The sequence below is a fragment of the Rhizobacter sp. OV335 genome, from assembly GCF_900142965.1.
In the GTDB taxonomy this organism is placed as follows: domain Bacteria; phylum Pseudomonadota; class Gammaproteobacteria; order Burkholderiales; family Burkholderiaceae_C; genus Rhizobacter.
In genome coordinates this window covers 110997-166159 of the sequence record NZ_FRCQ01000011.1, presented here as the reverse complement: position 1 = coordinate 166159, position 55163 = coordinate 110997, and the positions used below count along the sequence as shown (strand labels likewise).

General features: G+C 69.2%; 54 protein-coding genes and 1 tRNA gene (2 of these 55 cut by a window edge). 32 read left to right on the top strand and 23 right to left on the bottom strand.

Annotated elements, in window-relative coordinates:
- Positions 1-1290: the final stretch of a response regulator gene (locus tag BUE42_RS14025; protein WP_073465723.1), read on the top strand. Its footprint begins 1467 nt before the window's first position; only the last 1290 of its 2757 coding nucleotides appear in the window; the start codon falls outside the window, past its left edge; its stop codon occupies positions 1288-1290.
- An 8-nt stretch (positions 1291-1298) separates the two neighbouring features.
- Here the strand turns inward: BUE42_RS14025 and BUE42_RS14020 are convergent, their stop codons facing one another.
- Positions 1299-1637: a hypothetical protein gene (locus BUE42_RS14020; RefSeq protein WP_073465722.1), complete on the bottom strand. Its 339-nt coding sequence runs from the start codon at positions 1635-1637 to the stop codon at positions 1299-1301.
- 84 nt (positions 1638-1721) lie between these two features.
- On the opposite strand from BUE42_RS14020, the gene BUE42_RS14015 reads away from it, so the two are divergent.
- Together BUE42_RS14015 and BUE42_RS14010 are read left to right on the top strand one after the other, a co-directional pair.
- The gene (locus BUE42_RS14015) at positions 1722-2117 is read left to right on the top strand and encodes a nuclear transport factor 2 family protein (RefSeq protein WP_073465721.1); all 396 of its coding nucleotides are present in this window, start codon (positions 1722-1724) and stop codon (positions 2115-2117) included.
- Positions 2118-2123: 6 nt separating this feature from the next.
- The gene (locus BUE42_RS14010) at positions 2124-2552 is read left to right on the top strand and encodes a hypothetical protein (RefSeq protein WP_073465720.1); all 429 of its coding nucleotides are present in this window, start codon (positions 2124-2126) and stop codon (positions 2550-2552) included.
- Here BUE42_RS14010 and BUE42_RS14005 read toward each other — a convergent pair.
- A complete protein-coding gene (locus tag BUE42_RS14005; RefSeq protein WP_073465719.1) occupies positions 2539-2772 on the bottom strand; it encodes a hypothetical protein in 234 nt (77 codons plus the stop codon). The two genes, BUE42_RS14010 and BUE42_RS14005, sit on opposite strands and share 14 nt — an antisense overlap.
- A gap of 193 nt (positions 2773-2965) precedes the next feature.
- Entirely contained in the window at positions 2966-3547 is a 582-nt protein-coding gene (locus BUE42_RS14000) for a cold shock domain-containing protein (protein ID WP_073465718.1), read from the bottom strand.
- 434 nt (positions 3548-3981) lie between these two features.
- Here BUE42_RS14000 and BUE42_RS32180 point away from each other — a divergent pair, with 434 nt between their 5' ends.
- Positions 3982-4452, top strand: a complete 471-nt coding sequence (locus BUE42_RS32180) for a hypothetical protein (protein WP_143171492.1) — start codon at positions 3982-3984, stop codon at positions 4450-4452.
- Between the two features lie 73 nt (positions 4453-4525).
- Here BUE42_RS32180 and BUE42_RS13990 read toward each other — a convergent pair whose 3' ends face one another.
- The 3 genes from BUE42_RS13990 to BUE42_RS13980 all read right to left on the bottom strand — a co-directional run bounded on the left by BUE42_RS13990 (position 4526) and on the right by BUE42_RS13980 (position 5939).
- Positions 4526-4876: a hypothetical protein gene (locus tag BUE42_RS13990; protein WP_073465716.1), complete on the bottom strand. Its 351-nt coding sequence runs from the start codon at positions 4874-4876 to the stop codon at positions 4526-4528.
- A 113-nt stretch (positions 4877-4989) separates the two neighbouring features.
- Positions 4990-5077, bottom strand: a tRNA-Ser gene (locus tag BUE42_RS13985).
- A 34-nt stretch (positions 5078-5111) separates the two neighbouring features.
- Positions 5112-5939, bottom strand: coding sequence for a symmetrical bis(5'-nucleosyl)-tetraphosphatase (locus BUE42_RS13980; protein ID WP_073465715.1), 828 nt, complete (start codon positions 5937-5939; stop codon positions 5112-5114).
- Positions 5940-6059: 120 nt separating this feature from the next.
- Between BUE42_RS13980 and BUE42_RS13975 the strand changes: the two genes are divergently transcribed.
- The 4 genes from BUE42_RS13975 to BUE42_RS13960 are packed head-to-tail and all read left to right on the top strand — an operon-like array spanning position 6060 to position 10788.
- A complete protein-coding gene (locus BUE42_RS13975) occupies positions 6060-7361 on the top strand; it encodes a hemolysin family protein (protein ID WP_073465714.1) in 1302 nt (433 codons plus the stop codon).
- Positions 7358-8119: a SapC family protein gene (locus tag BUE42_RS13970; RefSeq protein ID WP_073465713.1), complete on the top strand. Its 762-nt coding sequence runs from the start codon at positions 7358-7360 to the stop codon at positions 8117-8119. The genes BUE42_RS13975 and BUE42_RS13970 overlap by 4 nt, the downstream gene beginning before the upstream one ends.
- Positions 8120-8132: 13 nt before the next feature.
- Positions 8133-9557, top strand: coding sequence for a lyase family protein (locus BUE42_RS13965; RefSeq protein ID WP_073465712.1), 1425 nt, complete (start codon positions 8133-8135; stop codon positions 9555-9557).
- Positions 9558-9579: 22 nt separating this feature from the next.
- The gene (locus BUE42_RS13960; protein ID WP_073465711.1) at positions 9580-10788 is read left to right on the top strand and encodes a bifunctional 4-carboxymuconolactone decarboxylase/3-oxoadipate enol-lactonase PcaCD; all 1209 of its coding nucleotides are present in this window, start codon (positions 9580-9582) and stop codon (positions 10786-10788) included.
- Here BUE42_RS13960 and BUE42_RS13955 read toward each other — a convergent pair.
- Positions 10772-12304, bottom strand: a complete 1533-nt coding sequence (locus BUE42_RS13955; RefSeq protein ID WP_159445418.1) for a S41 family peptidase — start codon at positions 12302-12304, stop codon at positions 10772-10774. The genes BUE42_RS13960 and BUE42_RS13955 overlap by 17 nt on opposite strands.
- A gap of 21 nt (positions 12305-12325) precedes the next feature.
- A complete protein-coding gene (locus BUE42_RS13950) occupies positions 12326-13099 on the bottom strand; it encodes an IclR family transcriptional regulator (RefSeq protein WP_073465710.1) in 774 nt (257 codons plus the stop codon).
- A 75-nt stretch (positions 13100-13174) separates the two neighbouring features.
- Here BUE42_RS13950 and hmgA point away from each other — a divergent pair, with 75 nt between their 5' ends.
- The 4 genes from hmgA (at position 13175) to BUE42_RS13930 (ending at position 18051) form a co-directional block, all read left to right on the top strand.
- Entirely contained in the window at positions 13175-14476 is a 1302-nt protein-coding gene (gene hmgA / locus BUE42_RS13945; protein WP_073465709.1) for a homogentisate 1,2-dioxygenase, read from the top strand.
- Positions 14473-15813, top strand: a complete 1341-nt coding sequence (gene fahA / locus BUE42_RS13940) for a fumarylacetoacetase (RefSeq protein WP_073465708.1) — start codon at positions 14473-14475, stop codon at positions 15811-15813. Before hmgA ends, fahA begins: the two co-directional genes overlap by 4 nt.
- A gap of 107 nt (positions 15814-15920) precedes the next feature.
- Positions 15921-17417: a Do family serine endopeptidase gene (locus tag BUE42_RS13935; RefSeq protein WP_073465707.1), complete on the top strand. Its 1497-nt coding sequence runs from the start codon at positions 15921-15923 to the stop codon at positions 17415-17417.
- A gap of 187 nt (positions 17418-17604) precedes the next feature.
- On the top strand, positions 17605-18051 hold the full coding sequence (locus BUE42_RS13930) for a hypothetical protein (protein ID WP_073465706.1): 447 nt from the start codon (positions 17605-17607) through the stop codon (positions 18049-18051).
- Between the two features lie 12 nt (positions 18052-18063).
- On the opposite strand, the gene BUE42_RS13925 is transcribed toward BUE42_RS13930, so the two are convergent.
- The 4 genes from BUE42_RS13925 to kynB are packed head-to-tail and all read right to left on the bottom strand — an operon-like array spanning position 18064 to position 21378.
- The gene (locus BUE42_RS13925) at positions 18064-18516 is read right to left on the bottom strand and encodes a VOC family protein (RefSeq protein WP_073465705.1); all 453 of its coding nucleotides are present in this window, start codon (positions 18514-18516) and stop codon (positions 18064-18066) included.
- A gap of 44 nt (positions 18517-18560) precedes the next feature.
- A complete protein-coding gene (gene kynA, locus BUE42_RS13920; RefSeq protein ID WP_073465704.1) occupies positions 18561-19457 on the bottom strand; it encodes a tryptophan 2,3-dioxygenase in 897 nt (298 codons plus the stop codon).
- Complete coding sequence (gene kynU / locus BUE42_RS13915; RefSeq protein ID WP_073465703.1) at positions 19454-20743, bottom strand: kynureninase; 1290 nt, start codon at positions 20741-20743, stop codon at positions 19454-19456. Before kynU ends, kynA begins: the two co-directional genes overlap by 4 nt.
- Positions 20744-20754: 11 nt before the next feature.
- Complete coding sequence (gene kynB / locus BUE42_RS13910) at positions 20755-21378, bottom strand: arylformamidase (RefSeq protein WP_073465702.1); 624 nt, start codon at positions 21376-21378, stop codon at positions 20755-20757.
- Positions 21379-21529: 151 nt separating this feature from the next.
- Here kynB and BUE42_RS13905 point away from each other — a divergent pair, with 151 nt between their 5' ends.
- The 7 genes from BUE42_RS13905 (at position 21530) to BUE42_RS13875 (ending at position 29363) form a co-directional block, all read left to right on the top strand.
- Positions 21530-23896: a bifunctional salicylyl-CoA 5-hydroxylase/oxidoreductase gene (locus BUE42_RS13905; RefSeq protein WP_073465701.1), complete on the top strand. Its 2367-nt coding sequence runs from the start codon at positions 21530-21532 to the stop codon at positions 23894-23896.
- The gene (locus BUE42_RS13900; RefSeq protein WP_073465700.1) at positions 23893-24780 is read left to right on the top strand and encodes an SDR family NAD(P)-dependent oxidoreductase; all 888 of its coding nucleotides are present in this window, start codon (positions 23893-23895) and stop codon (positions 24778-24780) included. Before BUE42_RS13905 ends, BUE42_RS13900 begins: the two co-directional genes overlap by 4 nt.
- Positions 24777-25310: a MarR family winged helix-turn-helix transcriptional regulator gene (locus tag BUE42_RS13895; protein ID WP_073465699.1), complete on the top strand. Its 534-nt coding sequence runs from the start codon at positions 24777-24779 to the stop codon at positions 25308-25310. The genes BUE42_RS13900 and BUE42_RS13895 overlap by 4 nt, the downstream gene beginning before the upstream one ends.
- Positions 25307-26158, top strand: a complete 852-nt coding sequence (locus BUE42_RS13890) for an enoyl-CoA hydratase family protein (protein ID WP_073465698.1) — start codon at positions 25307-25309, stop codon at positions 26156-26158. The genes BUE42_RS13895 and BUE42_RS13890 overlap by 4 nt, the downstream gene beginning before the upstream one ends.
- Entirely contained in the window at positions 26158-27300 is a 1143-nt protein-coding gene (locus BUE42_RS13885) for an acyl-CoA dehydrogenase family protein (RefSeq protein ID WP_073465697.1), read from the top strand. Before BUE42_RS13890 ends, BUE42_RS13885 begins: the two co-directional genes overlap by 1 nt.
- A gap of 1 nt (position 27301) precedes the next feature.
- Positions 27302-28906, top strand: coding sequence for an AMP-binding protein (locus BUE42_RS13880; RefSeq protein WP_073465696.1), 1605 nt, complete (start codon positions 27302-27304; stop codon positions 28904-28906).
- 61 nt (positions 28907-28967) lie between these two features.
- On the top strand, positions 28968-29363 hold the full coding sequence (locus tag BUE42_RS13875) for a RidA family protein (RefSeq protein ID WP_073465695.1): 396 nt from the start codon (positions 28968-28970) through the stop codon (positions 29361-29363).
- Here BUE42_RS13875 and BUE42_RS13870 read toward each other — a convergent pair whose 3' ends face one another.
- Both BUE42_RS13870 and BUE42_RS13865 read right to left on the bottom strand, forming a co-directional pair.
- Entirely contained in the window at positions 29364-30458 is a 1095-nt protein-coding gene (locus BUE42_RS13870; RefSeq protein WP_073465694.1) for a catalase family protein, read from the bottom strand.
- A gap of 97 nt (positions 30459-30555) precedes the next feature.
- Positions 30556-33459, bottom strand: a complete 2904-nt coding sequence (locus BUE42_RS13865) for a C1 family peptidase (protein ID WP_073465693.1) — start codon at positions 33457-33459, stop codon at positions 30556-30558.
- Positions 33460-33562: 103 nt separating this feature from the next.
- On the opposite strand from BUE42_RS13865, the gene BUE42_RS13860 reads away from it, so the two are divergent.
- Entirely contained in the window at positions 33563-35191 is a 1629-nt protein-coding gene (locus BUE42_RS13860; RefSeq protein WP_073465692.1) for an MFS transporter, read from the top strand.
- Here BUE42_RS13860 and BUE42_RS13855 read toward each other — a convergent pair.
- The 7 genes from BUE42_RS13855 to BUE42_RS13825 all read right to left on the bottom strand — a co-directional run bounded on the left by BUE42_RS13855 (position 35188) and on the right by BUE42_RS13825 (position 43864).
- Positions 35188-37026, bottom strand: coding sequence for a leucine-rich repeat domain-containing protein (locus tag BUE42_RS13855; RefSeq protein ID WP_143171490.1), 1839 nt, complete (start codon positions 37024-37026; stop codon positions 35188-35190). The genes BUE42_RS13860 and BUE42_RS13855 overlap by 4 nt on opposite strands.
- A gap of 69 nt (positions 37027-37095) precedes the next feature.
- On the bottom strand, positions 37096-38499 hold the full coding sequence (locus tag BUE42_RS13850) for a Fic family protein (protein WP_073465690.1): 1404 nt from the start codon (positions 38497-38499) through the stop codon (positions 37096-37098).
- A gap of 64 nt (positions 38500-38563) precedes the next feature.
- A complete protein-coding gene (locus BUE42_RS13845) occupies positions 38564-39472 on the bottom strand; it encodes a polysaccharide deacetylase family protein (RefSeq protein ID WP_073465689.1) in 909 nt (302 codons plus the stop codon).
- The gene (locus BUE42_RS13840) at positions 39469-40944 is read right to left on the bottom strand and encodes a serine/threonine protein kinase (protein ID WP_073465688.1); all 1476 of its coding nucleotides are present in this window, start codon (positions 40942-40944) and stop codon (positions 39469-39471) included. The genes BUE42_RS13845 and BUE42_RS13840 overlap by 4 nt, the downstream gene beginning before the upstream one ends.
- Positions 40934-41677 carry a metallophosphoesterase family protein gene (locus BUE42_RS13835; protein WP_073465687.1) on the bottom strand — a complete coding sequence of 248 codons (744 nt, stop codon included), beginning with the start codon at positions 41675-41677 and terminating at the stop codon, positions 40934-40936. The genes BUE42_RS13840 and BUE42_RS13835 overlap by 11 nt, the downstream gene beginning before the upstream one ends.
- A gap of 28 nt (positions 41678-41705) precedes the next feature.
- Positions 41706-42647: an ornithine carbamoyltransferase gene (gene argF / locus BUE42_RS13830; RefSeq protein WP_073465686.1), complete on the bottom strand. Its 942-nt coding sequence runs from the start codon at positions 42645-42647 to the stop codon at positions 41706-41708.
- The gene (locus BUE42_RS13825) at positions 42644-43864 is read right to left on the bottom strand and encodes an aspartate aminotransferase family protein (RefSeq protein WP_073465685.1); all 1221 of its coding nucleotides are present in this window, start codon (positions 43862-43864) and stop codon (positions 42644-42646) included. The genes argF and BUE42_RS13825 overlap by 4 nt, the downstream gene beginning before the upstream one ends.
- A 213-nt stretch (positions 43865-44077) precedes the next feature.
- On the opposite strand from BUE42_RS13825, the gene BUE42_RS13820 reads away from it, so the two are divergent.
- Positions 44078-44431, top strand: a complete 354-nt coding sequence (locus BUE42_RS13820; protein ID WP_056805635.1) for a DUF3579 domain-containing protein — start codon at positions 44078-44080, stop codon at positions 44429-44431.
- 75 nt (positions 44432-44506) lie between these two features.
- Here BUE42_RS13820 and rpsT read toward each other — a convergent pair whose 3' ends face one another.
- Complete coding sequence (rpsT, locus tag BUE42_RS13815) at positions 44507-44800, bottom strand: 30S ribosomal protein S20 (protein ID WP_047500675.1); 294 nt, start codon at positions 44798-44800, stop codon at positions 44507-44509.
- A 128-nt stretch (positions 44801-44928) separates the two neighbouring features.
- Here rpsT and murJ point away from each other — a divergent pair, with 128 nt between their 5' ends.
- The 11 genes from murJ (at position 44929) to BUE42_RS13760 (ending at position 54839) form a co-directional block, all read left to right on the top strand.
- On the top strand, positions 44929-46485 hold the full coding sequence (murJ, locus tag BUE42_RS13810) for a murein biosynthesis integral membrane protein MurJ (RefSeq protein WP_073465684.1): 1557 nt from the start codon (positions 44929-44931) through the stop codon (positions 46483-46485).
- A gap of 22 nt (positions 46486-46507) precedes the next feature.
- A complete protein-coding gene (locus BUE42_RS13805) occupies positions 46508-47377 on the top strand; it encodes a SirB1 family protein (RefSeq protein WP_073465683.1) in 870 nt (289 codons plus the stop codon).
- 148 nt (positions 47378-47525) lie between these two features.
- The gene (locus BUE42_RS13800; RefSeq protein WP_073465682.1) at positions 47526-48587 is read left to right on the top strand and encodes an AI-2E family transporter; all 1062 of its coding nucleotides are present in this window, start codon (positions 47526-47528) and stop codon (positions 48585-48587) included.
- 7 nt (positions 48588-48594) lie between these two features.
- Entirely contained in the window at positions 48595-49272 is a 678-nt protein-coding gene (gene hda / locus BUE42_RS13795; RefSeq protein ID WP_073465681.1) for a DnaA regulatory inactivator Hda, read from the top strand.
- Positions 49269-49940, top strand: coding sequence for an HAD family hydrolase (locus BUE42_RS13790; protein WP_073465680.1), 672 nt, complete (start codon positions 49269-49271; stop codon positions 49938-49940). Before hda ends, BUE42_RS13790 begins: the two co-directional genes overlap by 4 nt.
- Positions 49937-51571, top strand: coding sequence for a polynucleotide adenylyltransferase PcnB (pcnB, locus tag BUE42_RS13785; RefSeq protein ID WP_073465679.1), 1635 nt, complete (start codon positions 49937-49939; stop codon positions 51569-51571). Before BUE42_RS13790 ends, pcnB begins: the two co-directional genes overlap by 4 nt.
- Positions 51558-52058, top strand: coding sequence for a 2-amino-4-hydroxy-6-hydroxymethyldihydropteridine diphosphokinase (gene folK, locus BUE42_RS13780; RefSeq protein ID WP_073465750.1), 501 nt, complete (start codon positions 51558-51560; stop codon positions 52056-52058). Before pcnB ends, folK begins: the two co-directional genes overlap by 14 nt.
- Positions 52055-52408, top strand: a complete 354-nt coding sequence (locus tag BUE42_RS13775) for a DMT family protein (protein ID WP_073465678.1) — start codon at positions 52055-52057, stop codon at positions 52406-52408. The genes folK and BUE42_RS13775 overlap by 4 nt, the downstream gene beginning before the upstream one ends.
- On the top strand, positions 52405-53079 hold the full coding sequence (locus tag BUE42_RS13770) for a deoxynucleoside kinase (RefSeq protein ID WP_073465677.1): 675 nt from the start codon (positions 52405-52407) through the stop codon (positions 53077-53079). Before BUE42_RS13775 ends, BUE42_RS13770 begins: the two co-directional genes overlap by 4 nt.
- A gap of 79 nt (positions 53080-53158) precedes the next feature.
- On the top strand, positions 53159-53806 hold the full coding sequence (locus tag BUE42_RS13765) for a DUF47 domain-containing protein (RefSeq protein ID WP_073465676.1): 648 nt from the start codon (positions 53159-53161) through the stop codon (positions 53804-53806).
- A 16-nt stretch (positions 53807-53822) separates the two neighbouring features.
- Complete coding sequence (locus BUE42_RS13760) at positions 53823-54839, top strand: inorganic phosphate transporter (RefSeq protein ID WP_073465675.1); 1017 nt, start codon at positions 53823-53825, stop codon at positions 54837-54839.
- Positions 54840-54863: 24 nt separating this feature from the next.
- On the opposite strand, the gene BUE42_RS13755 is transcribed toward BUE42_RS13760, so the two are convergent.
- Positions 54864-55163, bottom strand: the 3' portion of a protein-coding gene (locus BUE42_RS13755) for an NINE protein (RefSeq protein ID WP_073465674.1). It continues 138 nt past the right edge of the window; only the last 300 of its 438 coding nucleotides appear in the window; the start codon falls outside the window, past its right edge; its stop codon occupies positions 54864-54866.

Below are 55163 nucleotides of genomic sequence, written 5' to 3'. Positions count from 1 at the left end.
TTCGCGGTGCCGCCGCAACTGCCGGCCGTGATGGGCGATCCGTCGCGCCTGGGGCAGGTGCTGCTGAACCTGGGCAGCAACGCCATCAAGTTCACCGAGCGCGGCGAGGTGGTCGTGGGCATCGACGTGATCGAGCGGGACGACGTGTCGGTGCAGCTGCGTTTCGAGGTGCGCGATACCGGCATCGGCATCGACCGCGAGCAGCAGCAGCGCCTGTTCGAGGCGTTCACGCAGGCGGACGCCTCGACCAGCCGGCGCCATGGCGGCACGGGCCTGGGGCTCGCGATCAGCCGCAACCTGGTGCAGCTGATGGGCGGCGAGCTGGCCGTCGACAGCGAGCCGGGCCGCGGCAGCCGCTTCCACTTCAACGTGCGCTACGGCCTGCAGCAGGGCGTGGCCGCACGGCCGCCGGCGCTGCGCCGGGACGGCTTGCGCGGCGGCCGTGCGCTGGTGGTGGACGACAACGCGAGTGCGCGCGACGTGATCGCCGCGATGATCGGCGCGCTCGGATTGACGGCCGATACCGCCGGCGATGGCCGGGACGCGCTGCGCCGGCTGGAGCGTGCCGACGCGGACGACGAGCCCTACGACCTGTTGCTGCTCGACTGGAAGATGCCCGGCATGGACGGCATGGAGTGCGCCCGCCTGCTGTCACGGTCTGCCGGGCGGCGCCACCCGTTGCCGATGGTGCTGATGCTGACGGCCTTCAGCCGTGCCGACGCGCAGCAGCGCCTGGTCGAGCAGGCGCTCGCGGTCAGTGCGCTGCTCACCAAGCCGGTCACGCCGTCGACGCTGCTGGATGCCTGCAGCAAGGCACTCGGCCTGGCGCTGCACCATCCGACGCGGCTGGTGCAGCGCGAAGAAGACCTGGCCCGGCACCGGGCCGGCCTGAGCGGCGCGCGCATCCTGCTGGTGGAGGACAACCCCATCAACCAGGAGCTGGCGCTGGACGTGCTGCGGCGCGCCGGCCTGGTCGTGAGCGTCGCCAACGACGGCCAGGAGGCGCTCGACATGCTGGAGGGCGAGCAGTTCGATGGCGTGCTGATGGATTGCCAGATGCCGGTGCTGGACGGGTTCGCGGCGACCCGGGCGCTGCGCCTGCAGCCGCGGCTGCAGGACCTGCCGGTCATCGCGATGACGGCGAATGCCATGGTCGGGGATCGCGAGAAGGTGCTCGCCGCGGGGATGAACGACCACATCGCCAAGCCGATCAAGGTCGAGGAGATGTTCGCGACGCTGGCGCGGTGGGTGCGGCCGGCCGAGCCGGCCGCGGAGCGGGGTTCGGGTTGAAGCTGCGGTCAGGAGGCGCGGCGCGATTCGAGCAGCGCGCACGCGAAGCCGATGGCCGCGCACACCATTGCCCAGGCCGTCAGCAGGCCCCCGAAATTCTTCAGCAGGACGAAGGGTGCGAACCCGCTGGTGAACCAGTGGCTGAGCGGGATGAACGGCTCGGCGTAGCTGCCGGGTGGGCAGATGGCCTGCATGTCGAAGGACGGCGGCTTGCAGCCGGCCATCTCGACGATCTTGCCGGCGCCGACCGTGGAGACGAAGGGCAGCCCGAAGGCCAGGCAGAAGGCGATGAGGCTGCCTGTGGCGAGCCAGAAGATGAATCTGCAGATGCTTCGATTTCTTGGCATGCGCGCTTTGATGTGGGGGCTTGCGGGTCGATTCGGGCGGGTGGATTGTGACGCAGGCGTCAGTGCGGCCGGCACAATGCCGGCATGCCGATTCCCTCTGACGTCGACACCGTTCAGACGTTCTGGCGCCTGATGGCGACCAACGACTTCTTCGCCGTGGCGCAGGTGCTGGCGCCTGGCTTCGTGCTGGAGTGGCCGCAGTCGAATGAGCGCATTCGCGGCGCGCAGAACTTCGGGCGGATGAACACCGAGTACCCCGCCCACGGGCCATGGCGCTTCACGGTCAACCGGCTGGTGGGCGGGCCGGGCGAGGCGGTGTCGGACGTGTCGGTCACCGATGGCGTGCAGTCGGCGCGCGCGCTCAGCTTCTTCACGGTGGAGAACGGGCTCATCACCCGGCTGGTGGAGTTCTGGCCCGAGCCGTACGCGGCGCTGGCGAACAGGGCGCACCTGGTCGAGCCGATCGACCCCTCGAAGTGAGGCCTGGTGTTCAAGCTGCTGCTGCGTTGCCTGTTCTTCATCGGTGGTGTCGTGCTGCTGGGCGATACCGCATTGCCGCTGCGCGATGAAACCCTGCGGGTCGACCAGCACACGAGCCACGTCAACGATGGCGAGTCGGCGCGCCGCGACAACCGCTCGGGCGACACCAGCTACACGCTGCACCTGGTGGGCGGGCAGGTGGCGAGTTGCTCGGTCGGGTATGCGGCGTACCAGCGGCTGAAGGACGGCGATGCGATCCAGGTGCAGGCGACGCGGCTGCTGCGCCAGTGCGTGCTCATTGCGCGCGACGGTGAGCTGGTCGAGTCGAACCGCCACTGGCGCTGGATCGCGATGGTGATCGGCGGCGTGCTGATCGCGCTGGCGATCGGGTGGCTGCGGGCGGATGACGAGGACGGGGGCATCAGTCTGGCGTGAGGCGTGTCGGCGTGCCACGGCCGACCTGCGACAGCGCTGCGACGACAACGCCCAGCGCCAGCGCGCCGAGGCCCCATGCCACCCCGGCAAGCGACATCGTGACCTTGAGCCAGAGGGCGCCGCCGGTCCACAGCAATCCGCCGATGATGACGAGGACCTTGCGCCACATCGGTAGCGGCGACAAGGCCTCGATGAGGGAATCGATGGCACTGCGGTCCACCGGAACGATCCTCGGTCTGGCCGCTGTTGCTCTGGAGGCGCATGCTGCCTCGATCTGCTTTCCCGTGGCGCGAGCGGGGAAGCCACAGGCTGCGCAGAGATCGGCACCTGGTGAATTGGATGCTTCGCAGGCGAAGCATTGCCATGCATAGGGGCGTTCAGAGTTCGACAAGTTGTGCGGGCGGTTGCGAGGGCTAGTCTGCGAACGGGCTGGTGCACCACTGCTGTTCGCAGGGCACGCCATCGTTGTTGCCGTCCATCTTCGTTCCCGGGCAATTCTTCAGGAAGAACTTGGCTTCACGGCAGGACGTCATTTGCGAGCAATGGGTGCGGCCATCGCAGCGGAACGAGCCAGGCGCAGGAGCGGCCGACACCGCTTCGGGTATTGCAGGCCTCAACGGCCGGCCGGATTGCGACTGGGCGAATGGCCGGTACCTGTTGTAGCCGAAGACGCCGACGGCGATCACGATGGCGATCATGAGTACCAAGGCGACGAGTGGGAGCACCAGTGAGCGGCGCCTGCGCCGGACGGACACCTGCGCGCGTGGATGCGTCGACGGTTTTCCGATGGCCTGGCGAATGACGCGAACGGCTTGCGGCCTTCCGTCGGCCCCTTGTCCCGGCTCGTAGCTCAGCGACTCGCCGACGGTGGGGCGGGATCCGTCCCGCGGGAATGCGCTGATGTGGACGAACAGTTCACGGCCACCCCCAGTCGGCGCAATGAAGCCGAAGCCGCGTTCTTCGTTCCAGGTTCGCAGAATGCCTGTCTGGGGCATGCTTGAGTGCTGTTCTCAGAACGCTCGTGCGCGTTCCTAGAGCTGCCTGTCGGCATCTCCAGATTCCGCGGGAGGAGTCTTCGCTCCCCACCTGTATACGTAGGGCGCGATGCCGAGGGCGATGAAGATTGCATCGACCCAGAAGGAACTCCCGGGCCACAGGACTCTGTACGCCACCAATGCAAGTGCGGCAAGTGCGATGGCGACAAGCCCGATGACCTTCAACGTGTCCATGGGATGTCAAGTCTGGTGATGGGCATCACGGAAATCTCAATGGCGCCGTTTGGGGGATTGGGGCATGCAGACGGTAGCATTGGCATTCGCAAACCGTCGATTCCTGCAACGTGCCGAACGATCCTACCTCACACATTCCGGAGGAATCTGCAGAGCCGTGGATCGAACCGCTTGGGCCCGCCGGTCGCTCCTTCGAGCCAATGCCGATCCCCACGTTCGCTCAGTCGCCCGCGCCCAATCTCACTTTCCAGATCGCCGCTGGCGTCGCCATCGGGATACTCACCGCGGCGGCAATCGTCTGGGCCTACACCAACTGGCAAGCCCGACAAGCATTGAATGAGCTTTCCGAGAACGCTGCGCGGGCAATACGAACGGCAAATGCGCAAGCTCGTGCGCAAGCGGAGGCGCAACGCGCAAAGACGGTTGCCGACGAAGAAGAGGCCGCTCGACTCAGGCTGGTCGCTGCGGCTGGGCAACGCGCCACAGAGGTGGCGAGGCAAAAGCAAGCGTCTGAAGCGGATGCCCGTGCTGCTGCCTGGCGCAGGTTCTATCAGCAGCCTGCACGATGCACGGACAACCCCACATCCCCAACTCTCGTCGAGTGTGCCAACGAATTCATACGCGCGAAGCGAGCATTCGAAGCGAGCTACAAGCCGATATCACAACCGTAGCGGGCGCGCTGTCGGAACTGCCTCATCACAGCTATTCGATGGCCTGCGCCAATGCATCCAAAGTGCGCATCGGTCAATACGCAATGGTGGACAGAGATTCAATGTTGTAGTCGTCGCACGTGCCTTTGCCGATGATGGTCACCGGAGCCTGCGTCGACCTGGCCAACAGTGCAGTTGCCAGCCAACTCTTCTTCAGCTGGAGGTTCTCCCGCTCACCGCTGTACCAGCCCCCAGCGGCGCAGACCGCGCTGAACGACCCGCTGGTCGGCGTGACGTGGACGCTGATCCGGAAGTCTTGCAACGTGCTGCTGCTCACATAAACCTTGTCGACGATGCCGGTCACCGTGGTCTCGGCGGCAGCAGGCAGGGACGCGGCAGCCGCGCAGATGACGATGGCCGATTGGAGGAACTGTGTGGATTTCATGGTTCTCTGATCGTTGGAGAAACTCTTCAACTTGCAGTCTTGGCGCACGCCGCTTCGTGCTCGCCCGGATTCGCCGCGCGATCCGAGACGGCCGCTTTGGGCCCTTGATCGGCTGGCGGAAGCGGTGGGATTCGAACCCACGGACAGTTGCCCGTCGCTGGTTTTCAAGACCAGTGCCTTAAACCACTCGGCCACACTTCCTGAAGAGGCCGGAATTGTAGTCCGGCCGCGCGCGTCAGCCCGGCTTCTGCGCCTGCTGGCAGTCCACCTGGATCACCTCGGGCAGCTCGCCCGGCCCGCGCAGCCGCACCGCGGTGAGCTGCCCGCCCCACACGCAGCCGGTGTCCAGCGCCATCAGGTCGGGCCGAACCGTCAGCCCGAGCGTCGACCAGTGCCCGAACGCGATCGGCACGCCGGCCGTGCGGCGCTGCGGTGCGTCGAACCACGCGAACAGCCCCGGCGGCGCGGCGTCCGCCCCCTCGTTGCTCGACATGTCCAGCGTGCCGTCGGCCGCCACGAAGCGCACGCGCGTCAGCACGTTCACCGCGAAACGCAGCCTGTCGGCGCCCTGCAGCGCCGGATCCCAGCGCGCCGGCTCGTTGCCGTACATCACCCGCAGGAAGCCCACCAGGTCGTCGCCGCGCAGCCGCTGCTCCACCTCGCCGGCCAGCGCCAGCGTCGTTGCCAGGTCCCATTGCGGCGCCACGCCGGCATGCACCATCAGCCAGCCGTGCGCGTGCACCGCCATGCGCTGCCGGCGCAGCCAGTCGATCAGCGTGCCACGGTCCGGCGCGTCCAGGATCTCGCCCAGCGTGTCGCGCCGCCCCGGCTTGCGCACCCCGTGCGCCACCGCCAGCAGGTGCAGGTCGTGGTTGCCCAGCAGGCAGGTCGCTGACGAGCCCAGCTGTTGCAGCCGCCGCAGCGTGCGCAGCGAGGCCGGGCCCCGGTTCACCAGGTCGCCCAGCAGGTGGACGTGGTCGCGCGAGGCGGAGAAGCCGATCTTCTCGAGCAGGCGCTCCAGTGGGTCGCAGCAGCCCTGCAGGTCACCGATCAGGTAGTTCATGGCGGGGATTCTGCCGGCACCTGCCCAGCGCCTTCGTCACGGCCCCGCCGGCGCCATCTGCTACCCTTGCGGCCTTCGTCGTTTTGCGCGTTCCGGGCCGGGTCCCGGCAGCGTGCTTCCATGGACATAGCGCTCCTCGTTTTCCTGATCATCCTGAACGGTCTGTTCGCCATGTCTGAAATGGCGCTCACCGCCAGCCGCAAGGCTCGCCTGCAGGTGATGGTGGAAACCGGCGACGACGGCGCGCGCGCCGCGATGGACCTGCACGAGAACCCCACCAAGTTCCTGTCCACCGTGCAGATCGGCATCACGTCGATCGGCGTGCTGAATGGCATCGTCGGCGAGGCCGCCTTCTCCGAGCCGCTCGCCGCCTGGATCCACCTGACCTTCAACATCCACGAGAAGGCCTCCGGCATCACCGCCACCGCCCTCGTGGTGATGTGCATCACCTTCGTCACGATCATCTTCGGCGAGCTGGTGCCCAAGCGCCTCGGGCAGATGTATCCCGAGAACGTGGCCCGCCTGGTCGCGCAGCCGATGGAGTGGCTGTCGACCGCAGTGCGCCCCTTCGTCAAGCTGCTGTCGTTCTGCACCGAGGGCACGCTGCGCCTGCTGGGCATCCGCGGCGGCCCGAGCCGTTCGGTGACCGAAGAAGAGATCGCCGCCAGCCTCGAGGAAGGCCTGGACGCCGGCGTGATCGAGGCGCAGGAGCACCAGATGGTGCGCAACGTGTTCCGCCTCGACGACCGCCAGGTCGGTTCGATGATGATCCCGCGCACCGAAATCATCTGGCTCGACGCCGCGGCCGGCCTGGACGACGTGTTGAAGGTCACCGGCGACCAGGAGCACTCGCGCTACCCGGTGTGCCGTGGCAGCCTGAGCGACGTGGTCGGCGTGATCTCGGCGCAGACGCTGTTGCAGCAGATGCTGCAGGGCCGGCCGCTGGCGCTGACCGAGGGCCTGCAGGCGCCGGTGTTCGTGCCCGAGACGCTGTCGGGCATGGAGCTGCTCGAGCAGTTCCGCGCCTCGTCGGCCCAGCTCGTCTTCGTGGTCGACGAGTACGGCGAGGTGCAGGGCGTCATCACGGTGCGCGACGTGCTGGAGGCGATCACCGGCGAGTTCACGACCCCGGCCGACGGCGAGGCCTGGGCGGTGCAGCGCGCGGACGAGAGCTGGCTGTTCGACGGCCTGATCCCGGTGCCCGAGCTGAAGGACCGGCTGGCGCTGAAGGAGTTGCCCGAGGAAGACCGCGGCCGCTACAACACGCTGGCCGGCATGATCATGTTGTTGTTGGGCCGGCTGCCCAAGACCGCCGACACGGTGGACTGGGAAGGCTGGCGTTTCGAGGTGGTCGACCTGGACGGCAAGCGCGTCGACAAGGTGATGGCCACCGCCTTGCCCCCTGGAGCTGAAGTTCAATGATCACTGCCCTCTACAAGAAGCCCGCGCTGCTCGACCGCACGCGCCATGCCGGCAAGCACCTGCTGCCGCTGGACGCATCGGTGGCTGCCGGCATGAACGCGCTGTTCTGCACCTTCGGCGAGTTCGTCGAGGCGGGCAAGGAATATCCGATCCTCTTCGTCAACAGCGGCACCACCGAGAGCGGCGGCCCGCAGCTGAACCCGGTCGTGCTGCTCGGCCTGTCGCCCGGCGAGAACCTGTTCGTCGAAGGCAGCCAGTGGTTCGGCCGCTACGTGCCGGCCGCACTGCGCTGCTACCCGCTGGGCCTGACGCGGGTCGCCCGCGCCGACGGCACCGGTGACGAACTCTCGGTGGTCATCGACGAAAGTTACACCGGCCTGGTCGACGGTCCGCAAGGCGTGCCATTGCTCAGCGCCACCGGCGAGCCGACCGAGACGCTGACCAACGCGATGAAGCTGCTCGAGCTGTACGACCAGGAAGCGCAGCGCACCCCGTTGTTCTGCGAACGCCTGCGCGAGCTCGACCTGCTGAAGGGCATGCGCGCCGAAGGAACGCTGAACGACGGCGAGGCCTTCTCGGTCGACGGCTTCCAGGTCGTCGATGAAGACAAGCTGCGCGCGCTGCCCGATGCGACGGTGCTCGAGCTGTACCGCAACGGCATGCTGGCGCTGATCTACGCCCACCTGGGCTCGCTGAGCTGCCTGCAGCGCCTGAGCGATCGCAAGACGCACCTGAAGACGCAGGCCGCGGCCGCCTGACCGGAGCGCGCTGATGTCGACGGGGCCATCGGTTTTCGAGAGCTTCCTGTCGACGCCCGAGATGTCGGCGGTGTTCTCGCCGGCCTCGGTGATGCAGGCGATGCTCGACTTCGAGGCGGCGCTCGCGCGGGCCCAGGCCGCCGAAGGCCTGGTGCCGGTCGCGGCCGCCCAGGCGATCGCCGGCGTCTGCAAGGCCGAGCTGTACGACCTGGGCGCGCTGATCGACGCCAGCGGACGCGCCGGTAGCCTGGCGATTCCGCTGGTCAAGGCGTTGACGCAGGCCGTCGGCCTGTTCGATGCCGACGCGGCCGGGTTCGTGCACTGGGGCAGCACCAGCCAGGACGTGATCGACACCGGCCTCGCGCTGACGGCGCGCCGCGCGCTGGCGCTGGTCGACCGCGACCTCGGCACGCTCACCGCGTCGCTGCTGCTGCTGGCACGGCAGCACCGTGGCGTGCCGGTGCTGGCGCGCACGCTGATGCAGCCGGCGCAGGTGGTCAGCGTCGATTTCAAATTGGTCGCCTGGATCGCACCGCTGCTGCGTTGCCGGCAGCGCTTGCGCGCCGCGGGACTGCAGGCGCTGCAGTTGCAGCTGGGCGGCGCGGTCGGCACGCTGTCGGTGATGGGCGAGCGCGGCCCGGCCGTCGCCCACCGCGTGGCCGACGACCTCCGCCTGCGGCTGCCGCCCGGCCCGTGGCACACGCAGCGCGACGAGCTGGCGTCGCTGGCCGGCGAGTTGGGCGTGCTGGCCGGCGCGCTCGGCAAGATCGCGAAAGACATCTCGCTGATGGCGCAGGGTGAGCTCGGCGAACTGGCCGAGCCCGCGGGCACCGGGCGCGGCGGCTCGTCGACGATGCCGCACAAGCGCAACCCGGTTGCCGCGATGACGGCGCTGGCCGGCGCGCTACGCACGCCGCACCGCGTGGCCGCGCTGCTGGCCGCGATGGTGCAGGAGCACGAGCGCGGCCTCGGCAATTGGCAAGCCGAGCTGGCGGAGACAGCAGGGCTCTACCTCGGCGTGCACGGCGCGCTGAAGGCGCTGGCCGATGCCGCGCCGGGCCTGCAGGTCGATGCCGCGCGGATGCGGCACAACATCGATGCGCAGCACGGGCTGGTGTTCGCCGAGGCGGTGGCGATGCAGCTGGCGTTGCAGCTGGGCAAGGCGCGCGCGCATGCGCTGCTCGAGGCGTGGTCGCATGAGGCGGTGGCCGGCGGGCGATCGCTGCGCGAGGTGCTGTTGCAAGCGCTGTCGAAAGACGACACGCTGCGTGCGCAGCTCAGCGCCGAGCAGGTCGAGGCGCTGTTCGACGTCGACCGCGCCGCAGCGCATGCGAGCCGCGTCGCCGATCCGCAGCTCGCGCTGTGGCAGGAGCGAGCCGCCGGGCTGGACGCCGAGGCGCCGTGGTCGGCCTGGTTACCCCCGGTAGTCCCCCACTGAGCCATTCTCGAAAGGGCCCGTGATGCCGAAGCAACAGGATGATTTCGACCGCGGCGTGAAGAACCGTCGTGCGGTGTTGGGCGACGCCTGGGTCGACCAGTCGCTCGACGGCACATCGGCCTTCAACGCCGAATTCCAGTCGCTGATCACGCGCTACGCGTGGCACGACATCTGGGGCCGGCCGGGGCTCGACACGACGACGCGCCGCCTGCTGGTGCTCGGCATGACGATGGGCCTGGCGCGCTGGGAGGAGTTCGAGCTGCATTGCCGCGCCGCGGTGCGCGGCGGCGTGCCGGTCGAGAAGATCCGCGAGACGCTGATGCAGGGCGCGATCTACTGCGGCGTGCCGGCCGCCAACACCGCGTTCAAGCTGACCACGCAGATCCTGCGCGACGAAGGCCTGCTGCCGCCGCCGGCGCCGCTGTCGACCGGCGTGCGCACCTCCACCCACCACACCTTCAGCCGTCCGCAGCTGAAGGTCGCGCTGCAGGGCGAGGGCGCGCCGGTGCTGCTGAGCCACGCGCTCGGGCTGCACCTCGGCATGTGGGACACGCTGGCCGCGCGGCTCGCGCCGCGCCACGAGGTGCTGCGCTACGACCACCGCGGCCACGGCGGCTCGGCCATGCCGGCGGGGCCGTACCGCATGGACGAGCTGGTCGATGACGCGGCCCGCGTGATCCGCGAATGGGGCGCCGGGCCGGTGGCCTGGGTCGGGCTGTCGCTCGGCGGCATGGTGGGGCAGGGCCTGGCGATCCGCCACCCGGAGCTGGTGCGCTCGCTGGTGCTGGCCAACACCACTGCGCGCTATCCCGAGGCGGCGCAGGCGGCCTGGGCGCAGCGCATCGCGGCCGTCGAGCAGGGCGGGCTGGAGGCGATCGCCGACATGGTGATGGAGCGCTATTTCCACGCCGGCTTCCGCAGCGGCCAGCCCGAGGCGCTGGCGGCGTTCCGTGCAGCGCTGCTGCGCACGTCGGCCGCCGGCTATGCCGCGACCTGCCACGCGGTGCGCGAGGTCGACTGGCTCGAGCGGCTGCCGCAGGTGCGCTGCCCGACGCTCGTGATCGCCGGCGAGCTGGATGCCGGCGCGCCGGTCGCGATGTCGCAGGCCATCGCGGAACGCATTCCCGGCGCGCGGCTCGAGGTGCTGGCCGAGGCCTCGCACCTGAGCGTGGCCGAGCAGCCGCAGCAGTTCGCGGCGCTCGTCGAGGGCTTCCTCAGCGCGACGACGTGAGGAAGCGGTTGCTCAGCAGCGGCCGGCCGCGCAGCGCGGCGCCGCGGCCGCTGGCCAGCGACAAGGCCTTTGGCGACTCCTGCGATGAAGCCACCGGGCAGCTCCCGTTCGCGCGGTAGTCGAGCGCGGCCTTCAACATGCCTTCGTTCGCGCTGCCGAGCGGCTGCGTGAAGTCGTCGGCCACCGTGCAGCCGGCAATGCCGGCGCCGCCGCTGCCGTTCGGCGCGAAGCCGTCGGTGTAGTCGCCGAAGCCCTGCGCGTTGACGCCCTGGAACTCGATCGGGAAGTACGAGATGCCGCAGTTGTCCTGCGCCGCGAAGCCGTAGGGCTTGCCGCAGGTGGTGCTGCCGATCTGCCGCACATCGACGCCGACGCCACGCAGGCTGTTGATCACCGACTCGCTGGCCGAGCAGGTCTCGTGGGTGGTCAGCATGTAGACGCGCGACAGGTCGAGCGTCGGCAGCGCCGCGTTGGCGGTGCTGGTGGACTGGAACGGGTACGGCGCCTGCGCGTTGTCGGAGGTGCGCTTCGCGTTGTAGTTGAGCTTCTCGAACACCTGGCCGCTGGTGCGCGCGGGGCCGGCGATCATGTAGGCGAGCTCGCTCGCGATGTAGAGGTAGCCGCCGCCGTTGTAGCGCAGGTCGAGCACCAGGTCGGTCGCGCCCTGCGCCTTCAGCGACGAGATCGCCTCGATCAATTGCGCCTCGGCCGGTGCGACGTGCGACGTGAAGACAATGGTGCCGACCTTGCCGGTGGGCGTGGTCACCACGTTGTAGTTCAGCACCGGCTTGGTGGTGATGGCGGCGGTGGTCAGCGAGACGCTCACCTGGCCCACGCCCGCACGGTTGAGCACGTACGCGTGCGTGCCGCCGGTGTCGCTGGCGAACAGCGCGGCATTGAGCACGCCGACGCCGGCCGCCGTCTCATCGTCGGCCGACACGCCGTCGACCGTCACCAGCGTGTCGCCGCGCAGCACGCCTTTGGTGGCGGCCTCGGTGCCTGGCGTCACGTACGACACACGCAGCCCGCGCGGCGCCCGCGACGACAGCATGCGCCAGTTGATGCCGGTGCCAGCCTCGACGCCGGAGTCGAACAGCGCCGTGGAGGTGGCGGTCGGGAGGATGAAGCTGAACTGGTCCTTGCGGGCGCCACTGGCGGTGACGGCGGTCGTCTTCAGGGCCTCGAAATAGTTGTCGAGCGAGCCGTAGACGTCGGACGTGTTGCTGTATTGCGCCTGGCCGGCGGTGATGTTCGGGACTTCGCCGTACCAGAGGTAGGCATCGTTCATGTAAGCGCGCACCCACTGCTTCTCGATGTCGAGGCTGCCGGTGTGGCTGGACGCGTCGGGATTGGTCGGGGCGCATTGCTGCGCGTACTGCTGCGACGAAACGAGGCGGTTGCTGGAATCGCCGTCCGAACCGCCGCCGCAGGCGGTGAGGCCGACCGCTGCGATGAGCAGGCTGATCCAGGTGGCGCGCACGCGCGCGCCGGCGTGCCGTTGGCGTTGAACTCCCATCCCTCGCTCCCGATGCATTGATCAGCCGCCGACTATACCGGCCGCTCCGAGCTGCCGTGAGACGGCTGCGGCGCAGGCCTTCAACGCCAGCGCAACCGGGCCGGCCGGCCGCACGTCGAAGGTGGCGTTCGGGCCGATCGCGGCGAGGCTCAGCACCAGATCGCCGTGCAGGTCGAACACCGGGGCCGCCATCGCGCTGACGCCGGGCACCGCGCCGTCGACGACGCGGCTCAGGCCCTCGCTGCGGATGGTCGCGAGTTGCGCGCTGAAGGCGGCGTCCAGCGTGCGGCGGCCACCGTGCGGCTCCTGCGCCAGCACCTCGCGCAGGCGCGCCGGCGGCAGGTGGGCGGCGAACAGCAGGCCCGACGCGGTGCCGCGCATCGACATCACGGTGCCGTGGCGCATGTTGACGTGCACCGCGGACGGCGCCTCTTCGACGCGCACGATGGTCGGCCCACGGTTGCCCCACACCGCGATCGCGACGGTGTGGCCGACCTGCGCGGCCAGCGCCGGCAGCAGCGGCGTGGCCAGGCGCAGCGGGTCGAACTGCTGCAGGCTGATCAGCCCGAGTTCCATCGCGAGCGGACCGAGCCCGTAGCGGCCCGATGCCGCATCCTGCGCGATCAACCCGAGCTTGCCGAAGCTCACCAGGTAGGGGTGCGCCTTGGCGGGCGCCATGCCGGCTTCGCGCGCCAGGTCCTTCAGCGCCATCGGCCGGCCGTGGTGGGCGAGCGCGCGCAGCAACTGGCCGCCGACCTCGATGCTCTGGATGCCGCGAGGGGTGTTGGGTGTCATTGGTGAATTGGATGAGTGAATTCAGATATGTAGAATCAGTTAGACAGTAACGAATTCGTCGGCGGAGATCAAGCCATGGCACCCACGGACCCCTTGCGCTACCAGAGCGGCTTCGGCAACCAGTTCGCGAGCGAGGCGGTGCCCGGCGTGCTGCCGCTCGGCCGCAACAGCCCGCAGAAGGCGGCGCACGGCCTGTATGCCGAGCTGCTGAGCGGCAGCGCGTTCACCGCGCCGCGGGCCGAGAACCGGCGCACCTGGATGTACCGGCGCCAGCCGTCGGTGGTGGTCGGCGGCTACGCGCCGCATGCGCAGCCGTGGTGGAAGAGCGGTGCGGCCGAGGGCGTCGACGCGCCGCCCGACCCACTGCGCTGGGCGCCGACGCCGGTGCCCGACGCCGCGGCCGAGCCGCTCGATTTCGTCGACGGGCTGCGCAGCATCGTCGTCAATGGCGATGTCGATGCGCAGACTGGCATGGCCGCGCACATCGCCTTCATGAACCGCTCGATGACGCAGCGCGCCTTCGTCAATGCCGATGGCGAGATGCTGCTGGTGCCGCAGCAGGGCTCGCTCACGATCACGACCGAGCTCGGCGTGCTGCAGGTGGCGCCCGGCGAGATCGCGCTGCTGCCGCGCGGCATGGCGTTCAAGGTGGCGGTCGACGGGCCGTCGCGCGTGTATGTGTGCGAGAACCACGGCGCGCATTTCCGCTTGCCGGAACTGGGGCCCATCGGCAGCAACGGCCTCGCGAACCCGCGCGATTTCCTGGCGCCGGTCGCCGCCTTCGAGCAAGACGCGGCGCCGCACGAGCTGATCAAGAAATACGGCGGCCGGCTGTGGTCGGCGCGCAGCGCGGCCTCGCCGTTCAACGTGGTCGGCTGGCACGGCAACCTGGTGCCGCTGAAGTACGACACCGCGAACTTCATGACGATCGGCTCGATCAGCTTCGACCACCCGGACCCGTCGATCTTCACGGTGCTCACGTCGCCGAGCGACACCCCGGGCACGGCGAATTGCGACTTCGTGATCTTCCCGCCGCGCTGGCTGGTGGCCGAGGACACCTTCCGCCCGCCCTGGTACCACCGCAACCTGATGAGCGAGTTCATGGGGCTGGTGCACGGCCAGTACGACGCCAAGCCGGAAGGCTTCCGGCCCGGCGGTGCGAGCCTGCACAACTGCATGGTGCCGCACGGCCCGGACGCCGATGCGTTCGAGCGCGCGTCGAACGCGCCGCTCGCGCCGCACAAGCTCGACAACACGCTGGCCTTCATGTTCGAGAGCCGCTACCGCTTCCGTCCCACCGAGTGGGCAATGAAGGGCGGCGCGCTCGATGCGGCCTATGCCGACTGCTGGCGCAACCTGAAGGACGGATTCCAATGAGGACCCTTGAAACCGCGCCCGACCTGAGCGGTCTCGATGACACGCACGACGCGGGGCTGCGCAGCTGGGTCGCGTCGGCCCAGGATCCGCTGACCGATTTCCCGTTGCAGAACCTGCCGCTCGGGCGCTTCCGGCGCCGTGGCAGCGACGAGCCGCTGCGCGGCGGTGTGGCGATCGGCGATGCGGTGCTCGACCTGCGCCTCGCGCACGAGCTGTGCCCGTGGTCGCCCGAGGTGTCGCGCCTGCTGGAGCCGCTGGCGCGCGGCGAGCTCAACGCGTTCATCGCGCTCGGCGCGGCCGCGCGGCGCACGGTGCGCGCGGCGTTGTCGAATGCCTTGCGCGAAGGCTCCGACGACGAACCGTGGCTGCAGTCCTGCCTGGTGCCGCAGGCCCAGGCCGAGATGGCGATGCCATGCGAGGTCGGCGACTACACCGATTTCTATACCGGCATCCACCACGCGACGGCGGTCGGCAAGCTGTTCCGGCCGGATCAGCCGCTGCTGCCGAACTACGAGTGGGTGCCGATCGGCTACCACGGCCGCAGCTCGTCGCTGCAGGTGAGCGGGCAGGCCTTTCACCGGCCGCGCGGGCAGTACAAGACAGACGCCTTGGTGCCGGTGTTCGGCCCGTGCCAGCGGCTGGACTACGAGCTGGAACTCGGTGCGATCGTCGGCCCCGGCAATGCGCTCGGCGAGCCGATCCCGATGGCGCGGGCCGAGGAGCACCTGGCCGGGCTGGTGCTGCTGAACGACTGGTCGGCGCGCGACGTACAGGCCTGGGAGTACCAGCCGCTCGGGCCCTTCCTCGCGAAGAACTTCGCGACCACGCTGTCGCCGTGGATCGTCACGATGGAGGCGCTGCAGCCGTTCCGCCGGCCGTTCGAGCGGGCGGCTGATCGACCGCAGCCGCTGCCGCACCTCGACGGCGACGCCAACCGCGCGCAGGGCGCGATCGACATCGTGCTGGAGGTGTGGCTGCAGACGCCGGCGATGCGCGCGCGTGGCGAGGCGGCGGTGCGGCTGATGCAGTCCAACTTCCGCGACGCGTACTGGACGCTCGCGCAGCTGGTGGCGCACCACAGCAGCAACGGCTGCAACCTGCGGCCCGGCGACCTGCTGGGCAGCGGCACGCAATCGGGGCCGTTGCCGGAGCAGGGCGGCTCGCTGCTGGAGTTGACGCAAGGCGGCAAGGCGCCGATCACGCTGCCGAACGGCGAGACGCGCCGCTTCCTGCTGGACAGCGACAGCGTTGCGCTGCGGGCGTTCTGCGAGCGCGAGGGGCAGCGGCGCATCGGGTTCGGTGAATGTGTCGCGACGGTGCTGGCGCCGCGGTCTTAACCTTCGCCTCACCGAGCCCTAACCCACCGCTAACCCACGGCGCGCCGCGCGGCCCTATCGTTCGTCCTATGCGGAATCCTCCGCGACGCTTGTCCCCAGGAGATCACATGAAGATGAAGTCGTTGACCGCTGCCCTCGCCGCAGCCGGGGTGCTGGCCGCCGGATCGGCCGGCGCCTTCAGCCTGACGCCCGAGTGGTTGAAGAGCAAACCCGAGGCGAAGCCTGTCGCCGTCTCTACGGCCACCCCGCCGGCCCCGGTGCCGCTGGTACCCGCCCAGGTGCCCAACTATCGCGCGATCGTCGCCACCTCCGGCCCGGCCGTCGTCGGCGTCACCGTGGCCGGCCTGCACAAGGCCTCGGCCGAGGAACAGCAGCAGCAAGGCCTGCCGCCCGGTGCCGAGAACGATCCGTTCTTCCAGTTCTTCCGTGGCCTGCCGGGCTTCCAGCAGCGTGGCCAGCGCGGCAACCCGTCGGTGCCGTTCCGCGGCCAGGGCTCGGGCTTCATCATCAGCGCCGACGGCCTGATCCTGACCAACGCCCACGTCGTGCGCGAAGCGAAGGAAGTGACCGTCAAGCTCAGCGACCGCCGCGAGTTCTCGGCCAAGGTGCTGGGCTCGGACGCCGCCACCGACATCGCGGTGCTGCGCATCCAGGCCAAGGACCTGCCGATCGTGCGCCTGGGCGACCCGCAGAACATCGAGGTCGGCGACCCGGTGCTCGCGATCGGCGCGCCCTACGGCTTCGAGCAGACCGCCACCACCGGCATCATCAGCGCGAAGGGCCGCTCGCTGCCCGGCGACGCGGTCGTGCCCTTCATCCAGACCGATGCGGCGGTGAACCCCGGCAACTCCGGCGGCCCGCTGTTCGACGGCAGCGGCGCGGTGATCGGCATCAATGCGCAGATCTACTCGCAGACCGGCGGCTTCCAGGGCCTGAGCTTCGCGATCCCGATCAACGTCGCGCTGAAGGTCAAGGACCAGATCGTCGCGACCGGCCGCGCCACGCACGGCCGCCTGGGTGTCGCGGTGCAGGACGTGAACCAGAGCCTGGCCGAGTCGTTCGGCATGAAGCGCCCGGATGGCGCGCTGGTCGCGAAGGTCAGCAAGGACAGCGCGGCCGAGAAGGCCGGACTGAAGCCGGGTGACGTGATCACCGCGGTGAACGGCGACCCGATCGTGCGCTCGGGGGCATTGTCGAGCCGGATCGGCCTGGCGGCGCCCGGCGACAAGGTGAAGCTGTCGGTGTGGCGCGACCGGGCCGAGCGCTCGATCGACGTGAAGCTGGGCGGTGCCGATCCGGATGAAGACGTCGCGTCCGCCAATGGCGGCGACCAGCAGGGCGTGCAGCTCGGGTTGTCGCTGCGCCAGCTGACGCGCGAAGAGAAGCGCCAGAGCAAGCTCGAGCAGGGCCTGGTGATCGAGAACGTCGACGGCCCGGCGGCGCGCGCCGGCATCGAGGCGGGCGACGTGCTGCTGGCCATCAACGGCAAGCCGGTCACGTCGATCGAGCAGGTGCGGGCCGTGATGGCCGGCAAGCCGAAGAGCGTGGCGCTGCTGGTCGAGCGCGATGGCGAGCGGATCTTCGTGCCGGTGAACCTGGGCTGACCGGGTTCTCGCTGCCTGGCAAAAGCCGACCCGCGGGTCGGCTTTTTCTTTTCTTACAGAGAAAGGCCTCTGCACTGACACGCCCGCGCGCTGATGCCTGTCCGGTAGCGCCGGCATCGTCCCAGGCACATGCGCCACGGCAAGCAGTCCAATGAAGCTCACTTTCATGACAAGAAAGGACGTCATCATGAACAGCCACAAGTCCCTGCTCGCCCCGATCGCTGCCGCCCTCGCCATTGCGTCCGGCACCGCCGTGTGGGCCCAGGACGACCGCGCCCCGCTGCCGCCCACCAAGCAGGCCGGCGACATCACCTACGTGACGGGCGGCGTGGCCTACGAGGAAGTGCCGGCGTTCAAGGACGCCAAGCGCGACTACCCGCTCGCCATCGAGATCTACGAGAAGGCCGGCTCGAAGAACCAGTTCACCGCCGACACGCAGGTCAAGCTGATGGACAGGGAAGGCGACGTCGTGTTCGACGCGCAGGCCGACGGCCCCTACATGCTGGTGAAGGCGCCGCCGGGGCAGTACAAGATGGAAGCCACACTGAACGGCAAGACGGTCACCAAGCAAGTCACCGTGAACTCGCGCGGTACCGCCAATCCGGTGGTGGTGTTCCCGCAGGGCACCGACTGACCCACGCACCGCTCACTGCGCTGACGGGTCCGTCATCAGCGCGGTGTAGCGGCGCTGCATTTCCTCGTGCGTGAGCTGCTCGATGCTGTGTCCGATCAGCCATTCGTGGCCGAACGGGTCGCGCAGCTTGCAGCTGCGTTCGCCATAGAACTGGTCGGTCGGCGACATCAGCACGGTGGCGCCGGCCGCCACCGCCTGGTCGAGCACCGCGTCGGCGTTGTCGACATGCAGGTGCACGCTGGCGTAGCTGGTCGTGCCGCCCACCGGCGGCGCTTCAATGCCGTACTCGGGGAACGCGTCCGACAGCATCAGCACCGACGGGCCGAGTTGCATTTCGGCGTGGCCGATGCGCCCGGAGGGTTCGGTCAGGCGGAATACTTCCTTCGCACCGAAGGCCTGTGCGTAGAACGCCATCGCGGCGGCGGTGTCGCGCACGCGCAGGTAGGTGAACACTTCGTGGATCATGTCGACTCCTTGTGTCTCGAACGCCTCCCGGATTGGCATCCGGGCTACAAATTCGTGCGCAATCTCCAGATCTCGGGGAACAGCACCACGTCGAGCATCTTGCGCAGGTAGCCGACGCCGCTGGTGCCGCCGGTGCCGCGCTTGAAGCCGATCACCCGCTCCACCGTCGTCACATGGCGGAAGCGCCACAGCCGGAACGCATCCTCCAGGTCGGTCAGTTCCTCGCCGAGCTGGTACAGGTCCCAGTGCTGCTGCGGCGCGCGGTAGGCCACCAGCCAAGCCTGCTCGACGCCATCGTCGCAAACATACGGCTGCGACCAGTCCCGCTCCACATGCGAGGCCGGCACCGGCAAGCCGCGCCGCGCCAGCAGCCGCAGCGCTTCGTCGTACAGCGACGGCGCGCGGTACACCGCCTCGACGCGCGCCAGGATCTCCGGCGTGTGCGCATGCGGCTTCAGCATCGCGGCGTTCTTGTTGCCCAGCATGAACTCGATGCAGCGGTACTGCCAGCTCTGGAAGCCGCTGCTGTTGCTCAGGTACGGCCGGATCGCCGAGTACTCCGGCGGCGTCATCGTCGCGAGCACGTCCCACGCATGCACCAGCTGCTCCATGATCCGGCTCACGCGCGCCAGCATCTTGAACGCGGTGCCCAGGTCGTCGCTCGCGATGCGCTGCACCGCGGCACCCAGCTCGTGCAGCATCAGCTTCATCCACAGCTCGCTGGTCTGGTGCTGCACGATGAACAGCATCTCGTTGTGCTCGGGCGAGAGCGGGTGCTGCGCATTCAGGACCTCGTCGAGGTGCAGGTAGTCGCCATAGCTCATGTCGCGCGAGAAATCGAGCTGCGCGCCTTCCTCGCGGACAATGCGCTCACCCGCGCCTTGCTCGCCCGCGCCTTGATCGCCCGAGGCGTCGCCGGATTCGTGGTGCGGGCAGCTCATGTCACCGCCGCGCGCTGGTTGAAGCGCGCCTGTTGCCATTCGCCGGTCTGCAGCACCTGCACCAGGTGCTCGACCGCGTCCCACACGTCGATGAACCGGGTGTACAGCGGCGTGAAGCCGAAGCGCAGGATGTCGGGCGCCCGGAAGTCGCCGATCACGCCGCGCGCGATCAGCGCCTGCATGATCGCGTAGCCGTCCTCGGCGCGCGCGAAGCTCGCCTGGCTGCCGCGCTGCGCCGCATCGCGCGGTGTCTGCAGCGTCAGGCCGTGGCCGGCGCAGCGCGCCTCGACCAGCGCGATGAACAGCTCGGTCAATGCGATCGACTTGCGGCGCAGCGCCGCCTGCCCGCCGTGCGCCTCGGCCGCGAGCATCGTGTCGACGCCGCACTCCAGCGCGGCCAGCGACAGCACCGGCGGCGTGCCGCAGACGAAGCGCCGGATGCCGGCGGCCGGGTGGTAGTCGGGCGTGAACATGAACGGTGCCGCATGGCCGAGCCAGCCCGACAGCGGCTGCCACAGCTGCTCGGCGTCCATGCGGGCGGCGATCATCGAGTGCATCCAGACGAAGGCCGGCGCGCCCGGGCCGCCGTTCAAGTACTTGTAGCCGCAGCCGACCGCGAAGTCGGCCGCGCCGGCGCGCGGGCCGCTGCCCTTCAGGTTCACCGGCACCGCGCCGGCCGAGTGCGCGAGGTCCCACACCACCAGCGCGCCGGCGGCATGCACGGCGAGGTTGGTCTCTTCCATGCGGTGCATGCGGCCGGTGCGGTAGTTCACGTGCGTCAGCATCAGCACCGCGAGCCGGTCGTCGATCAGCGCCGGGATCTCGTCGGCGTCGGCCAGCACCAGTTCGAAGCCGCGCTGCCGCGCGAGGCTCTCGGCGATGTACAGGTCGGTCGGGAAGTTGAAACGCTCCGAGACGATGCGCTTGCGGCCCGGCGTGTCGCGCTGCGCCAGGTCGAGCGCGGCCGACAGTGCCTTGAACAGGTTCACCGAGGTCGAATCGGCGACGATCAGTTCGTCCGGCCCTGCCCCCAGCAGCAGCGCGATCTTGTCGCCGATGCGCTGCGGCAGGTCGATCCAGCCGGCGGTGTTCCAGCTCTTGATCAGGTCGCGGCCCCATTCGGCGGCGGCCACCTGCTGCACGCGGGCCGCGGTGGCGCGCGGCAACGCGCCGAGCGAATTGCCGTCGAGGTAGATCACGCCATCCGGAAGGTCGAACAACTCGCGCAGCGGCGCCAATTCATCGCGGTTGTCGAGTGCGAGGCAATCTTGTCGTGTCGTCGTCATGCAGGGGTCTTTCAGAGTTCGCGCAGCACGGCGCGCACCGGCGAGGCACAGGCCAGCATCAGCTTCAACGGCAGCGCGATCAGTTCGTAGTCGCCGGCTGGCACGTCGTCGAGCACCAGGTTCTCGAGCACGCGCAGGTCGTGCGCCAGCAGCTGGTGGTGGCTGTCCAGCGTCTTGCTGTCGGCCGGGTCGACCGACTGGCTGTCGATGCCCACCAGTTGCACGCCGCGGTCGGCCAGCCAGGCGATGGTCTCGGGCGCGAACGAAGTGAACTCCGGCGACCACGCGGTCGGCGCCTTCAGCACGCTGCGCACCAGCACGCGCGGCGGCAGGTCTGCGGCGAACGGCACCAGGTGCTCCGGCCGCACCAGCGCGCCGATGCCGATCGCATGGATCACGCGGCAGCGGCCCAGGTAGGGCGCCAGGTCGACCGCGCCGATCGCCGGCGCGTCGTCGCCGTAGTGCAGCGGCGCATCGGCATGCGCGCCGATGTGGGGCGACATCGTGATCGCGCTCAGGTTGACCGGGCAGCCCGGGCCGATGCGCGCGGTCCAGGCCTGCGAATACGCCTCGTCGCCGGGGAACAGCGGCGAGTCGGGCGCGATGGGTGGGGAGATGTCCCAGAGCTTTTTCACGGCCGGAACAGTAGCACCGCCGCCGGCCTCGTGGTGTCGGTAATTTCAGACATCGCATCGCCGGATGGAGATACTTGACACCTGAAATATCAAGGTCTAAATTGCGCCAGCGTGGCGATTCCCGCCGCGGCGCCCCGGAGTTCACACAACCATGCGCATCGCCTGCATCGGCGGCGGCCCGGCGGGCCTGTACTTCGCGCTGCTGATGAAGAAGCAGGACCCGTCGCACGAGGTCACGGTGATCGAGCGCAACCGCGCCGACGACACCTTCGGCTGGGGCGTCGTGTTCTCCGACCAGACCCTGGGCGCGGTGCAGCGCACCGACCCGAAGAGCGCCGCGCAGGTCCTCGACGCCTTCAACCACTGGGACGACATCGAGGTGCACTTCAAGGGCGAGGTGATCCGCTCGTCCGGCCACGGCTTCTGCGGCATCGGCCGGCGCAAGCTGCTGAACATCCTGCAGGACCGCTGTGCCGAAGAGGGCGTGCTGCTGCGCTTCGAGACCGACTGCGCCGACGACACCACCGTCGACGCCGACCTGGTGATCGCCTGCGACGGCCTGAACAGCCGCATCCGCAGCCGCTACGCCGCCACCTACGAGCCGGATGTCGACACCCGGCTGTGCCGCTTCGTGTGGCTCGGCACGCACAAGCGCTTCGATGCGTTCACGTTCGCGTTCGAGCGCACTGCATGGGGCTGGTTCCAGGTGCACGCCTACCGCTTCGATGCCGATACGTCGACCTTCATCGTCGAGGCGCCCGAGCCGGTGTGGCGCGCCGCGGGCCTGGCCGACATGGGCAAGGAAGAGAGCATCGCGTTCTGCGAGAAGCTGTTCGCGAAGATCCTCGACGGCCAGCCGTTGATGTCGAATGCCGCGCACCTGCGCGGCTCGGCGCAGTGGATCCGCTTTCCGCGGGTGGTCTGCAAGCGGTGGATCCATCACAACGGCCGTGCGCCGGTGGTGCTGATGGGCGATGCGGCGCACACCGCGCATTTCTCGATCGGCTCGGGCACCAAGCTGGCGTTGGAGGATGCGATCGACCTCGCGGCCGCGATCGCCGCTCATTCCGGTCCACATCTCGGCGCGCTGGACCAGGCGCTGTCGACCTACGAGGCGCAGCGCAGCATCGAGGTGCTGAAGATCCAGAACGCGGCGCGCAATTCCACCGAATGGTTCGAGAACGTCGAGCGCCATGCGCTGCTCGATGCGCCGCAGTTCGCCTATTCGCTGCTGACGCGCTCGCAGCGCATCTCGCACGAGAACCTGCGGCTGCGCGATGCGGCCTATGTCGGCGGCTACGAGCAATGGCTGGCCACGCGTGCCGGGCTCGACGGCACGCACGCCGTGCCGCCGATGTTCACGCCGTTCACGCTGCGCGGTGTGACGCTGAAGAACCGCGTCGTCGTCTCGCCGATGGCGCAGTACAGCGCGGTCGACGGCGTGCCGGGCGACCACCACCTGGTGCACCTGGGCGCACGCGCGCTGGGCGGCGCCGGGCTGGTGTTCGCCGAGATGACCTGCACCTCGCCCGACGCCCGCATCACGCCCGGCTGCCCGGGGCTGTACACCGATGCGCAGATGCTCGCGTGGAAGCGCATCGTCGATTTCGTGCACCAGGGCAGCAGCGCGAAGATCGCGATGCAGCTCGGCCATGCCGGCGCGAAGGGATCGACCCGCGCGCCGTGGGATGGCGAAGACCTCCCGCTCGCCGCCGACAACTGGCCGCTGATCTCGGCCTCGCCACAGCAGTACCTGGACGGCGTCAGCGACTGGTCGCGGGCGATGACGCGCGACGACATGGACCGCGTCACCGCCGATTTCGTCGCGGCCACCAGGCGTGCCGCGCAGGCCGGCTTCGACTGGCTGGAGCTGCACTGCGCGCACGGCTACCTGCTGTCGTCGTTCCTGTCGCCGCTGACCAACCAGCGCACCGATGTCTATGGCGGCGAGCTGGCGAACCGGCTGCGCTACCCGCTGGAGGTGCTGGCGGCGATGCGGGCGGCGTGGCCGGCCGACAAGCCGCTGTCGGTGCGGATCTCGGCGCACGACTGGGTGCCGGGCGGTAACACGCCGGAGGATGCGATCGCGATCGCGCGGGCGTTCAAGGCAGCGGGGGCCGACCTGGTCGACGTGTCGTCGGGGCAGGTCAGCCCGCAGCAGAAGCCGGTGTACGGGCGCATGTACCAGACGCCGTTCGCCGAGGCGATCCGCAACGAGGCCGGCATCGCGACGATGGCGGTCGGCGCGATCTTCGAAGCCGACCATGTGAACGCCATCATCGCGGCCGGTCGCGCCGACCTGTGCGCGATCGCGCGGCCGCACCTGGCGAACCCGGCGTGGACGCTGCTGGAGGCCGCGAAGATCGGGCATGTCAACGGTGTCGGTGCGGACTGGCCGCGGCAGTACCTGTCGGGCAAGTCGCAACTGGAGCGCAACCTGGAGCGCGAGCGCGCGATGGCGGCGCAGACGGCGGGGCTGTCAGCGCAAGAGCAGGCGAACCTGGCGCAGGGCGTATGAGCACGCTGACCGGGTTGCATGCGGTGGTGACGGGTGGGGGCAGCGGGATCGGCGAGGCGATCGCGGCGGCGCTGCTGCGCGAGGGCGCGCGGGTCACGGTGATGGGGCGAAGCGAGGCCCGGCTGCTGCAGGCACGGGAGCGCTTGGCGGGCAGGGCTTCGACAGGCTCAGCCCGACCCTTCGACAAGCTCAGGGCGAACGGGGGAGGAGCCGGAGCGAACGGGGGAGCGGCCGGAGCGAACGGTGGGGAATCCGTTCGGGCTGAGCCTGTCGAAGCCCTGCCCGCGATCCACGTGTGCGCCGTCGACGTCACCGACTCCGCCAGTGTCGAACAGGCCTTCGACTTCGCCGGCCCCGTCGACCTCCTGATCAACAACGCCGGCCAGGTCGAGAGCCAGCCCTTCTCCCGCACCACGCTCGACCAATGGAACCGCCTGCTGCAGGTCAACCTGACCGGCACCTTCCTGTGCACACAGCAGGTGCTGCCCGGCATGACCGAGCGCGGCTTCGGGCGCATCGTCAACATCGCGAGCACCGCGGCGCTGAAGGGCTACGCCTACGTCGCCGCGTACTGCGCCGCGAAGCACGGCGTGCTCGGGCTGACGCGTGCGCTCGCGCTCGAGGTCGCGCGCAAGGGCGTCACCGTCAACGCGATCTGCCCCGGCTACACCGACACCGACATCGTCGCCCGCGCCGTCGAGCAGATCGCCAGCAAGACCCAGCGCAGCGCAGAGGCGGCGCGCGATGCGCTCGCCGCTGCCAACCCGCAAGGCCGCCTGGTGCAGCCCGACGAAGTCGCGCAGGCGGTGCTGTGGCTGTGCCGGCGCGAGTCGGCCAGCATCACCGGCCAGGCGATCGCGGTGGCCGGCGGGGAGGTGATGTGATTTCCGAAGTCAGCGATCTCGAATCCCGCGTCATCGACGATCACCATCAAGCCCTCAAGCTGTGGCTGCGCCTGCTGTCCTGCACCAACCGCGTCGAGTCGGTGATTCGCAACCGGCTGCGCAGCGAGTTCGCGACCACGCTGCCGCGCTTCGACCTGCTGGCGCAGCTGGAGCGCGAGCCGGCCGGCCTGACGATGGGCGAGCTGTCGCAGCGCCTGATGGTGACCGGCGGCAACGTGACCGGCATCACCGACCAGCTCGAGGCCGAAGGCCTGGTGCGCCGTGCGCCGCACCCGGGCGACCGGCGCGCGTTCGCGGTGCAACTGACAGCCTCCGGCCGCCGCCAGTTCCGGCGCATGGCGGCCACGCACGAGCAGTGGGTCGTCGAGCTGTTCGCCGGCTGGTCGGCCGACGAGAAGACCCAGGTGCAGGACTTGCTCTCGGTGCTGAAGCGGCACCTGGCCGGCGTCGACAGCGCGCTGCCTGCCAAGCCCTTGAAGAAGACCCGAACCAAGGAGAAGACCCCATGACGCGTGCGATGGATTCCCACCTCGCGGCCGGCAACCGCCAAGGCGCGGCCGCGATCGCGCCGCGGCAGGTCAGCTGGGCGCTGCACGGCCGCGTCGGCGTGATCACGCTGAACCGGCCCGAGCGCAAGAACCCGCTGACCTTCGAGTCGTACGCCGAACTGCGCGACCTGTTCCGCACGCTCGCGCAGGTCGACGAGGTGCGGGCGATCGTCGTGCAGGGCGCCGGCGACAATTTCTGCTCCGGCGGCGACGTGCACGAGATCATCGGCCCGCTGACGAAGATGACGATGCCCGACCTGCTGGCCTTCACCCGCATGACCGGCGATTTCGTGAAGGCGATGCGGGCCTGCCCGCAGCCGATCGTCTCGGCGATCGACGGCGTGTGCGCCGGCGCCGGCGCGATCATCGCGATGGCGTCGGACCTGCGCGTCGGCACCTCGCGCAGCAAGACGGCGTTCCTGTTCTCGCGCGTCGGGCTGGCGGGTTGCGACATGGGCGCCTGCGCGCTGCTGCCGCGCATCGTCGGGCAGGGGCGGGCGTCGGAGCTGCTGTACACCGGGCGTTCGCTGGGGGGCGAGGAGGCGCTGCAGTGGGGTTTCCTGAATCGGGTGAGCGAACCCGCTGCGCTGCAGGCCGATGCGCTGGCCTGGGCGAGCGAGATCGCGGCCGGGCCGGGCTTCGCGCATGCGATGACGAAACGCATGCTGCATCAGGAATGGGCGATGGGCGTCGACGAGGCGATCGAATCCGAGGCCCAGGCGCAGGCGATCTGCATGATGACGCAGGATTTCCACCGGGCGTACGAGGCGTTCGCGGCGAAGGCCAGGCCTGTCTTCGAGGGCGACTGATGAGTGCGCACCTCGACTGGCCGTTCTTCGAGCCGCGCCATCGGGCATTGGAAGCGGCGCTGTCGCGCTGGTGCACCGAGCACCTCGCCGACGTGCCGCACGATGATGTCGACGCCACCTGCCGCCGCCTGGTGAAGCAGCTCGGCGAGGCCGGCTGGCTGCAGCACGCCATCGCCGCGAAACCCGGCGACGCGATCGACACCCGCGCGATCTGCCTGCTGCGCGAGACGCTGGCGCGCCACCACGGCCTGGCCGATTTCTCGTTCGCGATGCAAGGCCTCGGCGCCGGCGCGATCTCGCTCGACGGCACCGCCGCGCAGCGCGAGCGCTACCTGCCGCGGGTCGCGCGCGGCGACGCGATCGCGGCATTCGCGCTGTCCGAGCCCGAGGCCGGCTCCGACGTGGCGGCGCTCGCCTGCGCGGCGCGCGACGATGGCGACGCCTACGTGATCGACGGCGAGAAGACCTGGATCTCGAACGGCGGCATCGCCGACTTCTACGTGCTGTTCGTGCGCACCGGCGAAGCCCCGGGCTCGCGCGGCATCACCGCGCTGATCGTCGATGCCGACACGCCGGGCCTGCAGATCGCCGAGCGCATCGCCCTGATCGCACCGCACCCCTTGGCAAGGCTGCGCTTCAGCGGCTGCCGCGTGCCGAAGACGCAGCGGCTCGGCGAAGCAGGCCAGGGCTTCAAGCTGGCAATGCGCACGCTCGACATTTTCCGCACCTCGGTCGCGGCGGCTGCGCTCGGTTTCGCGCGGCGCGCGCTCGACGAGGCGCTGCAGCGCGCGACGACCCGCAAGATGTTCGGCCAGACGTTGGCCGATTTCCAGATCACGCAGGCCAAGCTCGCGCAGATGGCGACCACCGTCGACAGCGCCGCGCTGCTGACCTACCGCGCTGCATGGCAGCGCGACCAGGGCCGCAACGTGACGCGCGAGGCCGCGATGGCCAAGCTGGCCGCCACCGAGGGCGCACAGCAGGTCATCGATGCCGCGGTGCAGCTGTGGGGCGGTGCCGGCGTCGTCAGCGGCAACACGGTGGAGACGCTGTACCGCGAGATCCGTGCGCTGCGCATCTACGAAGGCGCCACCGAAGTGCAGCAGTTGATCATCGCCCGAGAGCTGTTGAAAGGAACGTGAGATGTCCGCGCACGTCGACACCTTTGCCCGTGATCACCTGCCGCCGCGCGATCAATGGCCCGAGCTGGTGTTCGACCTGCCGGAACTGCAGTTCCCCGCCGAGCTGAATTGCACGGCCGAGTTGCTGGACCGCTGGGTCGACGAGGGTCTTGGAGATCGGCTGTGCGTGCAAGGGCAGGGCGTGCGCTGGACCTACGCGCAGCTGCAGGCGCAGGCCAACCGCATCGCGCACGTGCTGGTGGACGACCTCGGCCTCGTCAGCGGCAACCGTGTGCTGCTGCGCGGGCCGAACTCGCCGATGCTGGCCGCCTGCTGGTTCGGCGTCGTGAAGGCCGGCGGCATCGCGGTCGGCAGCATGCCGCTGCTGCGCGCGAAGGAGCTGGTGCAGATCGTCCACAAGGCCGAGATCAGCCATGCACTGTGCGACGTCCGGCTGGCCGACGAACTCGCGCAGGCCGGTCCGCCCTGCCCGACGCTCGCGCACGTGCTGCACTTCATGACCGAACGCGATGGCAGCCTCGAAGCACGCGCGGCCACCAAGCCGGCCCGCTTCGACACCGTGCGCACCACGGCCGACGACACCTGCCTGATGGCCTTCACCTCGGGCACGACCGGCGCCCCGAAGGCGACGCTGCATTTCCACCGCGACGTGATGGCCGCCTGCGCCTGCTGGCCGCGCCACGTGCTGCGGCCGACCGCCGCTGACGTGTTCATCGGCAGCCCGCCGCTCGCGTTCACCTTCGGGCTCGGCGGCCTGCTGCTGTTCCCGCTGTCGGTGGGCGCGTCGACGGTGCTGATCGAACGCCCGGGGCCGGATGCGCTGCCGGCCGCGATCGCGCAGTACCGCGCGACCACGCTGGTGACCTCGCCGACCGCGTACCGCGCGATGGCCGGTCAGCTCGCCGCGCACGACCTGTCGTCGCTGCGCCAGTGCGTGTCGGCCGGCGAGGCGCTGCCGGCCGCGACGCGCCAGCTGTGGAAGGACGCGAGCGGCATCGAGATCATCGACGGCATCGGGTCGACCGAGCTGCTGCACATCTTCATCTCGCACGACGAGTCGCATGCGCGGCCGGGCGCGACCGGCACCGTGGTGCCCGGCTACCGGGCCTGCGTGGTCGACGATGCCGGCCGGCCGCTGGCGCCGGGGCAGGTGGGGCGCCTCGCGATCAAGGGGCCGACCGGCTGCCGCTACCTGGCCGACGAGCGCCAGCGCCAGTACGTCAGCGACGGCTGGAACCTGACCGGCGATGCCTACCTGCAGACCGAGGACGGCTACTTCGTCTACCAGGCGCGCACCGACGACATGATCATCTCGGGCGGCTACAACATCGCCGGGCCGGAGGTGGAAGCGGCCCTGCTGCTGCACCCGGCGGTGGCCGAGTGCGGCGTGGTCGGCGTGCCGGACGACGAGCGCGGGCAGATCGTCAAGGCCTTCGTCGTGCTGCGCGCCGGACAGGTGGGCGATGCGGCGATGGCGAAGGCGCTGCAGGATTTCGTGAAGCAGGCGATCGCGCCGTACAAGTACCCGCGCGCGATCGAGTTCTGCGCCGCGCTGCCGCGCACCGAGACCGGCAAGCTGCAGCGCTTCAAGCTCCGTTCGGGCTGAGCCCCCACCCCGTTCGGGCTGAGCCTGTCGAAGCCTGCGTACACAAAGAGGAGACATCAGGATGAACGTGCTGCAACCCCCCGGCTGGCTCCCCCCGCGCGGCTATGCGAACGGCGTGGCCGCCGAGGGCGTGCTGGTGTTCGTCGCCGGCCAGATCGGCTGGAACGAACGCTGCGAGTTCGAGAGCGACGATTTCGTCGACCAAGTGCGGCAGGCGCTGCGCAATGTCTGCGCGGTGCTGGCCGAAGGCGGCGCGACACCGCAGCACATCGTGCGCATGACCTGGTACGTGCTGGACCGCGCCGAGTACCTGGCGCGCGGCCGCGAGGTCGGTGCGGTGTTCCGCGAACTGGTCGGCAGCTACTCGATCGCGATGAGCGCGGTGCAGGTCAGCGCGCTGATGGAGCCGCGGGCGCGCGTCGAGATCGAGGTCACGGCCGTCGTGCCGCGGGCCTGATCAGGGCGGCAACTCGTCGGCGGAGCGCGGCTGCGCCATCCGCACGCCGTTGTGCTCGGCCCGGAAACGCGCCGACATCTCGTAGACCCGCTTGCGCACCCGCATCACCGCGCCCAGCGGCCGGTGCGCCGCGAGGCCGTGCCACGGGCTGAACGACATGCCGTCGTCGATGGCCGCCGAGCGCGTCTCGGTCCACGCAAGCTGCGGCCGCATCACGATGCGCGCGACGGTGACGAACGGGCTCTGGTCCTCGGGCCAGCGCACCGACGCATCCTCGATCGGCATCGTCTGCAGGTCGGTGCACAGCTGCACGCGCAGCTCCCACTCGCCGCCGGCCCGCGCGAAGTGCGACAGCACCGCATCGCGCAAGGCCTGCGGCCGGTCGTGCATCTCGACGTGGGCGCCGGTCAGCGCCTGCAGTTCCGGCGACACCGGCACCACCTGCACCTTGCCCATGTACGGCCCCCACAGCATCGGCACCTGGCTGAAGTAGGTGTCGCCCAGCGGGTTCGTCTGCGGGTGACCGCCGAGCGCCTTCAGCGTGCCGCTTTCGAGCCCCACCTGCTCGATCGCCCTTTCGGCACCGCGCAGCACCGCCGACATCGCCTTCTTCAGCGTCGGCACGCGGTCGGTGGTGGCCGCGAGCAGCTTCAGCCCGGCCAGGAACTGCTTCGGCCCGGCCGAGCCGAACACCGGGCCGTTGACCAGCACGAAATCCTGCGTGAACTGCCCTTCGCTGCCCGGCAGCCGCACGCCGTCGACACCGATCAGCTTGATCGCCATGCCGCGCGGCGTCGACACCGCGTCGTCCAGGATGTCGCCGGGGATCGTCGACAGCCGCATCACCAGCGGCCACTCGCCGGGCGCCGCGAACGCGCCCTGCGCATACGCCGCCGGCAGCCCGGCCGGCACGCGCAACTCGCCGCGCAGCAGGCCGTGGCTCTTGGCGTGCACGCCGCGCAGGCCGTGGCCCGAATGCGCCCAGGTGGTCTGGGCGATCTCTCGCATCGTCTTGATCATCTGGTCGCAGGTCTCGGACTCGTCCTCCTCGGCGTGTTCGAAGGACGCGTCGTACGGGATCGGCGTGATGTTCATGGCGCGATGATGGACGCCACGCCGGACACCCTGCGTCGGACGCCGAACTGAATGCCTGTAGGAGCAGGCCTCCCTGGCCGTGCGTCCTGGTGGTGCGTCAATACCCTCGCAGGTCGTCCACCTTCAGCGCGAGTTCGTTGCCGCGAATGCGCTGCAGCGTGCGCGTGACGACCTCGATGTCGTTGTCGAAACCGCCATGCGACGCCCGCACCAGCACCGGTTTGCCGTCGCTGCCGATCGCCGTCTCGATGCGGTCGCTGGTGACGAGCTGCGTGCGCGCCGCGAGCTTCGCATCGGCCGCGGCGGCGCGCCAGGTCGCCAGCGCCTCGCCGGTGTCGGACGAGCCGTCCCAGCCGGCGAACGCGGTGTCGTTGACGGCATCGAGCCCGAGGATCGGCGTGCGCAGGTCGGTCTCCAGCGCGTTCGACACCAGGTACAGCAGCGACTTGCGGTAGATCGACGCGACGTTGTCGTCGCGCTCGACCTTGTCGGACAGCACGTCCAGGTGCAGCCGCTCCATCACCTGCGGGTTGCCCGCATAGTGCTGGTTCGCGAACGCGACGGTGCAGGCCGGCGCGTACAGGTTGACCGACGCGAGGCGCTGCGCGAGGCCGTCGTCCCGACCGGCATGCTGGCGCGCCGTGAGGGCGCTGAGAAAGTGGCCGAGCGCGATCGAGCCGGCCGAGTGGCCGACCAGGTGCAGCTCGAACTGCGCGCCCCAGGTGGCGGCCAGCGACTGGACCGCGTCCAGCAGCAGCTCGCCGCCATGGCGCGGCGCGAAGGCCAGCTGCGCGTTCTCCTTCATCTCGCTCCAGATCGGCTTCGCGAGCGGGCGGCCGATGGTCTTCTCGATCAGCAGGTCGGTCTTGTCGGTCAGCCATTCGCCGGCGCCGGCGCGCGCCGGTTCGCGGTGGAAGGCATCCGACAGGATGTCGCCGATCGATTCGAGCATGCCCGTCTTCCACACCAGGAACAGCGGGTAGCAGCCGTTGCCGAGCAGGTAGCGGCCCATCGCAGCGGCCCGCTTGACCGCATCGGCCTCGCTGTTCAGGCCGCCGTGCACGTAGAGCAGCAGCCTTTTCGGTCCCGATCCGGGGCCGTCGGACTGGCTGCGGAACCACTGGTCGGGCAGCGCGTAGGCCTGCTGCTGCAGCTTGCGCGGCTGTTCGTCCTCGGTCAGGTAGCGGCTGACGCGGCCGTCGTTGCCGAGCACCACGCTGTGCCGGTAGGCGAGGGCGGTGTCCCACCAGCCGTTGCGGTTCGCATCGCTGCGCTTCGCGCCGGTGCCCTGGGCGCCCGGCTGCGACACCGCGAGTCGCCCGGCCACCACGCCGGGCACGCCGAGCGCGACCACCCAGGCGTCCATGCCGTTGGCGAGCCAGTCGAGGTACGACAGCGTCGCGAAGCCGCCGGCGCCCCAGTCGCTGCCCCAGGAGTTCTGCAGCACGAAGCCGCGGTCGTTGAAGCCGACCAGCGCGAAGGCATGGCCGCCGTCTTTCGACGGCCGGCCGTCGAATCCGATCAGCGGCAGGTCGGCATGGCCCTTCGGTTCACCGGCGACGTCGGGCACGCCATCCCAGCCGTCGTGCGTGAAGGCCGAGACGAAGACCGCGCCGTGCTGCGCGATGGCGGCCTGCATGTCGGTGATCGACTGCGTGTCGACGCGGTAGTAGACGCCGAGCGTGTTCTGCGTGGCGCGCGTCGCGAAGCCGTAGCGCGCGGTGTCGGACTTGTCGGCCTGGTAGGGCCAGTCCTTCTCGAGGCACACGCCGTTGTTGAACCAGCCCTTCAGCGCGCCGCGGCAGCTCGAGCCTTCGTAGTTCTCGCCGTCGTACTCGTCGTACCGGCGGGCCAGCGTGTAGAGCATGCGCGGGCTGACGGATTCGAAGCGGGCCGGCGTCTTCGCCTTCAGCCAGCGCAGGTAGTTGATGACGCAGCCCAGGCCGAAGCCGGTGCAGGCGCCTTCGCTGCCCTGGTTCAGGATCAGCCCGGCCTTGGCATAGCCGGGCAGGAAGCGCTGCACGACCTCGGCACCGGGGAATTCGTCGGGCAGCGTCAGGGCCGCGGGCATGTACTGGCGGTCGCGCAGGTCGGCGGTGTCCTTCTTCGTGCGCGAGACGCGGTGGGTGCTGCCGGCGGGGCGGCGGGTCTTGGGCGCTGCGCGCTTGGCTGCGCCCGCTCCGGCGGTCGCCGGCGCATGCGCGGCGGCGGCGAGCTCGAACACGCTGCGGAAGGCGTCCAACCCGTGCGCGCCGCCGTTGACCAGCTTGCGCGCCGCCGCGAGATCGCCCTTTCCGACCGCGGCGCGGAACTTGTCGGCCTTGTCGAACAGGAACTGCGCCAGCACCACCGCGGCCACTTCGGGCGCGTTCGCCTTGTCGGGGTCGGCATCGAGCGCGAGGCCGATCACCTCGCCGTAGTGCTTGTAGTTCGCCTTGCCGGTCAGCTGCACGAAGCCGCGGCCCTTGTAGCGCGCGCCATCGCCGGCCGCGCCGTTGCCGATGTCGCGGCGCAGGTCGTAGCTGCTGAACGGTGCGCCGCCCGGTGGCGTGTTGAAGCGCGACTGGAACTCGGCGATCGGAACGAAGCCTTCGGTCTCGGCGCGGATGGTGCCGAGCGCGCCCAGCACCATCGGCCGGTCGACCAGGCCGGCCGCGCGCAACGCTGCTTCGACATACGGCAGGTAGCGCGCGATGTTGGCCGGCTTGGTCGCAGGGAACAGCTGGCTGACGAAGCCGACCGTCAGCACCGGGTCGGTCGGCGGGCCTTCGTCGGCGAGCTTCAGCAGCATCTGGCAGCGCGGACCGACGATGCCGTCGGCAATGATGCCGATGCCGGCCTGCCAGCGGCGGATCGCGGCGTCGAAGCCGTCGTCGATCGAGGAGGCGGCGCTGGTCAGCACCGGGAAATCCGCGGCATCGGGACCGAGCTCGGTGGCGAGCGCCTGCGCGAGGCGAGCCACGTCCGGACCGGACGCACCCTTGGAGATCAAGAGCTTCATGGGCTCCTCCGTGGTGGTTGAGACTGCGTGATCAGTATCGGGCGCTGCCGGTCTACGTCCATCCCACATGTGATGGACGCGGTGGCGGTGCTACCGTTGCGGGATGTCCAGCACGCCTGCTATTCCACCGGTCGTTCCGCCGCCTGCCGCGCCCTCCGCTTCGGCCTGGGCGCCGCTGTCGCTCCCGGTGTTCCGCATGCTGTGGGGCACCTGGGTGGCCGCCAACGTCTGCATGTGGATGAACGACGTCGCCGCGGCCTGGCTGATGACCTCGCTGACGACCTCGCCGGTGCTGGTGGCGCTGGTGCAGTCGGCGTCGACGCTGCCGGTGTTCCTGCTCGGGTTGCCGAGCGGCGCGATGGCCGACATCCTCGACCGCCGGCGCTACTTCATGCTGACCCAGGTGTGGGTGGCCGTGGTGGCGGTGGTGACCTGCACGACGATCGCGTTCGATGCGATGAACGCGCCGCTGCTGCTGGTGCTGACCTTCGCGAACGGCATCGGCCTCGCGATGCGCTGGCCGGTGTTCGCGGCGATCGTTCCGGAGCTGGTGCCGCGCTCGCAGCTGCCGTCGGCGCTGGCGCTGAACGGCATCGCGATGAACGCGTCGCGCATCATCGGGCCGATCGTGGCCGGCGCGATCATCGCGAGTGCGGGCAGCGCGTGGGTGTTCGTGCTGAACGCGCTGCTGTCGATCGGCGCGGCGTTCACGATCAGCCGCTGGAAGCGCGAGCAGAAGGCGAGCACGCTGCCGGGCGAGCGCTTCCTCGGCGCGATCCGCGTCGGCGTGCAGTACGTGCGCCAGTCGGCGCGCATGCACGTGGTGCTGCTGCGGGTGTCGATCTTCTTCCTGCAGTCGACCGCGCTGCTCGCGCTGCTGCCGCTGGTGGCCAAGCGGCTGCACGGCGGCGGTGCCGGCACCTTCACGCTGCTGCTGGCGTCGATGGGTGCGGGCGCAATCGCCGCGGCGCTGAACCTGCCGCGCATCCGCCAGCGGCTGGGGTCCGACGAGCTGGTGCGCTGGGGCTCGTTCGTGCAGGCGCTCGCGATGGTGGTGGTGGCGCTGGCGCCGAGCGTGGCGGTGGCCGCGGTGGCGATGGTGGCGGCCGGTGCGGCCTGGATCTCGGTTGCCAATTCGCTGACGGTGTCGGCGCAGCTCGCGCTGCCCGACTGGGTGCGGGCGCGCGGCATGTCGATCTACCAGATGGCGCTGATGGGCAGCAGCGCGGCCGGCGCGGCGCTGTGGGGCCAGGTGGCGGCGATGAGCGACGTGCGCAGCAGCCTGATGGCCGCGGCGGCGGTGGGCTGCGTGGCGCTGCTGCTGACGCGGCGGGTGCGGCTGTCGGCGGTGGCCGAGGAAGACCTGACGCCGGTCAACACGCTGAAGCCGCCGGTGACCGCGTTGCCGCTGGACCCGCATGACGGGCCGGTGCTGATCGCGATCGAGTACCGGATCGACCCGGTGCGCGCCGGCGAATTCCTGCACGTGATGCAGGAGCGGCGCAGCAGCTGCCTGCGCCGCGGCGTGCTGTCGTGGAGCCTGTTCCGCGACACCTCCGACCCGGCGCTGTATGTGGAGCAGTTCGTCAACGAATCATGGGCCGAGCATCTGCGGCACTTCGAACGGATGACGGTGTTCGACATGGAGCTGCGCGAGCGGCGGCTGGGCTTCCATGTGGAGCAGTCGCCGCCGAAGGTGACGCGGTATGTGGCGCAGGGGTTGGGGTCTTAGTCGTTCTTTGTCGGTGGCTTCTTGAAGAAGTTGCGTACCTCCAAGGCCGCCTTCTTGACGTTTTCGACTGTCTTTTTTCTACGCAGGCTTTCGGCTTCAGTCTGCATCAACTGGTCCTTAAGCGAGGGGAGAAAGTCGCGTGACTTCTTCTGGAACTTCCACCTGCTCTTTTGTTCTGCGAGAAATTCATCGTCGAAGCGGCAGGTCATGAGCAGGTGTGCTTGATCCTGCTGCGCACGCCATCGATGTATTTGGGCCTCGCGGATGGTCTTCTCCAGCGCATCGCCGTCGGGCCGACCAGTCTGGACCAATAACGTCAAGGCCTTCTTTTCGTTCTTCGAAAGCCTTCCCTGCCGGAGCCTTTCGGACAGCTTGAAACACAGCGAATCTGCCAGCTCGCTGGTTCCGAACGCAAAGGCCGAGAAGGTCATCAAGCCCTTCAGGCGCTCGAAGTGCGCGCTGCGCAACATTGCTGCCGGCGGACCCAGCCCGGCCGTCTTCTTGTTGATGCGCGACAGAGTGTTCAATGTCATGAGGGAACCGCCTGGTGGCGAGCGATCGGTCAGCAGCGGGAGGGCGATTTCAGAAATGACGTCGCCCGGCAAAAGCTTGCCTTCCAGGGCAGAGGCAAGAAGCCGACGCGTGACGTCTCGAAATTCAGTCCCGGAGAGAAGTCGGTGGGATGCATCTTTTCGTCTCAGATACGCGGAGGTTCTGTGGAGCACCTTGCCGGTCTCGCGCTCGATGAGTTCGCCGGATTTTGTCTCGGCCCTGTTGTCGACGACCAGGCTGAAGTCGATGTCGATCTCGATGTTTTTCCACTCCGAACCACAGAGGGTCATCACCTCCTCGAATTCAGTGAAGCTCTGCACATGAAGAGAGGGGGACATGTGAACGCATTTCAGCGAGGGGTAGCGGGCGACGAATTCGCTCAGCGATTTGACAGCCCCTTCGGGGAAGAGTCGCTGCCCGGGGCCAGTGCGTCCAACGATGCTCACGGTGGTGAGCGGCCGTGCCGCACTCCCGGGGCTGTCCGGATCGAGCGGATCCTTCTCGCCCAGAGACGCGAGCAGATGAGCCAGCGAGGCCAGGTCCCCGGAACTCAGATGAAGTTCAACCAAAGATCGACATCCCCTCAGGCCTTCGCCCATCACCTCGGCTTGTTTCTTCGTCAAGTCGGGCACGCCGAGCTTGAAGGCGACCAGTTCCGTGTTGCGAGCGAGGCCCGCCGCCAGTGCGGGGATCCACTCCTCGGCATCGGTCACCTTGGGCTCTGAGATGCTCAGCATCGCCAAGCCCTGCAAGCCGCGCAATTCCCGTGCGAGTGACATCGCGGCATCGCGACAGAGGGTGCAGCCGTGCAGGTTCAGCTCGAACGGGGCCGTGCGCTTTTCCCTCAGGACATCGCACAACTCAGCGATGCACTCCGTGGTGAGTTCACACCCCGACGCGAACTCGATCTGGTGAACCTGCGGCAGATTCTTCAGGCACCTCGCGACGATGCCAGCGCCCTCGACGATGCCTTGCAGGCGCTTGAGCATGAAGCTGTTCACGACCTCACAAAAGAGATCTTTGTCGCCTGCGACAAGGCATTGCTTGGCGAACCACAACGCGCAGGCGGGATGCAGAACCGGGTGGTGTTTGGTGAATGCCTTGTACTTGGCTCGCGTTGCCTTGTCGGCGTTGGAGATGTCGATTCCATGAGCACCACTCAGCTTGCTGATGAGCGCCGTTCCATCGACGGAGGGGGGCTGTACTTCGTTGATGGAATCTTGCGCCGTGCCCGCAGACGACGGAGTGCCGTTGCGCGGACTTGAAAGGATGCCGGTCGACATGGTGTCCCCTTTTGGTCAGGAAAGGGGGTGAGTAACAGCCGCCTCGAAATGGTTCAACCGTCGACGCGCTCAGGCGTGACCCTTGTTCCCCTCCTGCCAGGCCGCGAACTCCAGTGGCCTGAGGCCGAAGCGAACGGCATTGCCTGCATGCAGGCTCTTGAACTCGCCGAGGACCAAGTCGACGAAGTGATCTTGCTCGCTCGCGTCGACCGTCGAAGGGATCCTGGCCCGCACCGTTGACGCGGTGACCGCATCGCCGCCGCGCACGATGCCCGCGACTACTTCGCTCAACGCCCTGCGATGTCGAAGCCGGAAGACATCCGGCGGGACCAGGTCCCGAATGACCGCGACATAGTGCTGGCACGAATGCCCGTAGGCCGAGACGAAGACGTCGCGCAGCAGTTCGATGCGGTTCAGTTCATAGACCCCGAGCAGCCCGTCCACGTAGTCTTGCTGCGGTACCTCGATGAACGACAGCGGGCACAGGTTGTGGCGGATGAACGGGATGTTGGCGGCCAGCCGGGACACGCGCTTGTTCACGTCCTCGAAGGGTTGCAGGTAGGGCACGTGCACCATCAGGAAGAAGGCCTGCTCGAAGGGATCGCGGATCTCCGCGGCCGTCTGCACGACGATGTCGAACAGGGCCTCCAGTTGCTGTTGCGGGCTTGGCGGCAGGTACACGCTGCCGCCGATCCCGACGCCTCGGCGTCGGATGCGGCCCACGGCCGACGGGTCGGCCATCAGGCCGTCCGACAGCAGCGCGTGCAGCGTGATGAGCGTGTCCGGCTTCATGCTCGCGCGTTCCGGGTCTCGCACCAGGTATTCGATGGCCTCCTTGTGGTTGAGGATCATCTGGGTTTCCAGCGCGTCCTTGCCTTCGGCGGCCTGGCCGAACTCGATCAGCCGCTCGGTGTCTAGGCGGCTGTAGGTGTTGCCTTCCAGCCGGGAGGAAGCCCATGAGAGGTCGATCAGCAGCCGGGCGAGGATGTCCTTGGCAAACGTGCCGGCCGGCGCCTGCTCCGAGGGAGATTGCCCCATGGCGTGCAGCCGGTCGCGCAAGCCTTGCGGCAGGTAGGCCGTCTGGTTGGGGAGGTAGTCCTCCAGGAACGAGAGGTTGTAGCCCACCGGCCGGCGCTGCAGGCGCGGCAGGTGGACGTAGGCCCGGATCTCTTCGCCTTCCGGAGATATGGACGCCGTGGCCGCGGCGATGGCGCGGGACCTGTCGGTACGGCCGTAGGTGGGAAGAGGTTCGGCTACCCCGATAGGTCGTGCCAGGTAGCGCGTCGACCGCCCGTCACCCTGCGTGACGATGCGGTTCTGCTCGACGAGCGCGGCCAGGCGGCGCTGCAGCGTCCGGCGCTTCACCGGCTCGTCCAGCGCTTGGGAAATCGCGTCCAGGCCAATGCCAGCGGGATGCGCGGCAATCAGTGCGGCCAGGCGGTCGAACTCCTGTTGTGGCGTGATTCGTGGCATTCGCGTCAATTCCTGGGATGGAATCGCGCCAGTATTGCGCCACTCGAAGTGGCGCGCAAGCCATTTATCGCGCCATATCCTCCATCGCCGACACGATCGCCCCCGGCGTCGTGACCCAGATCTCGCGGTGGTGGTCCATCACATGCCGCAGCGCGCGCCGCAGGTGCCGCAGCCGATACGGTTGCCCGACGATGTACGGGTGCAGCGCGATGCCCATCACCAGCGGCTGGCGCTGCGACTGCTCCAGCATCTCGTCGAACTGGTCGACGATCATCTGCGCGAAGTCCTTCGCGTCCATCTGCCGCGCGATGACCATCGGGATGTCGTTCAGCTCCTGCGGGTAGGGCACCGACCACAGCGTGCCGCCGCCGCGCGTGCGCAGGCGCACCGGCTGGTCGTCGTGGCACCAGTTCAGCGTGTACTGGAAACCGGCCTCGGCCAGCAGGTCGGGCGTGACGTGGCTTTCCGAGATCCATGGTGACAGCCAGCCGCGCGGCGCCAATGCATGGCGGCGCGTCATCGTGTCGCGGCAGTGCTCGATCAATGCGCGCTCGTCGGCCTCGGCCAGCGATCCCTGCCGGACCGAGTTGGTGTGACCGTGCGCGATCATCTCGTCGCCGCGCTGCACGAAGGCATCGACCAGCGGCGCGCTCAGCTCGTACAGCGCGGTGTTCAGGATCACGCCGGCCGGCATCGCGAGCTGGTCGAACAGCTCCAGGCAGCGCCACGCGCCGACGCGGTTGCCGTACTCGCGCCAGCTGTGGTTCAGCACGTCGGGGTGCGGCGACGCCGGGCCGAGCGATGCGCCCAGCCCTTCGCCGAACGCGAAGTCCTCGAGGTTGAAGCCGAGGTACACCGCCAGCCGCTGCCCGTTGGGCCAGCAGAAATCCGGCCGCTGCGTGATCGGCGAGTAGTCGAAGCGGCCGTGCGTGCGCAGCGGACCGAACCGGGGATCGGGGGCCGGGTGGCTCATGGAGCAGGTCGAAGCAAGCTGCGCACCACCGTCACCGTGCAGTCCGACTGCGCCACCACCTCGGCCGACACGCTGCCCAGGTAGCGCCGCAGCCCGCCGCTGCTGCGCGCGCCCATCACGACGTGGTCGACCTGGTTCTTCCGCGCGTAGTCGACGATCGCCGTGGCCGCATCGGGCGCCTCGAGCACGTGGAAGGTCACGCGCCCGGCCTGTTCGGGGCGCGTGGCCTCCAGGTCCTGCAGCAGCGGGCGCGCCCAGTGCTTCAGCTGCACCAGCAGGCCCACGTGCTTGCTGCCGCCGTCCTTGTCGAGCAGCTCGTCCATGCCGATGCGGTTGATCTTCAGCACAGCCAGGCACGCGAGGCGCGCACCGGGCTCGGTGTGCAGCAGGCGCTGCACCGTGTCGCGCACCGCCTCGAGCAGCGCCGGCTCGGCGTTCGCGACATCCACCGCGGCCAGCAGGATCGGGCTGCGCGCCGCCTGCCCCGCGGCATTGCCGCGCTCGGCCGGCTCGGCGCCGAGCGCCGCGAACCAGCGCCGCAGCGTCTGCACGCGGCCGCTGCGCGCACGCCGCGTCGCGCGGTCGGTCAGCACCACCTGCTCCGGGTTCTGCAGCTCGAAGGCGAGCTGCGCCGCGCTCTGGTGCCGCTTGTCGGGCTGCACCTCGAGGCAGCGCAGCACCAGCTCCTGCAGCCACGGCGGGCAGTCGGGCCGCCACGCGAGCGGCGGCAGCGGGTCTTGATACAGCCGCTGGCGCAGCCCGCGCACGCTGGTGGGCGCACCGAACGGGCGCTCGCCGGTCAGCAGGTGGTACAGCAGCACGCCGAGCGCGAACAGGTCGCTGCGCGGGTCGTTGCGGATGAACTGCACCTGCTCCGGCGACATGTAGGGGCCGGTGCCCATCGGCAGCTCGAACTCCTCGTCGAGCAGGTCGGGCAAAAAATCGTGGCGCGACAGGCCGAAGTCGACCAGCACCGCGTCGCTGCGCGAGCCGTCCGCGGCCTTGCGGAACATGATGTTGCTGGGCTTCACGTCGAGGTGCACCACGTGCTGGCGGTGCAGGTCGTGCAGCGCCGTCGCGATCAGCGCGCCGCAGCGCACCACCTCGTCGATCGGCAGCGGCGCGTCGTCGAAGCGCTTGCGCAGCGAGTCGCCCGACAGGCGCTCCATCACGATGAACGGTTGCCCGGTGAAGTCGGCCTTGGCGATGAACTTCGGCACGTGCACGCCGCTGATCGACGGCAGGATCATCTGCTCGACCTCGAAGCCGACGATGCTGGTCGGATCTTCGCCACCCTTGATGCGCGGCACCTTCATGATCAGCGGCATCGGGTCGTCGCTGCCGAGCCGCGTCACCGCCCACAGGTTGGCCATGCCGCCCTGGTGCAGGTGGGCATCGAGCCGGAAGCCGTCGATGACCTGGCCGGCGGCCAGGCGCGACGAGGGCTTCGCCGGCCCGGCCTCAGTGCCCATCGATCAGGCGCTGCGCGAGCCGTTCGGGCAGGCCGGCGGCCAGCACCTTGGCGGCCGCGGCCTCATGGTCGTAGGGCACGCGGTGGTAGGTGAGGTCGCCGCTGACGGTGTCGAACGTGGCGTAGGCGGCCGCCGGGTTGCCGTCTCGCGGCTGGCCGGACGAACCGGGGATCACCAGCCATTGCCGCTGCGGCGACAGCGGGATCGGGACACCCGGCACCGGCGTGAAATCGCCGACCTTGCCGGTGCCCGACAGGTGGAACAGCAGCGGCTCGTGCACATGGCCGCAGAAGGTGATGCGCGCATCGGTGGCGTGCAGGCTGCGCACCGCGTCGAGCCGGCCGGTGACGTAGCCCCACGCGGCCGGCGCATGCGCGTTGGCGTGCACGTAGAGGCGGTCGGCGTCGCGCGCGGTGAGCGGCAGCTTGGCCAGGAAATCGAGCTGCGGCGGCGTCAGGCGCTCGTGCGTCCAGGCGGCGGCCTCGCGGGCGTCGGGCACCATGGTCGGCTGCGGGCCCTGCACCGCGGCCGCGTCGTGGTTGCCGAGCACCGCGATCGCGCCGTCGGCCACATGCGCCTGCACGCAGTCGACCACCCAGCCCGGCTCGGCGCCGTAGCCGACGTAGTCGCCGAGGAACACATGCTGCTGCACGCCCTGCGACTGCGCATGCGCGAGCACCGCCTCGACGGCCTCGCGGTTGGCGTGCAGATCGGTGATGAGGGCAAGCTTCATGCGGGCGTGTGCCGCGGATCGACCGGGTTCAACCGATGCGGCCCAGCAGCAGGTACTCCATCAAGGCCTTCTGGACGTGCATGCGGTTCTCGGCCTCGTCCCAGACGACCGATTGCGGCCCGTCGATCACGTCGGCCTCGACCTCCTCGCCGCGGTGCGCCGGCAGGCAGTGCATGAAGAGCGCGTCGGGCTGCGCCGCGGCCATCATCTCGCGGTCGACGCACCAGTCGGCGAAGGCCTTCATGCGGGCCTCGTTTTCGGCTTCGTAGCCCATGCTGGTCCACACGTCGGTGGTCACCAGGTGGGCGCCGGCGCAGGCTTCGAGCGGATCCTTGAAGACCTTGATGCAGCCGGTGTCGCTGGTGTCGTTGATGCCCGCCGCCTTCGCGTCGACCTCGTAGCCCGACGGCGTGCTGACGTGCAGCGTGAAGCCGAGGATGCTGGCCGCCTGCAGCCAGGTGCTGGCCATGTTGTTGCCGTCGCCGACCCACGCCACCACCTTGCCGGCGATGCTGCCGCGGTGCTCGATGTAGGTGAAGACGTCGGCCAGGATCTGGCACGGGTGGTATTCGTTGGTCAGCCCGTTGATGACCGGCACGCGCGAGTTGGCCGCGAAGGCCTCGAGCTTGGTCTGCTCGTAGGTGCGGATCATCACCACGTCGACCATGCGGCTGATCACGCGCGCGCTGTCCTCGATGGGTTCGGCGCGGCCGAGCTGGCTGTCGCCGGTGGTCAGGTTCACCACCGAGCCGCCCATCTGGTACATGCCGGCCTCGAAGCTGACGCGGGTGCGCGTGGAGGCCTTCTCGAAGATCATCGCGAGCGTGCGGTCGACCAGCGGCGTGTACTTCTCGTAGTTCTTGAAGCGCTTCTTGATGATGCCCGAGCGCTCGAACAGGTAGGCGTATTCCTCGGCGCGGAAGTCCTTGAACTGCAGGTAGTGCTTGATGAGGCTCATGCCGGGCTTCATGGCGTGGCGGGGGTTTCGGACAGGAAGCGCTTCACCAGCGGGCACAGGATGGCCACGATCTGCGCCGCTTCGTCGGCGGTGAGGATCAGCGAGGGCACCAGGCGGATCACGCGATCGGCGGTGACGCTCAGCAGCAGGCCGGCCTCGGCCGCGCGGTTCAGCAGCACGCCGCACGGGCGGTCGAGCTCGATGCCGAGCATCAGGCCCTGGCCGCGCACCTCGACGAAGCCCGCCACGCCGGACAGCTCCTTCTCGATGCCGGCTTTCAGCGCGGCGCCGACGGTGGCGGCGTTCTCGAGCAGCTTCTCTTCTTCCATGATGCGCAGCGTCTCGACGCCGGCGCGCATCGCGAGCGGGTTGCCGCCGAAGGTGCTGCCGTGGTTGCCCGGGCCGAGCACGTTCGCCGCCTTCGGGCCGCAGACGATCGCGCCGACCGGCACGCCCGAGCCCAGGCCCTTGGCGAGCGGCATCACGTCCGGCTTGATGCCGGCCCACTGGTGCGCGAACCACTTGCCGGTGCGGCCGAGGCCGCACTGCACCTCGTCGAGCATCAGCAGCCAGCCGCGCTCGTCGCAGATCTTGCGGATGCCCTGCAGGTACTCGACGGTCGAGACGTTGATGCCGCCTTCGCCCTGGATCACCTCCAGGAACACCGCGACGACGTTCGGGTTCTCGGCCGCCACCTTGCGCACCGCGGCGAGGTCGTTCAGCGGCACGCGCACGAAGCCTTCGACCAGCGGGCCGAAGCCGGCCTGCACCTTGGTGTTGCCGGTGGCCGAGAGCGTCGCGATCGAGCGGCCATGGAAGGCCTTCTCGTAGACGATGATCTCCGGGCGCTCGATGCCCTTGTCGTGGCCGAACTTGCGGGCGATCTTCAGCGCGCCTTCATTGGCTTCGAGGCCGGTGCTGCAGAAGAAGGCGTTGGTCAGCCCGGACAACTCGGTCAGCTTGGCGGCGAGCTGCTCCTGCAGCGGCACCTGGTAGTAGTTGGAACTGTGGATCAGCTTGCCGACCTGGTCCTGCAACGCGGCGACCAGCTTCGGGTGCGCATGGCCGACGGTGTTGACGGCGATGCCGCCCAGGCCGTCGAGGTATTTCTTGCCGTCGGTGTCCCACACCCAGCAGCCTCGGCCATGCGACAGCGCGAACGGCAGGCGACCGTAGGTCGGCATCACGTGGGGCATGGGCTGGGCAGCGGGGGTGGTGGTCGCATTCATTGCGGCAGGACTCCGGAAGTGCGCGGAAGTGCGGAATACAGGGCAGCAGCGCGCCGCCCGGGGCCTTGGATTCTAAGGGTCGGGTCCGACGCGCCGATAAAGGCACAGGCGCCAGCCCTTCCCGGGCTCGGCAATCTGCTGCGGCGCAGCATATTCGCGGCACAATAGCCGCCGGCCGACCCGCCATTCGTTCGACCCACGCCCGCAGCACGCATGACCTCACCCTTGCCCCGCGAAGTGTTCATCCAAGGCCTCACCAAGGATGGCAAGACCTTCCGCCCCAGCGATTGGGCGGAGCGGCTGGCGGGTGCGATGTCGAGCTTCCGCCCGGGCGGCTCGGCCGGCGGCATCGGCTCGTTCATCGGCTATTCGCCGTACTGCGTGCCGCGCGTGATCAACGGCGTGAAGTGCGTGATCGTCAGCGAGGAGCTGAAGGCGCTGGAGCCGATGGCCTGGGACTTCGTGATGAACTTCGCGCGCGACAACGACCTGCAGGTCGTCGAGGCCTGCCTGCTGCCGAACGGGCAACTGGCGCCGGTGCCGCCGCCGGCCCAACAGGCCGCCTGATCAGCGCATCTGACGGCACCAATGAAAAAGGCCCGCTGAGCGGGCCTTTTCACTTACCACCTGGAATCTTTTCAATCAGGCTGCGAGAGCCTTGATCTTGGCCGACAGGCGGCTCTTGTGGCGAGCGGCCTTGTTCTTGTGGAACAGGCCCTTGTCAGCCACGGAATCAATCACGCCCTGGGCGGTCTTGAAGATTTCGGCAGCCTTGGCCTTGTCGCCGGCGACAACGGCCTTCTGAACGTTCTTGACGACCGTCCGGAACTTCGAACGCAGCGCGGTGTTGGCGGCGTTGAGCTTCACGTCTTGACGGACGCGCTTGCGGCCCGACGCGATGCGGACCGTCTTCTTGACTTTGGAGGAAGTAGCCATTTGTTTGCGTGATCCAGGTGGGTGGGGCAAAGACCGCGAGTATAGCATTCACATTTCGGCCCGGGCAAATCGAGACACGAGCGGTGAGCAGGCGCTACCTATAATCCGCCCGCTTCCTGCCCCCGCCCATGAACCTGCTGCGTGCCGCCTCCGTCGTCTCCCTGCTGACCCTGGCGTCGCGCATCACCGGGCTGGGGCGCGAGCTGATGGTCGCCGCGATGTTCGGCGCCGGCGCCTGGACCGACGCTTTCCAGGCCGCGTTCCGCATCCCCAACATGCTGCGCCGGCTGTTCGCCGAAGGCGCCTTCGCGCAGGCCTTCGTGCCCATCCTCGGCGAGACCCGCACCCGCGAGGGCGACGAGGTCACCCACCTGCTGGTCAACGCCGTCGCCACCGTGCTGTTCTGGGCGCTGCTCGTCACCTGCGTGGCGGGCATGGTCGGGGCACCGGTGATCGTCTGGCTGATGGCCTCCGGCCTCGCGCAGTTCGACGGCGCCGTCGTGATGACGCGCTGGATGTTCCCCTACATCGGCTTCATCTCGCTGGTCGCGCTGGCCGCCGGCGTGCTCAACACCTGGAAGCAGTTCGCGGTGCCGGCCGCGTCGCCGGTGCTGCTGAACCTGGCGGTGATCGGCGCCGGCTGGGGCCTGGCGCCGGTGTTCCGCCGCTGGGGCGTCGAGCCGATCTACGCGATGGCGGTCGGCGTGATGATCGGCGGCGTGCTGCAACTGGCGGTGCAGCTGCCGGCGCTCGCGCGCATCGGCCAGTTGCCGCGCATCGGCATGACGCCCGGGCGCATCCGCGCCGCCTGGCACCACCCTGGCGTGCACCGCGTGCTGCGTCAGATGGCGCCGGCGCTGCTGGGCGTGTCGGTGGCGCAGCTGTCGCTGCTGATCAACACGCAGATCGCGTCGCACGTCGGCGTCGGCGCGGTGTCGTGGCTGACCTATGCCGACCGGCTGATGGAGTTCCCGACCGCACTGCTCGGCGTCGCGCTCGGCGTGGTGCTGATCCCGCAGCTGTCGTCGGCCCAGGCGCGCGCCGATGCCGACGCGTACTCCGGCCTGCTCGACTGGGGCCTGCGCCTGGTGCTGCTGCTCGCGCTGCCGTGCGCGGTGGCACTGCTGGTGTTCACGACGCCGCTGGTCGCGTCGCTCTACCACCGCGGGGCCTTCCGGGCCGAAGACGTCGCGCAGACCGTGCTGGCGCTGCGCGGCTACGGCGTCGGCCTGATGGGGCTGATCGGCGTCAAGATCCTCGCGCCCGGCTTCTACGCCCGGCAGGACATCCGCACGCCGGTGAAGATCGCCGTGGTCGTGCTGGTGCTGACGCAGGTGATGAACCTGCTGTTCGTGCCGCAGCTCGGCCATGCGGGGCTGGCGCTGTCGATCGGGCTGGGCGCGCTGGTCAATGCCGGCTGGCTGTTCGTCGGCCTGCGCCGGTCGGGCAGCTACACGCCGTCGGCGGGCTGGGCCGGCTTCACCTGGCGGGTGCTGCTGGCGACCACGCTGCTGGGCGCCTTGCTCGGCTACGCGTCGCTGAAGCTCGACTGGATCGCGCTCGGCCAGCAGCACGGCGCGCGCGCCGCGTGGCTGGCCGCCTGCCTGGGCGGCGCGGCGATCGTTTACTTCGGAACCCTGCTCGCCACCGGGTTGAACCTGAAGCAGTTCGCCCGGCGAGGCTGAAATGCGACGCTAAACTGGCTGGATGGCCCGTCCGTTGCAGTTCGAAGCGCCCACCGCGCTGGAGTATTTCGCGTCGCTGGTGGCGGATGACGCCAGCCTGTCGCTGACCGAGGCCGCGGTCGCGATCGGCCAGGACGACGATCCCGGCCTCGATGCCCAATCGGTGCTGGCCGAGATCGACCAGCTCGCGCTGCGCCTGATGCAGCGCGTGCCGGCCGATGCGGTGCCGCTGCAGCGCCTGCGCCGGCTCAACCACTTCTTCTTCAACGACCTCGGCTTCGCCGGCAACGTCAACGACTACTACGATCCCGGCAACAGCCACCTCGGCACGGTGCTGCGCACGCGGCGCGGCATCCCGATCACGCTGGCGGTGCTGTACATCGAACTGGCCACGCAGATCGGCCTGCAGGCGCGCGGCGTGTCGTTCCCCGGGCATTTCCTCGTCAAGCTGCACATGCCGCAGGGCGAGGTGGTGATCGATCCGTTCACCGGCCATTCGCTGTCGCGCGACGAACTCGACGACCTGCTGATGCCCTACCGCCAGAGCCATGGCCTGGTGGGCGATTTCGACGTACCGCTCGGGCTGTTCCTGCAGGCCGCGCCGGCGCGCGACGTGCTGGCGCGCATCCTGCGCAACCTGAAGGAAATCCACCGCAGCGGCGAAGACTGGCCGCGCCTGCTGCAGGTGCTGAACCGGCTCGTGGTGCTGCTGCCCGACGCCTGGGAGGAGCGGCGCGACCGCGGCCTCGCCTACGCCGAACTCGGCATGACCGGCGAGGCGCTGCACGACCTGGACCTGTACCTGGCCCACGCGCGGGCGGCCGAAGACCAGTCGGCGATCCGCGCCCGCGTCGCCCGGCTGCGCAGCGCCGGACCGCGGCGCCTGCACTGACCTGCCTCACCGGTGCCACGCTGACACCGGTTTCAGCCGTTTTGGGGCCCGGCGCCACCGGCCCTTAGAATTTGCCGCTTCCTGCCGGCACCGCCCACCCCGGGTCTCGCTTTCAAAACTGAGCACGCCGGCATCACCGACCCCGTCGATGCAACTCTCTCCTGCGCAGCGTCAAACCCTTTCGTGGCTGGCCATCGCCCTGGTGCTGCTGGTGCTGGTGTGGCTGCTGGCGCCGGTGCTGACGCCGTTCATCGTCGGCGCGGTGCTGGCCTATGCGCTGCATCCGCCGGTCGAGCGCCTGGCCGCACGCGGCGTGCCGCGCGTGCTGGCGGTGCTGGGCGTCGAGGTGCTGGCGCTGCTGCTGGTGCTGACGGTGCTGCTGCTGATCGTGCCCATCTTGTCGAAGGAGCTGCCGCTGCTGCGCCAGCAGGTGCCGCTGCTGATCGACCGCTTCAGCCTGTGGGCGACGCCGTGGCTCGCGCAACTGGGCATCCATGCGCAGCTCGACACCGCGAGCATCAAGGAATTCGTCGTCCAGCGCCTGGGCGACAACATGGAGGAGTGGGTCGGCACCGTGCTCAGTTCGGCGCGCATCGGCGGCAGCTTCCTGCTCGCGATCGTCGGCAACGCGGTGCTGATCCCGGTCGTGCTGTTCTACCTGCTGATGGACTGGCCGCACCAGGTGAAGCGCCTGGAGGACCTGATCCCGCCGCGCCTGCAGCCGGGCGTGCGCAGTTTCATGGACGAATGCGATGCGGTGCTCGGCCAGTACCTGCGCGGCCAGCTGCTGGTGATGGGCATCCTCGCGGTCTGCTACAGCATCGGCCTCGCGCTGTTCGGCTTCGACCTGGCGGTGCCGGTCGGCGTGTTCACCGGCCTGGCGGTCTTCATTCCCTACCTCGGCTTCGGGCTGGGGCTGGTGCTGGCGCTGCTGGCCGGCACGCTGCAGTTCGCGAGCGCCTACGGGCTGGTCGCGGTCGCGGTGGTGTACGGCGCGGGCCAGGTGCTGGAGAGCGTGTACCTCACGCCGCGCCTGGTCGGCGAGCGCATCGGGCTGAGCCCGCTGACGGTGATCTTCGCGCTGCTCGCGTTCGGCCAGCTGTTCGGCTTCGTCGGCGTGCTGATCGCGCTGCCGCTCAGTGCGGTGATGGCGGTGGCGGCGGGGCGCGTGCGCGGCGCCTACCTCCACAGCAAGCTGTTCCGCGGGTGACCGGGCGATGCGCCAACTGCCCCTGTTGATTGCCAGCGACCCGGCGCACACCTTCGAGACCTTCGTCGCGGCCGGCAATGCGCTGGCGCTGGCCCACCTGCGCGGCCTGACGCGCCAGGCCGCCCCGGTGCTGCTGTGGGGGCCGTCCGGCGCCGGCAAGACGCACCTGCTGCGGGCGCTCGCCAGCTCGGTGCAGCAGCAGGGCGGCCGCGTCAGCTGGTTCACCGCCGGCGACGACCTGCCGTGGCTGTTCGACGAAGGCGACATGCTGATCGTTCTCGACGATTGCGACGCGCTCGACGAAGCCGGCCAGCACGCCGCGTTCGCGCTGTTCGTGCAGGCGACGACGCACGGCATCCCGGTGGCGGCCGCTGCCCGCGTGCCGCCGGTCGACCTGCCGCTGCGCGAGGACCTGCGCACCCGGCTCGGCTGGGGGCACATCTTCGCGATCGAGCCGCTCGGCGAGGCCGAGGCCCGCGCCGCGCTGCGCCGCGAGGCCGACCGGCGCGGCATCTTCCTCTCCGACGACGTGATGGACTACCTGCTGACGCGCTTCTCGCGCGACCTGAAGCACCTGATGAAGCTGCTCGACCGGCTCGACGAATTCGCGCTCGCGCACAAGCGGGCGATCACGGTGCCGCTGCTCAAGCAGATGCTCACCGAGGAAGGCCCGGAGTCGTCATGAACCTGTGCCTGTTCGACCTCGATCACACGCTGATTCCGTTGGATTCCGACCATGCCTGGGGCGAGCACATGCTGCGCCTGGGTTGGGTCGACACCGACGAATTCCGCCGCGCCAACGACGCCTTCTACGTGCAGTACCAGGCCGGCACGCTCGACATCCACGAATACATCGAGTTCGCGACGCGCGCCTGGCGTGGCCGCCCGGCCGCCGAACTGGCCGCCGCGCAGGCCGGTTTCATGCGCGAGGTGATCGTGCCGGCGATGCTGCCGGCGGCCATCGCGCTGGTGCGCGACCACCAGGCGCGCGGCGACCTGGTGGCCATCGTCACCGCGACCAACGAGTTCGTCACGGCGCCGATCGCCCGGGCCTTCGACGTGCCCCACCTGCTCGCGGTGGAGCTGGAGCGCGGTCCGGCGGGTAACATCACGGGCCGGATCCACGGAACACCTTCGTTTCGAGACGGCAAGACGGCCCGCACCCGCGAGTGGCTGGCAGGCCTGGGGCATCGACTGCAGGATTTCGAGCGAATCAGCGTCTACAGCGATTCGCCGAACGACCTGCCGCTGCTGGAATGCGCCACCGAGCCGGTGGCAACCAACCCCTCGCCGACGCTCGAAACCGTGGCGCGTGAGCGAGGCTGGCGAGTACTACAACTATTCAACCAATGATCAAGAAGTTCATTGACAAGCTGCTGGGCAAGACCAGCACCCCGATCGCGGTGCCCAAGGGCAAGCGGGTCGAAGTCGCGGCCGCCGAGCACGGCATCGACCCGGCGCTGGTCGACGAGAACGCGGTGCGCGTGGTGCAGACCCTGGCCGATGCCGGCTACGAGGCCTACATCGTCGGCGGCGCGGTGCGCGACCTGCTGGTCGGGCTGCGGCCGAAGGATTTCGACGTCGCCACCAGCGCCACGCCCGAGCAGGTCAAGGCGCTGTTCCGGCGCGCCTTCATCATCGGCCGGCGCTTTCGCATCGTGCACGTGGTGTTCGGCCGTGGGCGCGAGCACGAGGTGATCGAGGTCTCGACCTTCCGCGCGATGATGGACGCGACGGCGTCCGAGCAGGTCAGCGGCAACGAGAAAACCTCGAAGAGCGAGCTGGCCGGCAAGACCCATGCGGTCGATGCGGCCGGCCGCGTGCTGCGCGACAACGTCTGGGGCCCGCAGATCGAGGATGCGGCGCGCCGCGACTTCACGGTCAACGCGATGTACTACGACCCGCAGCGCCAGATCGTCGTCGACTACCACGGCGGCATCAAGGACGCGAAGAAGAAGGTGCTGCGCATCATCGGCGACCCGGTCACCCGCTACCGCGAAGACCCGGTGCGCATCATCCGCGTCGTGCGCTTCGCGGCCAAGCTCGGCTTCACGATCGACCCGAAGACGCGGGCGCCGATCCGCGAGCTGGCCGCGCTGCTCGACAGCGTGCCGGCCTCGCGCACCTTCGACGAGATGATCAAGCTGCTGCAGACCGGCCACGCGCTGGCCAGCATCGAGGAGCTGCACAAGCAGGGCCTGGCCGGCGCGGCGCGCGGGCTGTTCCCGATCCTCGACGTGATGCTCGACGACGCGCAAAAGCACCCGGCGCGCCAGAAGTTCGTGCAGCTCGCGCTGGCCGACACCGATCGCCGCGTCGCCGAGAGCAAACCGGTGGCGCCGAGCTTCATGCTCGCCTGCATGCTGTGGCACGAGGTGCTGGACCGCTGGCTGCGCCTGAAGAAGGGCGGCGAGGCGCCGTTCCCGGCGCTGCAGCAGGCGATCGATGCGGTGTTCGATGCGCGCATCGGCGACATCTCCGGCCGCGGCAAGCTGGCCGGCGACATGCGCGAGATCTGGCTGATGCAGCCGCGCTTCGAGCGCCGCACCGGCAACGGGCCGTTCACGCTGGTCGAGCAGCCGCGCTTCCGCGCCGCGTTCGACTTCCTGCGGCTGCGCGCCGACGCCGGCGAGATCGAGGCCGAGCTGGCGCGCTGGTGGGAAGACTTCTCGCTCGCCGATCCGGACGAGCGGCATCGGCTGATGCAGGGCAAACGCGACGGCACGCGCGAAGGCCCGCGCGAGGCGCCGCGGCGTTCGCCGTCCGGCCCGCGTGCGGCGCCCGCGCCCCGTGACGCGGCGTCCGCGAAGGCGGGTGAAGCTGCCGAGGCGGACGAGGGCGCCGAAACGACGGACGGCGACCTGTCGGCCGAACCGGCCCGCAAGCGTCGTCGTCGTCGCCGCAAGCCCGGCGGCGGTGAAGGTGGTGCTGGCGGCGCCGGTGGCGGCGCGGCCCCGGCCTCCGGTGGCGATGCCGGCGAATGAAGCCCGCGCCGAATGGGCCTTTATCGGCCTGGGCGCCAACCTCGGCGATGCGCGCGCAACACTGACCCGGGCGCTCGCCGAACTGGCGGCCTTGCCCGGCGTCGACGCGCTGCAGGCCTCGCCGCTGTACCGCACCAAGCCGGTCGATGCGCAAGGCCCCGACTTCGTCAACGCCGTCGCGCGCCTGCGCACCACGCTGCCGCCTCTGGCGCTGCTGGCCGGGTTGCAGGCGATCGAGGCAGCTCACGGCCGTGAGCGGCCGTACCGCAACGCACCCCGCACGCTCGACCTCGACCTGCTGCTGTACGGCGAGCAGGCGATCGACGAACCCACGCTGACCGTGCCGCACCCGCGCATGCACCTGCGCGCCTTCGTGCTCGCGCCGCTGGCCGACCTGGCGCCCGGCGTGCTCATTCCCGGCCGCGGCGGCGTCGCGGCGCTGCTGGCCGGACTCGACCACCAACCCCTCTCGCGGATCGACCCATGAATGCCATCCCCGTGTCGGTGCAGACCGTCGTGCTGCTGATCGCGTCGAACGTCTTCATGACCATCGCGTGGTACGGCCACCTGAAGAGCCTGGCCGACAAGCCGTGGTTCGTCGCGGCGCTGATCAGCTGGGGCATCGCGCTGTTCGAGTACCTGCTGCAGGTGCCGGCCAACCGCATCGGCTACGCCGGCGGTTTCTCGCTCGCGCAGCTGAAGATCACGCAGGAGGTCATCACGCTGGGCGTGTTCGTGCCGTTCGCGATGATCTACATGGGCCAGCCGTTCAAGCTCGACTACGTATGGGCCGGGCTGTGCCTGGTCGGCGCGGTGTACTTCATCTTCCGCTCATGAGTTCTCCGGTGAGCGCGGGGCTCGAGCGCTTCCGCCACATCGCGATCGAGGGGCCGATCGGCGTCGGCAAGAGCTCGCTCGCGCGCCGATTGGCTGCTCACCTCGGGGCCGAGACGATGATGGAGCAGGCGGGCGAGAACCCGTTCCTCGAGCGCTTCTACGCCGACCAGTCCGGCTATGCCTTCCAGACGCAGGTGTTCTTCCTGTTCCAGCGGCTGCGCCAGGTGCGCTCGCTGGCGCAGCCGGGCATGTTCTCGCAGGCGGTGGTCAGCGATTTCGTGTTCGCCAAGGATGCGATCTTCGCGCGACTGAACCTGAGCGACGAGGAATACGGGCTCTACAGCCAGATGTATGGCCAGGTCGCGCCGCAGGTGCCGCAGCCCGACCTCGTGATCTGGCTGCAGGCGCCGACCGCGACGCTGCTGCAGCGCATCCAGCGCCGCGCGATCGCGATGGAGCAGCGCATCGCGGCCGACTACCTGCAGCGCCTGGCCGATGCCTACGCCGGCTACTTCGAGGGCTTCGACGCGGCGCCGGTGCTGGCCGTCAACACCGAGCACTTCAACCCGATCGAGCGCGAGGCCGACTGGCAGGCGCTGCTCGACCGGCTGGCCGGCTTCCGCGGCCCGCGCGAGTTCTTCGACCCGGGTGCGGCACCGCGATTGGCCTGAGGCGCCCCAGCTACACTGCGTCGTGTGACGAATTGGTGACAGCGCGACGACAGCGCGGCCGACCCCCCAGGAGACCCCGATGCTGTTTGGCAAGCTGCTGCCGCGCGAAGGCAATTTCTTTGAGCTGTTCAACCAGCACGCCGCGTTCATCGTCGAAGGCGCTCGCGCCTTCATCGCGATGATCGAGAACTACAGTGACCTCAACCTGCGCGAGAAGCATGCGAACGAAGTGGTGGCCGCCGAGCGCGCCGCCGACCGCATCACCGCCGAGGTCAACCGGCTGCTGCACAAGACCTTCATCACGCCGATCGATCGCGAGCAGATCCACGGCCTGATCAACGCGATGGACGACATCGTCGACCTGCTGCAGGACGCCACCGAGACCATGCAGCTGTACGACGTGCGCGCGATGACCGAAGAGGTGCTGCGCCTGGGCGACCTGAGCGCCAAGTGCTGCGAGCGCGTGCAGCACGCGGTGTCGCTGCTGCCGCGGCTGAACCAGCACGATGCGAGCGAGGCCGCGATCAAGACCTGCGAAGAGATCGACAAGCTCGAGTCCGACGCCGACCGGGTGATGCGCGCCGCGATGTCCAAGCTGTTCCGCGAAGAAAAAGACGTGCGCGAGCTGATCAAGCTGAAGGCGATCTACGAGCAGCTCGAATCGATCTCCGACCGCTGCGAGGACGTTGCCAACCTGATCGAGGGCGTGGTCCTCGAGAACTCCTGACCGGCAGGGACTGCGGATGCAATCGGTCCAGGTCGCCTTCTGGGTGGTGGCGCTGCTGGTGGCGCTGGCCATCGTCTTCGACTTCATGAACGGTTTCCACGACGCGGCGAATTCGATCGCCACCGTCGTGTCCACCGGCGTGCTGAAGCCGCAGCAGGCGGTCGTCTTCGCGGCCTTCTTCAACGTGCTGGCGATCTCGGTGTTCCACAACCTGACGGTGGCCGCCACCGTCGGCAAGGGCATCGTCGTGCCGGGCATCGTCGACCACCACGTGGTGTTCGGTGCGCTGATCGGCGCGATCGTCTGGAACATCGTGACCTGGTGGTACGGCATCCCGTCGAGCTCGTCGCACGCGCTGATCGGCGGCATCTGCGGCGCGGTGATCGCGAAAGCCGGCGTCGGCGCGCTGGTCGGCGGCGGGCTGCTGTGGATCGTGGCCTTCATCTTCATCTCGCCGGCGCTCGGTTTCCTGCTCGGCTCGCTGGCGATGGTGGCGGTGGCCTGGATCTGCCGGCGCAGCTCGCCGCTGCGGGTCGACAACTGGTTCCGCCGGCTGCAGCTGGTGTCGGCCGGCCTGTACAGCCTGGGCCACGGCGGCAACGACGCGCAGAAGACCATCGGCATCATCTGGATGCTGCTGATCGCCACCGGCTATGCCGCGGCCGATTCGAAGACGCCGCCGGGCTGGGTCATCGGCAGCTGCTACCTGGCGATCGGGCTCGGCACGATGTTCGGCGGCTGGCGCATCGTGCTGACGATGGGCCAGAAGATCACCAAGCTGAAACCGGTCGGCGGCTTCTGCGCCGAGACCGGCGGGGCGATGACGCTGTTCCTCGCGACCGCGCTCGGCATCCCGGTGTCGACCACGCACACCATCACCGGCGCGATCGTCGGGGTCGGTTCGGTGCGGCGTGCGTCGGCGGTGCGCTGGGGCGTTGCCGGCAACATCGTGTGGGCCTGGGTCTTCACGATCCCGGCTGCGGCATTCGTTGCCGCGATCGCCTACTGGGCGAGCTTCACGATGTTCCCCTGACCGGCCGCCCAGGCGATCACCGGTTCACTGGCTGATCTTGCGGGCCTCCTCGACCTGGTACTCGAAGTAGCGCTGGCCGCCGAACGCGATCGTCGCCATCAGCACGGTGGCGCCGAGCAGCAGCGCGATCACGACGCCGATCACCGCGAGCCAGCCGGCTGGCGTGACCGGCTCGCCGCGGTTGAAGCGCAGGCTCCACTTCTCGTCGGGCATCAGGCCGTAGACGATCGCCGCCAGCATCGCCGCCGCGATCGCGATGCCCAGCAGCGGGATCAGCGCCCACGAGAGCGGGTCGTCCTGGCCGATGCGGATCACGCGCAGCAC

Excerpts from the sequence above, each read along its gene's own strand:
- BUE42_RS13760 (WP_073465675.1), top strand. The coding sequence starts at position 53,823 with ATGCAATCGGTCCAGGTCGCCTTCTGGGTGGTGGCGCTGCTGGTGGCG.
- BUE42_RS13990 (WP_073465716.1), bottom strand. The coding sequence starts at position 4,876 with ATGAAATCCACACAGTTCCTCCAATCGGCCATCGTCATCTGCGCGGCT.
- BUE42_RS13765 (WP_073465676.1), top strand. The coding sequence starts at position 53,159 with ATGCTGTTTGGCAAGCTGCTGCCGCGCGAAGGCAATTTCTTTGAGCTG.
- pcnB (WP_073465679.1), top strand. The coding sequence starts at position 49,937 with ATGATCAAGAAGTTCATTGACAAGCTGCTGGGCAAGACCAGCACCCCG.
- BUE42_RS13770 (WP_073465677.1), top strand. The coding sequence starts at position 52,405 with ATGAGTTCTCCGGTGAGCGCGGGGCTCGAGCGCTTCCGCCACATCGCG.
- BUE42_RS13845 (WP_073465689.1), bottom strand. The coding sequence starts at position 39,472 with ATGAGCCACCCGGCCCCCGATCCCCGGTTCGGTCCGCTGCGCACGCAC.
- BUE42_RS13860 (WP_073465692.1), top strand. The coding sequence starts at position 33,563 with ATGTCCAGCACGCCTGCTATTCCACCGGTCGTTCCGCCGCCTGCCGCG.
- BUE42_RS13850 (WP_073465690.1), bottom strand. The coding sequence starts at position 38,499 with ATGCCACGAATCACGCCACAACAGGAGTTCGACCGCCTGGCCGCACTG.
- kynA (WP_073465704.1), bottom strand. The coding sequence starts at position 19,457 with ATGAGCTGCCCGCACCACGAATCCGGCGACGCCTCGGGCGATCAAGGC.
- BUE42_RS13975 (WP_073465714.1), top strand. The coding sequence starts at position 6,060 with ATGGACATAGCGCTCCTCGTTTTCCTGATCATCCTGAACGGTCTGTTC.
- BUE42_RS13950 (WP_073465710.1), bottom strand. The coding sequence starts at position 13,099 with ATGACACCCAACACCCCTCGCGGCATCCAGAGCATCGAGGTCGGCGGC.
- murJ (WP_073465684.1), top strand. The coding sequence starts at position 44,929 with ATGAACCTGCTGCGTGCCGCCTCCGTCGTCTCCCTGCTGACCCTGGCG.
- hmgA (WP_073465709.1), top strand. The coding sequence starts at position 13,175 with ATGGCACCCACGGACCCCTTGCGCTACCAGAGCGGCTTCGGCAACCAG.
- BUE42_RS13840 (WP_073465688.1), bottom strand. The coding sequence starts at position 40,944 with ATGGGCACTGAGGCCGGGCCGGCGAAGCCCTCGTCGCGCCTGGCCGCC.
- BUE42_RS13790 (WP_073465680.1), top strand. The coding sequence starts at position 49,269 with ATGAACCTGTGCCTGTTCGACCTCGATCACACGCTGATTCCGTTGGAT.
- hda (WP_073465681.1), top strand. The coding sequence starts at position 48,595 with ATGCGCCAACTGCCCCTGTTGATTGCCAGCGACCCGGCGCACACCTTC.
- BUE42_RS13805 (WP_073465683.1), top strand. The coding sequence starts at position 46,508 with ATGGCCCGTCCGTTGCAGTTCGAAGCGCCCACCGCGCTGGAGTATTTC.
- BUE42_RS13890 (WP_073465698.1), top strand. The coding sequence starts at position 25,307 with ATGACGCGTGCGATGGATTCCCACCTCGCGGCCGGCAACCGCCAAGGC.
- BUE42_RS13905 (WP_073465701.1), top strand. The coding sequence starts at position 21,530 with ATGCGCATCGCCTGCATCGGCGGCGGCCCGGCGGGCCTGTACTTCGCG.
- BUE42_RS14015 (WP_073465721.1), top strand. The coding sequence starts at position 1,722 with ATGCCGATTCCCTCTGACGTCGACACCGTTCAGACGTTCTGGCGCCTG.
- BUE42_RS13980 (WP_073465715.1), bottom strand. The coding sequence starts at position 5,939 with ATGAACTACCTGATCGGTGACCTGCAGGGCTGCTGCGACCCACTGGAG.
- argF (WP_073465686.1), bottom strand. The coding sequence starts at position 42,647 with ATGAAGCCCGGCATGAGCCTCATCAAGCACTACCTGCAGTTCAAGGAC.
- BUE42_RS13885 (WP_073465697.1), top strand. The coding sequence starts at position 26,158 with ATGAGTGCGCACCTCGACTGGCCGTTCTTCGAGCCGCGCCATCGGGCA.
- folK (WP_073465750.1), top strand. The coding sequence starts at position 51,558 with ATGCCGGCGAATGAAGCCCGCGCCGAATGGGCCTTTATCGGCCTGGGC.
- BUE42_RS13875 (WP_073465695.1), top strand. The coding sequence starts at position 28,968 with ATGAACGTGCTGCAACCCCCCGGCTGGCTCCCCCCGCGCGGCTATGCG.
- BUE42_RS32180 (WP_143171492.1), top strand. The coding sequence starts at position 3,982 with ATGCCGATCCCCACGTTCGCTCAGTCGCCCGCGCCCAATCTCACTTTC.
- BUE42_RS13835 (WP_073465687.1), bottom strand. The coding sequence starts at position 41,677 with ATGAAGCTTGCCCTCATCACCGATCTGCACGCCAACCGCGAGGCCGTC.
- BUE42_RS13925 (WP_073465705.1), bottom strand. The coding sequence starts at position 18,516 with ATGATCCACGAAGTGTTCACCTACCTGCGCGTGCGCGACACCGCCGCC.
- BUE42_RS13775 (WP_073465678.1), top strand. The coding sequence starts at position 52,055 with ATGAATGCCATCCCCGTGTCGGTGCAGACCGTCGTGCTGCTGATCGCG.
- BUE42_RS13865 (WP_073465693.1), bottom strand. The coding sequence starts at position 33,459 with ATGAAGCTCTTGATCTCCAAGGGTGCGTCCGGTCCGGACGTGGCTCGC.
- BUE42_RS13965 (WP_073465712.1), top strand. The coding sequence starts at position 8,133 with ATGTCGACGGGGCCATCGGTTTTCGAGAGCTTCCTGTCGACGCCCGAG.
- BUE42_RS13960 (WP_073465711.1), top strand. The coding sequence starts at position 9,580 with ATGCCGAAGCAACAGGATGATTTCGACCGCGGCGTGAAGAACCGTCGT.
- BUE42_RS13800 (WP_073465682.1), top strand. The coding sequence starts at position 47,526 with ATGCAACTCTCTCCTGCGCAGCGTCAAACCCTTTCGTGGCTGGCCATC.
- BUE42_RS13880 (WP_073465696.1), top strand. The coding sequence starts at position 27,302 with ATGTCCGCGCACGTCGACACCTTTGCCCGTGATCACCTGCCGCCGCGC.
- BUE42_RS13970 (WP_073465713.1), top strand. The coding sequence starts at position 7,358 with ATGATCACTGCCCTCTACAAGAAGCCCGCGCTGCTCGACCGCACGCGC.
- BUE42_RS13935 (WP_073465707.1), top strand. The coding sequence starts at position 15,921 with ATGAAGATGAAGTCGTTGACCGCTGCCCTCGCCGCAGCCGGGGTGCTG.
- BUE42_RS13955 (WP_159445418.1), bottom strand. The coding sequence starts at position 12,304 with ATGGGAGTTCAACGCCAACGGCACGCCGGCGCGCGCGTGCGCGCCACC.
- BUE42_RS13870 (WP_073465694.1), bottom strand. The coding sequence starts at position 30,458 with ATGAACATCACGCCGATCCCGTACGACGCGTCCTTCGAACACGCCGAG.
- kynU (WP_073465703.1), bottom strand. The coding sequence starts at position 20,743 with ATGACGACGACACGACAAGATTGCCTCGCACTCGACAACCGCGATGAA.
- BUE42_RS13825 (WP_073465685.1), bottom strand. The coding sequence starts at position 43,864 with ATGAATGCGACCACCACCCCCGCTGCCCAGCCCATGCCCCACGTGATG.
- BUE42_RS13930 (WP_073465706.1), top strand. The coding sequence starts at position 17,605 with ATGAACAGCCACAAGTCCCTGCTCGCCCCGATCGCTGCCGCCCTCGCC.
- BUE42_RS13820 (WP_056805635.1), top strand. The coding sequence starts at position 44,078 with ATGACCTCACCCTTGCCCCGCGAAGTGTTCATCCAAGGCCTCACCAAG.
- BUE42_RS13900 (WP_073465700.1), top strand. The coding sequence starts at position 23,893 with ATGAGCACGCTGACCGGGTTGCATGCGGTGGTGACGGGTGGGGGCAGC.
- fahA (WP_073465708.1), top strand. The coding sequence starts at position 14,473 with ATGAGGACCCTTGAAACCGCGCCCGACCTGAGCGGTCTCGATGACACG.
- BUE42_RS13855 (WP_143171490.1), bottom strand. The coding sequence starts at position 37,026 with ATGTCGACCGGCATCCTTTCAAGTCCGCGCAACGGCACTCCGTCGTCT.
- rpsT (WP_047500675.1), bottom strand. The coding sequence starts at position 44,800 with ATGGCTACTTCCTCCAAAGTCAAGAAGACGGTCCGCATCGCGTCGGGC.
- BUE42_RS14020 (WP_073465722.1), bottom strand. The coding sequence starts at position 1,637 with ATGCCAAGAAATCGAAGCATCTGCAGATTCATCTTCTGGCTCGCCACA.
- BUE42_RS14000 (WP_073465718.1), bottom strand. The coding sequence starts at position 3,547 with ATGCCCCAGACAGGCATTCTGCGAACCTGGAACGAAGAACGCGGCTTC.